This window comes from Granulicella sp. dw_53 (genome assembly GCF_018449545.1).
GTDB lineage: Bacteria > Acidobacteriota > Terriglobia > Terriglobales > Acidobacteriaceae > Edaphobacter.
Genome location: NZ_JAAVUR010000010.1, coordinates 173,014 through 230,405 on the forward strand (window position 1 = coordinate 173,014; position 57,392 = coordinate 230,405).

37 protein-coding genes and 2 pseudogenes are annotated in these 57,392 nt (G+C 52.0%); 14 read left to right on the forward strand and 25 right to left on the reverse strand.

Features of this window, described 5'->3' with window-relative positions; genetic code table 11:
• Nucleotides 1-6: 6 nt before the first annotated feature.
• Nucleotides 7-2,544 (forward strand): ABC transporter permease, encoded by a 2,538-nt coding sequence (locus tag HB393_RS16605; RefSeq protein WP_213806309.1) that lies wholly within the window; start codon nucleotides 7-9, stop codon nucleotides 2,542-2,544.
• A gap of 233 nt (nucleotides 2,545-2,777) precedes the next feature.
• Complete coding sequence (locus HB393_RS16610) at nucleotides 2,778-5,336, forward strand: glycoside hydrolase family 95 protein (RefSeq protein WP_213806310.1); 2,559 nt, start codon at nucleotides 2,778-2,780, stop codon at nucleotides 5,334-5,336.
• A gap of 371 nt (nucleotides 5,337-5,707) precedes the next feature.
• Here the strand turns inward: HB393_RS16610 and HB393_RS16615 are convergent, their stop codons facing one another.
• From HB393_RS16615 to HB393_RS16720, 21 genes are all read right to left on the reverse strand, one after another.
• Nucleotides 5,708-6,784: a glycosyltransferase gene (locus HB393_RS16615; RefSeq protein WP_345945256.1), complete on the reverse strand. Its 1,077-nt coding sequence runs from the start codon at nucleotides 6,782-6,784 to the stop codon at nucleotides 5,708-5,710.
• Entirely contained in the window at nucleotides 6,781-7,902 is a 1,122-nt protein-coding gene (locus tag HB393_RS16620) for a glycosyltransferase family A protein (protein ID WP_213806312.1), read from the reverse strand. Before HB393_RS16620 ends, HB393_RS16615 begins: the two co-directional genes overlap by 4 nt.
• 63 nt (nucleotides 7,903-7,965) lie before the next feature.
• Nucleotides 7,966-8,856: a hypothetical protein gene (locus tag HB393_RS16625; RefSeq protein WP_213806313.1), complete on the reverse strand. Its 891-nt coding sequence runs from the start codon at nucleotides 8,854-8,856 to the stop codon at nucleotides 7,966-7,968.
• 589 nt (nucleotides 8,857-9,445) lie between these two features.
• Nucleotides 9,446-10,423 carry a glycosyltransferase family 1 protein gene (locus tag HB393_RS16630; protein ID WP_213806314.1) on the reverse strand — a complete coding sequence of 326 codons (978 nt, stop codon included), beginning with the start codon at nucleotides 10,421-10,423 and terminating at the stop codon, nucleotides 9,446-9,448.
• Nucleotides 10,424-10,953: 530 nt separating this feature from the next.
• The gene (locus tag HB393_RS16635) at nucleotides 10,954-11,643 is read right to left on the reverse strand and encodes a polysaccharide deacetylase family protein (protein WP_213806315.1); all 690 of its coding nucleotides are present in this window, start codon (nucleotides 11,641-11,643) and stop codon (nucleotides 10,954-10,956) included.
• A gap of 62 nt (nucleotides 11,644-11,705) precedes the next feature.
• Nucleotides 11,706-13,292, reverse strand: coding sequence for an HAD-IIIC family phosphatase (locus HB393_RS16640; RefSeq protein WP_213806316.1), 1,587 nt, complete (start codon nucleotides 13,290-13,292; stop codon nucleotides 11,706-11,708).
• A 304-nt stretch (nucleotides 13,293-13,596) separates the two neighbouring features.
• On the reverse strand, nucleotides 13,597-15,045 hold the full coding sequence (locus HB393_RS16645) for a hypothetical protein (RefSeq protein WP_213806317.1): 1,449 nt from the start codon (nucleotides 15,043-15,045) through the stop codon (nucleotides 13,597-13,599).
• A gap of 31 nt (nucleotides 15,046-15,076) precedes the next feature.
• Entirely contained in the window at nucleotides 15,077-17,047 is a 1,971-nt protein-coding gene (locus HB393_RS16650) for a hypothetical protein (protein ID WP_213806318.1), read from the reverse strand.
• Nucleotides 17,048-17,049: 2 nt separating this feature from the next.
• Nucleotides 17,050-18,327: a hypothetical protein gene (locus HB393_RS16655; RefSeq protein WP_213806319.1), complete on the reverse strand. Its 1,278-nt coding sequence runs from the start codon at nucleotides 18,325-18,327 to the stop codon at nucleotides 17,050-17,052.
• Between the two features lie 85 nt (nucleotides 18,328-18,412).
• Complete coding sequence (locus HB393_RS16660) at nucleotides 18,413-19,498, reverse strand: GNAT family N-acetyltransferase (protein ID WP_213806320.1); 1,086 nt, start codon at nucleotides 19,496-19,498, stop codon at nucleotides 18,413-18,415.
• A 20-nt stretch (nucleotides 19,499-19,518) separates the two neighbouring features.
• Entirely contained in the window at nucleotides 19,519-20,283 is a 765-nt protein-coding gene (locus HB393_RS16665; RefSeq protein WP_255551228.1) for a class I SAM-dependent methyltransferase, read from the reverse strand.
• Between the two features lie 136 nt (nucleotides 20,284-20,419).
• Nucleotides 20,420-21,292, reverse strand: coding sequence for a glycosyltransferase family A protein (locus HB393_RS16670; protein ID WP_213806322.1), 873 nt, complete (start codon nucleotides 21,290-21,292; stop codon nucleotides 20,420-20,422).
• Nucleotides 21,293-21,311: 19 nt separating this feature from the next.
• A complete protein-coding gene (locus tag HB393_RS16675; RefSeq protein WP_213806323.1) occupies nucleotides 21,312-22,595 on the reverse strand; it encodes a glycosyltransferase family 4 protein in 1,284 nt (427 codons plus the stop codon).
• Nucleotides 22,546-23,775 (reverse strand): O-antigen ligase family protein, encoded by a 1,230-nt coding sequence (locus HB393_RS16680; RefSeq protein WP_213806324.1) that lies wholly within the window; start codon nucleotides 23,773-23,775, stop codon nucleotides 22,546-22,548. The genes HB393_RS16675 and HB393_RS16680 overlap by 50 nt, the downstream gene beginning before the upstream one ends.
• Nucleotides 23,776-24,059: 284 nt before the next feature.
• The gene (locus HB393_RS16685; RefSeq protein ID WP_213806325.1) at nucleotides 24,060-25,076 is read right to left on the reverse strand and encodes a glycosyltransferase family 2 protein; all 1,017 of its coding nucleotides are present in this window, start codon (nucleotides 25,074-25,076) and stop codon (nucleotides 24,060-24,062) included.
• Nucleotides 25,077-25,102: 26 nt separating this feature from the next.
• Complete coding sequence (locus HB393_RS16690) at nucleotides 25,103-26,689, reverse strand: O-antigen translocase (RefSeq protein WP_213806326.1); 1,587 nt, start codon at nucleotides 26,687-26,689, stop codon at nucleotides 25,103-25,105.
• A 40-nt stretch (nucleotides 26,690-26,729) separates the two neighbouring features.
• Nucleotides 26,730-27,881 (reverse strand): sugar transferase, encoded by a 1,152-nt coding sequence (locus HB393_RS16695; RefSeq protein WP_213806327.1) that lies wholly within the window; start codon nucleotides 27,879-27,881, stop codon nucleotides 26,730-26,732.
• 1,201 nt (nucleotides 27,882-29,082) lie between these two features.
• A complete protein-coding gene (locus HB393_RS16705; RefSeq protein ID WP_255551230.1) occupies nucleotides 29,083-30,021 on the reverse strand; it encodes a multicopper oxidase domain-containing protein in 939 nt (312 codons plus the stop codon).
• A 286-nt stretch (nucleotides 30,022-30,307) separates the two neighbouring features.
• Entirely contained in the window at nucleotides 30,308-31,117 is an 810-nt protein-coding gene (locus HB393_RS16710) for a CpsD/CapB family tyrosine-protein kinase (RefSeq protein ID WP_345945259.1), read from the reverse strand.
• The gene (locus HB393_RS16715) at nucleotides 31,069-32,643 is read right to left on the reverse strand and encodes a hypothetical protein (protein ID WP_213806330.1); all 1,575 of its coding nucleotides are present in this window, start codon (nucleotides 32,641-32,643) and stop codon (nucleotides 31,069-31,071) included. Before HB393_RS16715 ends, HB393_RS16710 begins: the two co-directional genes overlap by 49 nt.
• Nucleotides 32,644-32,752: 109 nt before the next feature.
• On the reverse strand, nucleotides 32,753-33,379 hold the full coding sequence (locus HB393_RS16720; protein WP_213806331.1) for a polysaccharide biosynthesis/export family protein: 627 nt from the start codon (nucleotides 33,377-33,379) through the stop codon (nucleotides 32,753-32,755).
• Nucleotides 33,380-34,151: 772 nt separating this feature from the next.
• On the opposite strand from HB393_RS16720, the gene HB393_RS16725 reads away from it, so the two are divergent.
• From HB393_RS16725 to HB393_RS16750, 6 genes are all read left to right on the forward strand, one after another.
• Nucleotides 34,152-35,195, forward strand: a complete 1,044-nt coding sequence (locus HB393_RS16725) for a Gfo/Idh/MocA family oxidoreductase (RefSeq protein ID WP_213806332.1) — start codon at nucleotides 34,152-34,154, stop codon at nucleotides 35,193-35,195.
• Complete coding sequence (locus HB393_RS16730) at nucleotides 35,196-35,750, forward strand: acyltransferase (protein ID WP_213806333.1); 555 nt, start codon at nucleotides 35,196-35,198, stop codon at nucleotides 35,748-35,750.
• Complete coding sequence (locus tag HB393_RS16735; protein WP_213806334.1) at nucleotides 35,747-36,853, forward strand: DegT/DnrJ/EryC1/StrS family aminotransferase; 1,107 nt, start codon at nucleotides 35,747-35,749, stop codon at nucleotides 36,851-36,853. The genes HB393_RS16730 and HB393_RS16735 overlap by 4 nt, the downstream gene beginning before the upstream one ends.
• Nucleotides 36,843-37,535 (forward strand): DapH/DapD/GlmU-related protein, encoded by a 693-nt coding sequence (locus HB393_RS16740; RefSeq protein WP_213806335.1) that lies wholly within the window; start codon nucleotides 36,843-36,845, stop codon nucleotides 37,533-37,535. The genes HB393_RS16735 and HB393_RS16740 overlap by 11 nt, the downstream gene beginning before the upstream one ends.
• Before the next feature lie 79 nt (nucleotides 37,536-37,614).
• Nucleotides 37,615-38,607, forward strand: coding sequence for an NAD-dependent epimerase/dehydratase family protein (locus HB393_RS16745; RefSeq protein WP_213806336.1), 993 nt, complete (start codon nucleotides 37,615-37,617; stop codon nucleotides 38,605-38,607).
• Nucleotides 38,604-39,803: a DegT/DnrJ/EryC1/StrS family aminotransferase gene (locus HB393_RS16750; RefSeq protein ID WP_213806337.1), complete on the forward strand. Its 1,200-nt coding sequence runs from the start codon at nucleotides 38,604-38,606 to the stop codon at nucleotides 39,801-39,803. Before HB393_RS16745 ends, HB393_RS16750 begins: the two co-directional genes overlap by 4 nt.
• A gap of 196 nt (nucleotides 39,804-39,999) precedes the next feature.
• Here the strand turns inward: HB393_RS16750 and HB393_RS16755 are convergent, their stop codons facing one another.
• Nucleotides 40,000-45,333, reverse strand: a complete 5,334-nt coding sequence (locus HB393_RS16755; protein ID WP_213806338.1) for a DUF4082 domain-containing protein — start codon at nucleotides 45,331-45,333, stop codon at nucleotides 40,000-40,002.
• Between the two features lie 340 nt (nucleotides 45,334-45,673).
• Nucleotides 45,674-46,195 carry a GMC family oxidoreductase gene (locus tag HB393_RS16760; RefSeq protein WP_213806339.1) on the reverse strand — a complete coding sequence of 174 codons (522 nt, stop codon included), beginning with the start codon at nucleotides 46,193-46,195 and terminating at the stop codon, nucleotides 45,674-45,676.
• A 1,304-nt stretch (nucleotides 46,196-47,499) separates the two neighbouring features.
• On the opposite strand from HB393_RS16760, the gene HB393_RS16765 reads away from it, so the two are divergent.
• Nucleotides 47,500-47,952, forward strand: coding sequence for a RidA family protein (locus tag HB393_RS16765; RefSeq protein WP_213806340.1), 453 nt, complete (start codon nucleotides 47,500-47,502; stop codon nucleotides 47,950-47,952).
• 459 nt (nucleotides 47,953-48,411) lie between these two features.
• Here the strand turns inward: HB393_RS16765 and HB393_RS16770 are convergent, their stop codons facing one another.
• Nucleotides 48,412-48,645, reverse strand: coding sequence for a hypothetical protein (locus tag HB393_RS16770; protein ID WP_213806341.1), 234 nt, complete (start codon nucleotides 48,643-48,645; stop codon nucleotides 48,412-48,414).
• Nucleotides 48,646-48,700: 55 nt separating this feature from the next.
• Between HB393_RS16770 and HB393_RS16775 the strand changes: the two genes are divergently transcribed.
• Nucleotides 48,701-49,231 (forward strand): class I SAM-dependent methyltransferase, encoded by a 531-nt coding sequence (locus HB393_RS16775; RefSeq protein ID WP_213806342.1) that lies wholly within the window; start codon nucleotides 48,701-48,703, stop codon nucleotides 49,229-49,231.
• 886 nt (nucleotides 49,232-50,117) lie between these two features.
• Here HB393_RS16775 and HB393_RS16785 read toward each other — a convergent pair.
• Nucleotides 50,118-52,565, reverse strand: coding sequence for an AAA domain-containing protein (locus HB393_RS16785; protein ID WP_213806344.1), 2,448 nt, complete (start codon nucleotides 52,563-52,565; stop codon nucleotides 50,118-50,120).
• Between the two features lie 1,656 nt (nucleotides 52,566-54,221).
• On the opposite strand from HB393_RS16785, the gene HB393_RS16790 reads away from it, so the two are divergent.
• The 4 genes and pseudogenes from HB393_RS16790 to msrA all read left to right on the forward strand — a co-directional run bounded on the left by HB393_RS16790 (nucleotide 54,222) and on the right by msrA (nucleotide 57,186).
• Nucleotides 54,222-55,301: a type IV toxin-antitoxin system AbiEi family antitoxin gene (locus HB393_RS16790; protein WP_213806345.1), complete on the forward strand. Its 1,080-nt coding sequence runs from the start codon at nucleotides 54,222-54,224 to the stop codon at nucleotides 55,299-55,301.
• Nucleotides 55,264-56,139, forward strand: a complete 876-nt coding sequence (locus HB393_RS16795) for a nucleotidyl transferase AbiEii/AbiGii toxin family protein (protein ID WP_213806346.1) — start codon at nucleotides 55,264-55,266, stop codon at nucleotides 56,137-56,139. Before HB393_RS16790 ends, HB393_RS16795 begins: the two co-directional genes overlap by 38 nt.
• Before the next feature lie 115 nt (nucleotides 56,140-56,254).
• Nucleotides 56,255-56,667 (forward strand): annotated as a pseudogene (msrB, locus tag HB393_RS25545) (peptide-methionine (R)-S-oxide reductase MsrB); the annotation flags it as partial.
• A 61-nt stretch (nucleotides 56,668-56,728) separates the two neighbouring features.
• Nucleotides 56,729-57,186 (forward strand): annotated as a pseudogene (msrA, locus tag HB393_RS16805) (peptide-methionine (S)-S-oxide reductase MsrA).
• The last annotated feature ends 206 nt before the right edge of the window (nucleotides 57,187-57,392 follow it).

Below are 57,392 nucleotides of genomic sequence, written 5' to 3' on the forward strand. Positions count from 1 at the left end.
GACCTCATGCATGACGTCTACGTTGCGTTCCGTCAGTTTCGCAAGTCGCCAGCCTTCGCCGTGACCGTAGTTCTTACGATTGCGCTGGGAATCGGGGCGAACACAGCGATCTTCACTCTGGTGCACGCCGTTCTGATGAAGTCCTTACCAGTCACCGACCCCAAGACCCTCTACCGCGTAGGCGACCTCGACGACTGCTGCGTCAACGGCGGCTTCATCAACGACAACGGAGACTTCGACCTCTACTCCTACGAACTCTACAAACACCTGCAGGAGACAACACCAGAGTTCGAAAGCCTGGCGGCAATGCAGTCAGGCGGCAACGAGATGAGCGTACGCCGAGGTTCAGAGCCCGCCAAATCCGCACGCACCGAGTACGTCTCCGGCAATTACTTCAAGACTCTCGGCATCGGACCCTTCGCCGGCCGCACCCTCACCAGCGACGACGACACCACCGGCGCGGCTCCCGCCGTCGTCATGAGCTATCAGGCATGGCAGTCGAACTACGGTGGCGACCCACACGTCGTAGGCGCAACATTCTATCTACAGGGCAAGCCCGTCACCGTCGTCGGCATCGCTCCCGCAGGATTCTTCGGAGACCGCATCAGAAGCAATCCACCAGAGATATGGATTCCCCTCGCCGACGAACCCCTCATCGAAGGAAGAAACACCATCCTAAAGGTGCCCGAGAGCAACTGGCTCTACGTGCTGGGCCGAATCAAGCCAGGCGTAAGCATCGCACCGTTGCAGAGCAAGATGTCCAACAGCCTCCGCCAGTGGCTCGCGACACAGCCAGGCTACCTGCGCAACGGCGGCGCAACACTCATCCCCAAGCAGCACGTAGTCATCGTCCCTGGAGGCGCAGGCATCGAGAACCTGCAACGCCAGACCGGCAAAGGACTACATCTGCTCATGATAATTTCGGCGCTCGTGCTTCTCGTCGCCTGCGCCAATGTAGCCAACCTGCTCCTCGCGCGCGGCGCAACACGCAAAGCGGACACATCCATTCGCATGGCGCTCGGCGCGGCACGCACTAGACTCATCCGCCAGATGCTCACAGAGAGCGTTCTCCTCGGTTGCTTCGGCGGACTCGCCGGCTTAGCCGTAGCCTATGCAGGCACACGCATGATTCTTACGCTCGCATTTCCGGACGCGCCACAGCTCCCCATCCATGCGAGCCCGTCTCTGCCTGTCCTGGCCTTCGCCTTTCTGCTTTCGCTCCTCACCGGCGTCATCTTCGGCGTTGTGCCCGCCTGGATCACATCGCACTCCAATCCCGCCGAAGCCCTGCGCGGTGCAAACCGCTCCACACGCGATAGTGCATCGCTGCCGCAGAAGTCCCTCATCGTCTTTCAAGCCGCGCTCTCACTCGTCTTACTAGTAAGTGCAGGACTACTCACCAAGAGTCTGCGAAACATGGAGCACCAGAACTTCGGCTTAGAAACCTCCAACCGTTACGTATTGCACCTCGACCCCGCAGGCGCAGGCTACACCGCCGAAACCCTCCCCGCGCTCTATCAATCCCTCGAGCAACAATTCGAATCCATGCCCGGCGTCCAGAGCGCAGGCCTCGCCCTCTACAGCACATTGGAAGGCAACAACTGGGGCGAAGGAATCTATGTCGATGGACATCCCACACCAGGCCCCAACGATCACAATGGCTCGTCATGGGATAGAGTAAGTCCACACTTCTTTGCGACCGTAGGCCAGCCAGTCCTTCGCGGCAGAGCATTCACCAATCAAGACACCGACACCTCGCAAAAGGTAGCAGTCGTAAACCAGGCATTCGTGAAGAAGTTTTTTCCCAAAGAAGATCCACTCGGACGGCACTTTGGAGTCTTCGATCAAAAGTATGCCACGTCCTTCGAGATCGTCGGCATCGTAGAGGACGCGAAATACACCAATCCGCGCGGCGAAGTGCGAACGATGTACTTCCGTCCCCTGACCCAGCAACTAGCGGGACTGACCGAACCGAACTTCGTCATGGCCGAGGGCCGTTCGCTCTTCATCAACTCCGTAACTCTGCACTTTCAACGGCCTCCGCAAAATCTCGACACGCTCGTACGTCGCACCCTCGCAAATATCAATCCCAACCTGACCGTAATCGACCTCCACTCCCTCGACGATCAGGTCGCTGGCAACTTCACCCAGGAGCGCCTCATCGCGCGGCTAACGATGCTCTTCGGCGCACTCGCCCTGATACTTGCATCGGTAGGCCTGTACGGCATCACCTCCTACCAGGTAGCCCGCAGAACCAGCGAGATCGGGCTGCGCATGGCGCTCGGCGCAAACCGTGCAAACGTCGTGCGAATGGTACTGTGGGGAGCGATCTTCCAGGCCGGCCTCGGTCTCACAATCGGCATTCCCATCGCAATGCTCGGAGCCCACACCATGGCCGACCAACTCTACCAGGTCCGCTCCTACGATCCTCTAAGCCTTGCAATCGCAATTGCCGTCCTGTCGGCATCCGCGGCCATCGCAGGCTTCATCCCCGCACGACGCGCGGCAAATATCGAACCCATGGAAGCGCTGCGCACCGAATAAATCTCATCACTCCAGCGCACTACACCAGCCAGCATTAAGAAGAAGCTACTCAACCAACTTCACTAAAAATGCGGTGAAGCCAAGGAGCAATCGAAGCTACGCATCGCGTCACAAGCGATCACTATCCTACAGAACCTCTTACGAGTACAACGACATATATTCTGCATTGGATACACTGTCGACTGACACAATACTCCGTGCCAGCTGTTCTCTCGTAAGAAAGGTAGCATCCGATGGCTAGAATCACACGCCGCAGCCTCCTCGTCTCAGCCTCTACCGTGGCAGCAACTCTGTCGGTTGGAAAACGTTTCAGCTTTAGTCAGAGTTCGCCGAACGATGCAGACGACCTCAAGCTCTGGTACACCCAGCCGGCATCGCAGTGGGTAGACGCCTTGCCCATCGGCAACGGACGTCTCGGCGCGATGGTCTTCGGCGGAGGCGCCATCCACACCAACGCGGTCAAGGACGCAAAGGGCGAACCCACATCCGGTCCCGTCCCCACCGATCCCGCAAAAGAGACCTTGCAGCTAAACGAAGACACGCTATGGTCAGGTCTTCCAGTCGACGGCAACAACCGCGACGCGAAGAACTACCTCTCTGCAATACGCGAAGCCGTCCTCCAGCAGAAAAACTATCATCTCGCCGACCAGCTATGCCGTAAGATGCAAGGACTCTTCGCAGAGGCATACCAGCCGCTCGGCAACCTCCACGTCGATTGCACTCACACCGGTCAGGTAACAGGCTATCGTCGCGAACTCGACCTTGCCTCCGCCATCGCGGCCACTCGCTACACAGTAGATGATACCCAGTTCGAACGCATAGCGTTCTCCTCCGCAAAAGATCAGGCCATCGTACTGCGCGTCTCTGCCAGCAGACCAGGCCAATTAAACGCGACCATATGGTTGGACGGCCCACTCGAGAAGTCGGTCAAGACAGTCGGCGGCAACCGTCTGTTGTTAACTGGCAAAGCCCCAAAGCACATCGCCGGCGCCGGTCATCCTGGCGGTGAAGATCCGGCCGTCTTCTCTGACGTCGCAGGCGAGGGGATGTACTTCGCCGCGACCTTACAGGCGAATATCCAGGGCGGCCATATCTCCGCAACCGGAAACAGCCTCATCATCAAGGGCGCGACAGCATGCACCATCGTATTAACCGCCGCTACCGGTTATCGCGGATTCGATAAGAGTCCCGACACGCCACAGGCCGTCGTAACCCAACTGGCTAGCCGCCAACTCGACTCCGCCCTCACCCACAGCGACTCCACACTCCATGAACGCCACATAGCGGATTACAAAAGGCTCTTCAACCGCGTGTCACTCACGTTGGGCCCAAACCACCAGGCAGCCTTACCGACCGATCAGCGTCTGGCGAACTTCGCATCTGCACCCGATCCATCCTTGCTCGCCCTCTACTTCCACTACGGACGCTACCTGCTCATCAGCAGCTCACGTCCTGGCACACAGGCAGCAAACCTACAGGGTATATGGAACTATCAGGTGCAGCCGCCATGGAGCAGCAACTGGACCACCAACATCAACGTCCAGATGAACTACTGGCCCGCAGAGACCTGCAACCTCAGCGACTGCACCGAGCCCTTGATAACTTTCATCGAAGGTCTCCGCGACACCGGCACCCGCACTGCGCAGGAGATGTACGGCTTGCCAGGCTGGGTCACACATCACAACATAGACATCTGGCGCGCCGCGAACCCTGTAGGAATGGGCGTCGGCGCACCGACGTGGGCCAACTGGGGCATGAGCGGACCCTGGCTCTGCGCCCACCTCTTCGAGCACTACCGCTTTACCCGCGACCGCGAATTCCTGAGAACGCGTGCATACCCATTAATGAAAGGTTCGGCGGAGTTTTGCCTGGCATGGCTGATCGACGACGGTGAGGGACATCTAACAACATGCCCTTCGGAGTCGACCGAGAACGATTTCATGGCGCCCGACGGCAAGCCTGCCATGACAAGCGCCGGCTGCACCATGGACATGGCGCTCATCCGGGAGCTCTTTACGAACTGCATCGCTGCATCGAAAGAACTAGCCTTGGACCACGACTTCGCCGCAAAGCTTGAGACAGCACGCAACAAACTCATCCCATATCGCATAGGCAGTCACGGTCAGCTACAGGAGTGGTCCATCGATTTCGTCGAGAGCACCCCAGGTCAGCGCCACATGTCCCACCTCTATCCTCTGTATCCCGGCAACGAGATCACGCCACGCGGTACGCCCGAGCTTGCAAAGGCAGCACGTATCTCGCTGGAGCGGCGGCTGGCCAACGGCGGCGCATACACCGGCTGGAGCCGCGCCTGGGCCATTGGGTTCTGGTCCCGCCTCGGCGACGGCGACAAAGCCTGGGAATCTCTCTCGATGCTGATGCAGCACAGTACCAACCTGAATCTCTTCGACACACATCCCGCCGGCAAGACATCCATCTTTCAGATCGACGGAAACTTCGGCGCCACTGCGGCAATCGCCGAGATGCTCATGCAAAGCCATACGGACGTCATCGACCTGTTGCCCGCTTTACCATCCGCATGGCCTTCCGGCGAAGTGAAAGGTCTCAGGGCACGCGGCGCAGTCGAGATAGATCTGCGTTGGGCAAACGGAAAGGCAACAGCCGCCACCATCCGGCCAGACCTCTCCGGCGAATATCGTCTCCGTGCACCAGCGGAACAAAACATCGCCAGCATCACCGGCAAAGGTGAAACCCCATTGCGAAAGAACTCCGACGGCAGCGTCGCTTTTACATTGGAAGCAAAACAGATATATAGAGTGAGATTCGCGTGACACTGGTAAGTCAAAAAACAGCCCAATCGAGCGACATATCGATCCCCCAAAAACTTTGTTTCGAATTCCTCAGCAAAAACGCATGTCAATCCCCAAAATCACTTAACTCATTGCCGTTCAAAGAGATAAGAGTGGCACTTTAGTTTCGGTCAATCACATAAAATAGAACTAGAGAAACAAAAAAGGCCTCGACGGCAACCCCGTCGAGGCCTTTGCATGCAACAAACAACCGTAACCCAAGCCCGCTCACGTATTTGGGCGCAACTCAAGTAGAATCAGCCGCTTACCGGAGCCTAAATCCAGCAAGCGACTGATTATAAAGCACTTACCTCACCACCCCCCCCCCGGGGGGGTAGGGGTCTGGTGACACCCTAGAAGGCGTCAGAGAAGGCTGCACCAAGAGACTTGACCGCAGCATGGAGTGGCCGTCCAACGAGGATAGGCCGTCGGAAGATCGCCACTACAAACTGCATAAGGCCCCTGAAGTATCGCCCTTGTGACCAGTAGATCCGTCCCGAGTAAAGATAGGAGTCTGCAATGACCCAACCGTCAGCCCGCTCACAGTCAGCGGATTGCAATGTTGCCAACATCGCGAGCGCCAGAGAAAAGGCCCTCAGACGATACATATTTCGGGCGCTCGAGAGGTACGCCCTCCCAATGGCCGTGTGGATACTTCTGTCGTCCACACCCATGGAGGCAAGAGCAGCGGCTGTAATCTCCGGAGACAACGCCAGCGGATCGCAAGCTCCGCTTCGCCGCGCCGCAGCCGATGCCTTCGCCGCAAGCGTGCCAAGAGCCTGCTTCCTGCATCGGAGGACCGAACCCTGCTCCGGATGAACTCTGTATCGAAGGACTACTTGCTTCAGATTCGCCAGTTCGAAGTGGTCAGCCATTCGCAGCCAAAGATCGTAGTCCTCGGCATCGGGAATGTTTCTGTAACCACCTGCGAACAGAAACGCATCCTTCGTATAGAGAACAGTAGGATGCCAGAACGCAGTGCAGTCCGACAACTGCCGCTTGATCGAGAAGTCGCTCTCAGGATGTCTAGCCGTGAGTAACGCCTTGCCGTCCGCGTCAATGAACTCAACAGCGCCCCCAACGAGGCTGATCTCAGGATGGCTCTCAAGAAACTCAACCTGAACCTTCAAGCGGTCTAAGAGGGCAACATCGTCGGCATCCATCCTCGCGATATATCTTCCCCGCGCAAGGTCGCAGCCACGATTTAGAGATTCGACTAAGCCTCGGTTGCTCTGAGCAAATAGCCTTATTCGGGAATCCTGGCTTCGGTAGCGATCGAGAAGCGCAAGCGATTCGTCATCCGAACCATCGTCGATGATGATGAACTCGAACTCGTCGAAGCTCTGGCTGAGAACGCTCTCGACAGCCTCCGACAAGAAGCGTCCTCCGTTGAACACGCTCATCACGACGGAAACAATGGGACTTGTCATCTGGCGGCAATAGCGGTGCGAAGATATCGACGAAGCTCCCGAAGTTGGCTCCCCGGGATCCTCAGCCACACGAAGAACAGCTTGGCGTAAGTCAGAATCGACCACGGATCTCTAGCCACGCTGTCGAGATAGCAACGCTTGGCTTGCAAAGAATCGCCGCTCAACCAGAGGTTGTCGCCCATGGCATCGAAGGCCCGAGCGCGAATCAACTCTCTCTCCGACTCCAGCGGGATATTCGCGCAGAGCGACTGCTCCAACTGCTCTAGGCTGAGCGACCAGGTCGAGCCTTGGTACCTCTTCGACTTCACCTGCTGAGAGTACTCCTTGGCAATCGCCTTGAGACACCAGTCAGCCACCTCCTGCAATCCTGCTTCAAGAGCACGTTGCCGGACCTTCAAGGGAACCGCAAGATCTCCCGCAGAGCACTTGTAGAGATTTTCATCTTGAGCGAGCGTAGTCGTCATGCTGAGACTGTGCGCGCGATAACAGACCATTGGCTCAGCGAAATACGCAACATCGTACCGCAATGCAAACACGCACCACAGATACCAGTCGCCGCTCCATTCCATCCCCTCATCCAAGGGAAAGTAGTCAATAGTTCGATAACATTCTGCCCGAGCCAGAACGGAGCCAGCCACAATGAAATTGCTTACCAACAACTTCTTCAACAGACACCAACCATCAACGATCACATCCTTCTCGCCATAAAAGGAATAAGGAAGAACATGGGTCTCACGTCCATCCATCACCTCGATAGCAGGACAAAATGCATACCCTACATGAGAGTCCCGCTCCAACACCTCCATGTACCACTCAAGGATGTGATCTTTACGAAGGTAATCGTCAGCCGATATAAGCCAGATGTAACTTCCGCGGCAAAGTTCGATTCCTTTGTTGTAATTTCTAAGATTGCCAAGATTCTTCTCGTTATGGATATATCTCACACGAGGATCTTCGATTGAAGCTGCTACAACGGCTGTGTCATCAGGAGAATCGTCGTCCATAATCAGGACTTCAAAGTCTGTATAAGTCTGGATCAGAATCGAATGGACACATTCAGAGAGCAAGTGTGCCAATTTATAACACGGAACAACAAAGCTAACTTTCGGACGATTCATTCCCTTGCCTCATTCTCTTATCTCTTTCCTCAAAGCTAGAGAGCAATGCGGAACAGCATTTGCTTACCGAAGCGAACGATTTGCCTTCGGAGCCCAGTTCAGTCCAAAGGTTGCAACATTTCGGCTTAGCGAATTTCCATCCGAGGCAGAGAAATATCCGCGATAGCTATAGACACCTTGCAGTCCATGGCCAAAGTCCACCTGATAGCGACAGTCGAAGTATGTACCGTGAAAGGAAGGAATTGTGGCCACGGTGTCATTCGCTACAAAGCTGACATTGAATATCGCCTCAGCCCTGGACGACACTTGCCGCTGATATCCACCTGACACACTTTCCTGCCAGACACCCAGTCCAATATCGGCCGTGTTCGGAGCTCGTGCGGAGAGCAGATAGAACTGCGAGTTACCAGTGAGTCTCTTACTGAAAGACACCGCGTAGGAAAGTCCCTGCCGGCTTCCGCATTCTGATGTGTTGAGTTGCGGACCGCCACTTATATCGATTTGGGTCTTTTCGCTCGGCCGCCATCTCAGGCCTGCTCCGACTCCATAGCTCGAGCAGTGAATATATCCGTGATAGTACGATTCACGTAAGTACGTGAACATCCCAAAGGTATCGGAGATATTCCGGGAATAGGTCATGCCGATTGTACTGATCCTGTTCGTAATGTTGAGTCCGCTGTAGTTGCTATAAGATTCTCCCGCGCGAACCTCAATCGCATCTCTTTCGGAACTCTTGTACCGAACTCCGATGTTGGCGTCCCCGTGCGCTACGATGCCCGCATTCTGAAGATAGGTGGCAGAATTGGGCCCTGTTCCCGCTGTTCCACCCACTGCCACAGTTTGGTCCGATCCCAGAAACCGAGCAGAGTCCCGCCCATAACTTCCCATGGCATTCATATCCCAACTCAGGCGTTGGCTCACATCAACCACGACGTTAGCGGAGGCCAAGTTCATGTTTTGCCATGCATACTGAGATCCGTAAGATGTGTTTGTCGACCGATATTGCGCCACGGACTTCGTGTGTGGAGTATTTGATACAAACTCAATATAGGGATTGAGTGTAAAGAATTTGGATGCAGCACCGGTATCACTTCTACTGGTATTGTTTGGGTTACTGTCCCATCCAGCGGTTGTAGTCGCTCCCCCAAATATGTGGCTGGGGATGTTGTCACCCAGAGCGATCAGGGACGCACCAGAGAGTGACGGTATATACCGAACCTGCGTTTCTCCTTCCCCCTTCCCACTCTCAGAGTCAGAACTGACAGATGATGGAGCAGTAGTCGAAACAGAGGTGTTTCCAGAGATGTCAGCCGATGCCTGTCCCAGCATGGGGTTAGTCATCAATACGGCAATCAGCAGACCTAAGAGACCAACATATTTCGATCTATTCATAAATTATTGAGAATAATAGTGTGTTAGAGATGTCGACTGGTGGACTGGGGCGCATGCAATGCCAAGCAGATTCGTCTACAGTCAGACAAAAACGACGGCCAGAACAAAAAGCAGATGTTTTCCGGCAGGACTATTCGCCGACAGGGATGCCTTACATAGAAACTTTAGCCATGGACCCCGGAAAAATGGAGTTATCCATCGACGCTTCGAGGGTCCGGCGCAGAATGGCATCAACTGTAGCTCCGGCCTCGTCCCATGTTATGGATTGCATGCTGGCTGCAGCCGCAACGGACAATGCATCTGAATCTATGCATGAGACGATCTCCTCGAGTGATGCCGCCAAAGCCATCGGGAAGGCGGGGGCATACCGAACAAACGGACTATCGAGATCAGCCCGGACTTGAACCGTATCGTTGACCACGGGAATGCACCCTGCGGCAAGCATTTCAAAAGGAACAAGCGAGACGTTCGTAAACGAGAGACTTAGCCCAGCGAAACAGAGATTATAGATGCGATTAATCTCATCTGGTGTAATACGGCCGTGATCGACGAAACGGAATGGGAGATGTCCCATTCTGTCGCCATAGATATGGATGTCGATATCAGGTCTTCGAGCTGCAAACATCTCAAGAGCAAGAAGGCCTAATTCAAAGCCGCGGCGGGCGTTTTCACGTCGAGCGTAGAAGACTATGCCGGATCGGTGGGATGTCTCTGATCTACGATATTGTGAGATGTCACAACCAAAAGTAAACGTATCGACAGACATGCCGAATTCGATGACTAGCTTATTGGCAAAACATTTTCCGATACTGATGCCATGAAAACCCATCCTGTATGTACTCTCAGCGAAGGAACTTATACTTCCAGCAGGATAGAAGTAAGGCTCGAAGTCCTGCACAAAATAGAATCGTTTTCCAGCACATCTCGAGTTAAAGATCGGGTATGCCGTGGGCCAGCCCGTTGCTACCACTATATGAGCATCCTGCATTCCGCCGTCCACGTTTGAAACGGGACCATTGAAGCCGTAGTAATTACGCACAACCGATTCGTAGTAACTATGGTCTCCCTGGTATACATCGTAAAAATAAACGCGGTTAGTGTAGCCGTGGGCTTCGAGATAACGAATCATGCGAAACAGTGTAGTATGACCACCTGATCCAGGTGCCGGTGGAGTCGTGACCCAGTTCGCAATAAGTGGGCGCCCTAGTAAGATGGGGGGAATTGGGGGTTGAAAGGGATGCGCCAGATCGATTGCAGCTAAGTCTGAACTGCGGACCTGGGACACGACTCTTTGAGGAGCGAGCCACTCGGACAACACTCGTCGGACTCGCTCCGTAATTCCTTTTGCACTTCTAACTCGCCAGAGGCGGCGGAATGGCAGAGGTCGCTTGTTGAGTTCTGCTTCACCTCGTTCTATCCTGGATTTCACCGTTCCTCCCCTCTGTTATGAAAACTAAATACTATGACCGTCTCAATCCAGAAGATTAGCTGCGGCTTGAAATTGGGACGAGACAATAGATATGCTGGTTCTTCGCCCCGCTAAAGATCACTGCATCAGATAAAGCCAGAGGTACATTAGAAGGGTGGGCTCAGAATAAACCAACTAATAACATTGATGTTTCATTTGTGATTACGAGTGTGATTTTTGGCGGATTAGCCTTATTCTGGCAGCGCATTACCAAATATATCGATTGCGGCTTTGACCGGAACAATATGGTTTCCGCTCTCTACGGTTAGCGATATTGCCCGGTCCAGAAAAACGGGAGTACAACCAAAGGGAGAGTGATTTTTGCGTACATCATGTGTGTAAAAGATAAGCCATCCGCTGCTTCGGACGTTCTCTGCCAGTAAAGCTTCGACTCTCGCACATCCCTCCACATCGCCATACAGGCTGTTTGCTCGCAGAAGGTTGAGGTCTGCCACCCGTTCATTGATTCCGCCATAAGTTCCACGGCAACTATTCATCTGGGCACCAATGATTCCCTTTGACCTCATGGAGACATGACCATACGGGTAGGCGAAGTCGCTTGCATCGCTACCAATATGCTGTCGAATTGCTTCCCGTCCCTTTCTTACATCCATCTCAAAAGAACTTGCAGAGACATTGCGGCACGAACTGTGATTGAAAGTATGACAACCCAGCTCATGACCGTCCTCCAATAAGGAATTGAGGTCGGCTTGAGTAAACTGATCTCCCAATGTATTGGTGGTGTTGATGAGCCCCAGTGCCACATAGTAAGTGCCGTGCACCCCGAAGCTTTTAAGGATCGTGCCTCCTGTTGTGTAGGCAGTCCGTGGAAAATCATCGAAGCAGAACGATACGATGGGTCCACGGTCGCCCAAAAGCATAGGCCGCCTGTGTACTGAACTCAGTAGTTCACTGCGTAGAAGTCCCAACCGAGAGCGAAAGGTCATGTTCTAACACTTACGGAGCTGTATTGGTCTTGCGCGAGGATCTCGATGATACCGTCATGGGGTACCTCCCGATCGGCCGGAAAGAAGAGAGACGTAACGCCATCGACCACACCAAGATCCTCCATGGTCAGATCCGCGAAGACGCGCCCAGAAGGTTCATTTCGTGGCGTCTTCCGATAGTTAGCATAAAAGCCTTTGTTGTCGCGACTCAGATACTCCTTCATGATGTGGCTCAGAAATGCGTGTTCTATCCGTTTTGATTGAATTCTGCAACTGAACATGAGGTCTGTCAGCAGGGGTTTGCGACTGTCGACTATGCCGAAACCGACGATCCCATAGCTACCAAATTTATCTGTGCAAGTGAGGACATAGCTCTCAAGATGGGGTGACTCGAGGATCTTCCATAGGCTGTTCCGATCATAACGATTGCCCGAAAAATTCATCTGGTTAGTACGTTGTGTGAGCTCATGCACCCGCTCTAAGTTTTGTGCATTGAGGGAATCGATTGTCAATTTGATATCACATTGCTTCAGAAACGATCTGTAGTCATCCCTGAAGGCAAGGGCGAATTCGTTGCGATCCTTCTCAACTTTGTACAACTTCCTGCGGCCCCTGCTCTCTTCCGTTACGGGAGCTTGGTTATCAATAACGATGGATGTTAGCAACAAATAGTCTTTTGCGTCCATCACATGGATTTCTGGACAAGAGGAGCGAACCTGCTGTCTTTCAAAGGTTGAATCATCGATGAACAGTAAGGTCTTAACTCCAATATTTAATTGGCGGGCGATCGCATTAATTGCATCACCCTTTGGGAACCATGAGATCTGTGGGTATAGAAAGAAATGTCCTATGTTGAAATGCTTCAACGCCTGCATTGCGTGGTCGTAGTCATTCTTACTCGCTAGCGATTGCAGGATACCGTGTCGATCGAGGGCTTCCATAATATTGATGATGTTGGGCTTCAGGCGAAGCCCTGCGATTCCATCTTCCGCGAGCACTCCATCCCAGAGTGTGTTATCCAGATCCCACACGACACATTTGATAACGTCCTGCTGTAACTCCTGTATGAACTCCATAAGGCCAAAGTACAACGTCATTTCTTCATCGATGTCGTTGGGAAGTATTTCTATATTGAAGGGAAAGCTAAGATTGACAACGCTCGCGATGTCGACAAACGGTATTTTAATGAGATTAGAACCCGGTACGAGGCTAACCAGTTTCTGAAAAGGAATATTGTCATTCTTGCCAGCTGATCGAACAGTAAGGGATAGAGCCACAGTTGTCTCAGCTGGGTTGTAGCACTCCAGTACAAGCGAGGTTGGCACTTCGGAGGTGCGAGATGTTCGTCTCGACAGCCGTTTCTTTATGCCGTAACGTTTCCCAACGATCAAATTTTTAATTGACTTCGGCAGCGGCAACTGGTGCAGGACGGTGCCGAAACGGTAATCACGTCTCTCGATGGACTCTGCACTTTGAAGTGTGCGGAGTGAGAGGTTACCGGGTGCCCAGAGCTTTCCCCATTGCTTAAAGCGTATTTTGAGAAAATACCCGTTTACCGATTCAGGGCATTCTACTCGAACCATACCGTCAACAAACCTACGACATCTTCCGTCCTCACGCGGACTATATAAATCGCAGCTGGAGTAACATGTTGGCCAGGCACACTCTGTGCAGTGCTCACTCCAAGACAATACGGTCCGAGCAAGCACTCTACCTTTGAGACCACCAAATCCAGTAACCACTTCTGGAGGGGCCAACCGCAACGGAACAATCTTGAAGTTTGCTTCAGTCTCATACATGGGCAGATCCCTTAACCGGGAATTCTGAATGCACAAAGAGAAGTGCACCAGTAGTTGCTGCGATTATTTTTAAATTATGTCGGAAGCCTCAATGAACTGCGCCACGTAAGTTTGCCGAAGACGACGGGCCTACTTCTAATGCTTGGTAGGCTCCTATAGTCCATTTTCCGTCGGCTCCTCGTACATGTCCGTCCGGATCCATATTGTAAGGAGTTGGGAGGGCTTTGCCTCCAGCAAACATAGCGGCACCGGTTGATGTGAGGTGGAAGTCTGCTGCCATTGGGTTCGCAGGAGATTCGTTGAGAAACATTGGACTCGCACCCAAGGATTCGACGCTATAGGAAAGAGATCCTACTCCGCTATCCTTATTGCCCCTGAGGCTATAGGCATTATGGTTTGCATTGGGAGGCGCGTCTTCTGCAGCAGGTATGACATTTTCAAAGATATTATTGGCGACCTCGCTTCCGGCTGCCATACCCGAGAAGCCAAGCCAACCAGGTTGATAAGCCCCATAGCTACCATCATTCTCAAAGGTGTTGTTATAGACGAAGACTGGTCCAAAGCTTGCCCCTACACCGGCCTTGAAGCAGATCAACCAGCCTCCAGAGTGGTAGACGACGTTCCCGTAGAAGGCAAAATTCACTGCACCGAGACCATATTCAAAAAAGAGACCGTCGTTGGGAGACTGAAAGATTTTGTTATAGCGCCAAGTAACATTCTGGTAAGGGGGATTAGAGTACAGAATGTCTTCATGCTGCTGACCATCATTGTGCGTGTCATAGATGAGGGAGTATTGGACGACACTGTTATCCCAACCACAACCCCGGAACGCCTCTCCTATACGATGAATGCTCATGTGATCGAAGAGCATGTTGGTTCGGTTGACTCCATGGCAGAACGGCATAATATTTACACCATTAACGCCGCCATTGGTGCAGGTGGCGTTCGTTACACAAGCAGGACCGTAAACTTCAATGTACTTGAAGCTTATATGATCAATAGGCTGGCTCACTCCGCTTCGAGTTCCTTCACCACCACTAATACCATCTCCACTTGTTCCTGGAATCAAAATCTGAATACCGTTAGCCACTCGACCATCTATCGCGATGTAAGCCGACGGTCCAGGGATATCAATCTTGGGAATAATTACCGTACCATCGTAAGAGGTATTCCATCCTTCTGCGGCTGCCGGAACTTCATCAGTGGCCAACACACGATTGATAGTAAGCGGATTTTCTGCTGTGCAGAGGGCGTTTCCCTGGAGCGAGGAGAAATAAATTCCACCCGCGATCCAAACCGTGTCTCCACAGCTTAGTCTGGAGAAATTGATCATACTCATCTCATTCCAAGCATTTGTCCAATCACTTCCTTTGTTGGAACCTGTGGCATCTTTGCGAACGTAGTAGTTCGCGGCGAAGCTATCAGCCGTGGGGAACACAAAACAAAGAATCGATGTCGCGAGTAAGAACGAACGAATCCGAAGAATTTGCAATGTGGCAACCTCGCATATCAAAGCAACCTGCGTGGTGTTTATCATGAGATCCAGGCCTTGTTTGGAACTGGTGATACTAGCTGACCGGCCGAATCAGCGGAACTTTTCTGAGCTTGTGAATGTACACCCCTGAGATCAGAGCACCCAGAAATAACATTAGAGCTACAATCCTACGGTTCCACCTGCTGCCGCCATCGGCGTAGGAGCGAATAAGTCTGCGGCCAAAGCTGGTATTTGACACCACATTGTCACGAAAATCCGAGAGAAGACGAATCGCAGTAACTCTCGGTGGAGCCCCAAGATTAGAAAGGCTCCATGGAGCTACATTGCTAAGATACTTGACTTCAATTAACTTACTCTCTCTCTTTGCGATCGGGAGTCTTAGGCGTAACTTTGTTCCATCTCTCTCAAACGGATATTTTTGTCCGTCGACGAAGACAGTCGGAAGTGGATAGAAATCTTCCTCTTTTTCAACGAAGAAAATGGCGTCCCGTTCATGTTTGTTAGACAGATGGATAGATGAGGAGGAAATACGGACGTCAACGTTTCCGTCATCGCGCAGCCTTTCTAGATAGAGGTGCTGCACAATATCGCCGAGGCTTCGCCATTGCGTATCTGGCTGCAACTGATTCACCATTTCGGCGACTGGGTCGAACGCATTGATCCCAGAGGCGAAAAAACTCTCGTGAGCGTAGAAGAGCATTGGGTTTCCGAGAAACGCATCAATCGCCAACTGGGTTCTCTGTACATCTGATTCAGCGGAATAGCGTCTCAGGCTTGGGAAATTAGCGAAGTGCAAGCTAGAGGCACGCAGTGCAAAGTCGGTATCGGGTGGAGTTGTAGCGTCCGATGGAACGTTCAGAGAGTTGACTGTAGCAAGGTAATTAGCGCGCTTAAGAGCCGCCAAGGTCTCTTCAGGGGAGATGGAATGCGGAAAGACCATCACTGGGTCATACGAGACCTTTGTGAGTTGCTTAAACCTATCCATTCTAGCGAGGGCTTGTTGGATGTCCTTTTCCTGTGTGTCCAGAGGATGCTTGTCGAAAGACCCGAACTCCTGGTGAACATGATTATTGCCGTGGACGCAGATCGAGAGTCGGTCAGTGTGCTCGCGAAAGAGTGATGCCATTTCGGGCTGACTTCGATCATAGTTCCACGGGATAAATGCTATGGTCGCGTGGAAGTTATGAATCTGCGCCTCCCGCAAGAGATCCTCAAAATTAACGTGTCCGTAAGGCTCCCTTAGCCAGAGGTCATCGATGGTGAAATTGGCATAATCGCCAGGGCTGTGCCATGCCCGCTCATCAGCAGCGTACTTGATAAACATCATCAGCGAAGCAATAGGAGCGAAGATTGCCTGCTGCCGATAGGGATTAGGAGTTGCAGGAATGTAAGCTTGAACCTCCGCCGAAAAGAATACCTCGTTGTCATCATGCAAGGTGCGCACGAACACGGGCAAAGAAGATCCAACAGACCGCGCTTCGATCAGGCTCGAAGTTCTTTCGACAATTAAGGAGTTAACCTGTCTTTGGTTCAGTGGTAATTTGCTACTACCTAGTTGTTGTGTCACATCGTTGCGGGGAGCGATTTCGTACCAGCTACCACTCTGCGTAGGCGAGCTTCGCGCTCCCGAGATTTTTCGTGATGACCAGAGGTAAAGAAGAGAGGAACTGGTATGCGCGTTGATACCGGCTATGAGGATTGGCGTCTTCTGTCGTCTCCTGTGCGTGAGCTTGAAGACTTCGTCTCTGTTTAATGTGCTCAGTGCTTCTGCACTGATGATGACCGCAATCGTTTTGGCATCGGCAATTGTCCGAAGGGCCGCGGAGATATCTGCGTGGCTCTCAAGGAACCTGCAGTCAACATCAAGTCCATAGAAATGGGACACAGTTTCGATTTGCTGGCGCGTATCGAGTTGACCATTCGACCTATCCAGGTACAGAACATTTATGGCGAATGCCTTATGCCCTGCGGCAGAGATTAGAAGAACGCAACCTAATATCCAACTCACAGACCTCTGTACTTTTTTTGTCTTCAGATCGTTCATAGTCATTGGAAGGTATAGCGCACTTCGCCGTTCTGGACGTCCGCATAAGCTACACGCGCACGCTCTGCACCGTCGCCTTCGATTCGCCAGCAGTTCTCGTGGGCCACCAAGGTCATCTCGCTTCTTTGTCTCCACCAACTATCCACCTCACCAGGAAGGCAGATCCAAAGCTCAGCACCTGATCTTAGCTCCACTAGTTTATCGAGCAGCTTCTTGTAGGCTTCGAGGGCCTCGGGACAATCTAGATAGTCTGGATGAATAATGAAACTGATCAAACCGTGCTGCTTTAATATTTTTTCGATCTGTTCTGTCCATAGCTCTATGGAGTAAGTCCCAATAATGTTGAATAGCGAATAATCTTGGGTTGTCGTAACAGGAATTTCGAGAAGTTTTCCCACAAAATACGGCATCACTGTACAACAACCTCCGGATTGAGGATCCAGATGCCCTACATTCGGCACCGACATATCGTACGCAAGACGGAATCCATCGAACCATTCCTGATTACGGTATAAGGCGCCGGCACGAAATCCTTTACTGCCGAACTCGACCGCAAAATCGCTAATTCGTGACGCTGCCTTTTGGAATTGCTGATGAGTATCAAAGAGATGTCCGTCATGTTTAAGATCGTGGACATTAACCTCGAAGCCTCTATCCTTCATCATGGACAGGGTTGCCGTATCTACTACATACCTTGCGGCGGGAATGAGTTGGAAGGAGCTTCTGATCCCATAGGCCTCGGCGATGTCCATAAGCTTTCCCGTGAACCGCAACCCCGCGGCGGTTTCGACGTCGTGAGTCATGATCGCGCAGCTCGATTTTCCTTCTGGCCAAAACCATATAAATGGAATCCGACTATCGGGAGAAGACTGCGCTGCGAGCGCCATCAGTCTCTCGAACATCTGATCGACACTTCGGTCTACCGGCCACTGGGGAAACGTTTTTTCGCCTCCGCGTTCTAACCATACTCTCTGTAGGTGGCGACGGAAGGCGACCGGTAGGACCGGCCTGAGCGCATAGTAGAGTTTGCGGATAAGCTTCTTCCATGCCACTTCGTCGCCCTTCACAACGTAGCGCTCATATCTTAGGTTGTCGGCTACCTCCGTCGGGTCGAATGGAAGTATCCACACAGCTCCAATTCTTTGCACTTCCCCGAACGCATCAGGGAGAGAATCGGTAGCTTTCTGACCGGTGCTGAGAGCAGATCGGCCATAGCAGATCAGATCCGGACCGAATTTGAAATAACCAGGCTGCGACTGAATTAAGTCATCGTTTGCCATCTCAAAGGAGGCAAAGCAGCTGGGGCATCGGTAATAATCTAGGAACGCTTGATTCATGAAATCGAGAGAAGATAAATTGGCGGCACTATCCTAAATGGCGGTAAAGCAGCCTACCAACTCCCGCAAATAATGGGTCGGGGAGTTGGGTCATCGCCTGCCTCGCCCAGTCACGTTTTTCGGGCTTCCGTAAGGCTAACTTCTGCTCGGGAACAGGATTGCGAAAATATACGAGTTCGGACGATGCAGCCCCTAGATTCTCTTTGAATTTGATGAGTCCAGGATCATCGAAGTCAGAACGTCCGAGGTCGAGATCCTCCATGGCCGTCTCTTTAGCTTGTTGAATTACCTTCCAGAACAGAAGGGGGGTGCCACCGAGGTTACTAAAATGGGCGTTGGAACAACCATATTTGTAAGTTAAGACTTTCTTGTGCGTGAACGTCATGATGCTCGCAACCGGCACGGTGTCTTTTGACAAAAGATGAATGGTTACGCTATCCCCCAAACTGCGGACAATATTCTGGAACCATGAAGCGGGCTGCGGTGGCAGCTTGTGGCGACGACGAGTGAGAAGAAGAAGTTCACGAAACCGCAATAATAGACTGCTAGACCGACCTGATTCGTATATCAGTTCTTCGCGTTCTGCACGCTTGATCTTCCTACGTATGCAACTGCTATGAAAGCCGCTGTAAAGGGTATCTAAGTCTGGCCTGAGATCTATCTTCTGCAAACTGAATCGCCGACTGATGTCGAGGGCTCCGCGTTTGAGATCGATACCGTAACACGTCGACGGCCTGAGCTCTACATATTTGAGCCTGCGCATTATGCGGCGTCGTTCGAGATGGTTTAGTATTGCTGCCAAATCCAGATCGTAAGCCAGAGGCTGGCAGTGATCAGAAAATGGAAGCGACACCAATCGGTTCCCCGTGAACCAGCTCTTTACCTCACAAAATACCACGGCATTGATTATCTTTCCTGATCGAACAGTCGCGAATGCAACCGGCTTGTATCCATAAGAGGAGCTCAGAACAGTCAACCACGCCCTCGTGTGAAATACAGACGATGCCGGATGTTGAGCGACGAAATCTGGCCAACGATCATCGGTAAGGGGATCCAGTTCGCACACATTCATAGAGGTCGCGTCGCGGTTATGAGATGTTAGTTGGCGCGTCACAAATTCTCCTGTACGAACCATTATTTCGCCGTCAAAAGGCAGATGTACTCATTGCCGAGACTGGCATTGGTATTGTTTCCACAGTGATTAAAGATGAGCCTCGTCAACCAGTAATGAAGGCCATTGCTGATAATTTTGTCCAGCCCAGGTAGAGGAATTCTAGAATAGCGAAATTTAGATACTAGCTCGAGATGGTGCTTCTCGAACAGCGGCACCAGGTCGGTGTAGCATACCTTGTTCGTCTGGTATTTTGGCGGAGCCACGATCTCTTTAAGGAGGCCCATAAATCTACCTACGCGTCCGACAAGGTGGCGCGAATCAGTGAACTCTATAATCAGATTCCCCCCCGGTCGCAGGTTTTGTCGGATCTTTGCTAGAAACGTATCGGGGGAATCAACATGAGCCAGAACGCCTACTGTGATGACGAGGTCGAAAGGGGCCGAGTCGAGCAAAACGGTCATAAAATTCTCATTGTGTACTATGACATTATTCGTTAGTGTCTGGGGAATCTTTTCTTTGGCAAGAGCCACCATGCTGGCAGACAGATCCAACAAAGTCATGTGAGATTCTGGTGTCAACAACTGCAGCGAGATCGAACCGTCACCGCATCCGATGTCCAGCAGTCGCTTCCAATCTAGCCTGGCCGCAAGGCAGCGCACTGTTTCAGTGCGAAACATTACATCGACCCCTCGGGATCTAAGATAATGCTTAGCATCTTCAAAGACATCCCTTACGTGTTCACTCCGATTGCCCGTTGTTATTTGATTAGCGTCTGATATCTGCATGCTCACTCTCGCTCTTCATGGATACCCATAATTACAGGCTTAAGCGCCAATATCATAATGTGCTTGTTGGACATCTAGTCACCGGTTCTTCTCCGTAATCCGTTGCCGGCAATAAATTCTTCGGGGCATACCGCCATTATTTCCAGATGCTGTCTTGAAGCAGCAGGCGTCGTACTTGCTGATCTCGGATATAAAGAATCAAAGATCGATCCTGAACTCGAGGGGTTCGCATCCCATAGCCACTTAGAAAGCCAAATATCAATCCGATTGAGCCCAATAAATACGGGGCTCTGACCAACCTGGAGATACACTTCAATAGCATAAAGGTTGGGTGGTAACCAGCAATATAATTTGCTCGCCCATCTTTAACGCAATTCTTCCATGCACCATCTGCGGCACCGGTGAAGCGATAGTGCGAAACCTTAAGATCTAGAAAGCTACGCGTCGTCCACCCCAACATGTTCGCCTTCAGTTCATCTACCGTATCCCATCCTGGGGAGCGCAACAGCCCTCCTAGCGAGTCCCAGCATTTCCTCCGATAAATCTTTGTCGCCCCGCGAACATGAAACTTCGGGTTGGACTCTAATCTCAGCTCTCCCGCAACCTCATGATAGATACCTCCCCCGCCAATTCCGAGATTCGGGTCCGCGCTGAACTCGGCGAAGCAGCGTTCGAAGTAGTCAATCGGAAAGCTGAGATCGGCATCTAGCTTGACCAAAAAATCCCATTCGGGCGAGATAATCCGAGCGTACCCGTCGTAGAAGGTATCCACCACTCCACGGCCTGCCTCGCGATGTCCGCGGTTAGGACGGTGCACCGCTGTAATCCATGGATGGAGCTCTGCATAGCGATCAACAATGGCCCCTGTTTCATCGCTTGATCCGTCGTTGACGATGATCCACTGGATTGGCCGCACACTCTGGCTGATAACAGCAAGGATGGTTCGCTCGATGAACTCTGCTTCGTCCCGCGCCGGTGTAACGATGAGATATCTTGTCATAATATTCATTGGCGAGCAGCTTCATTCTTCAGCAAACTAGATTATCTACGAGCCGAATATACTCATGCTTGCATGCGTCCCATGTATTTTTCTGAACATAGGCCGAGGCGTTTTCGACCAGCCTCATACATAGATATGGGTCGGCAATCAATCGTAAGATCTGCATGCCCAGAAGTGTCTCATCATCGTTGTCGTAATACTGAATGATGGAGTCGTCGTAATAATAAGCATGAATTTTGGTTCGTGAGGCTATGATGGGAACGCCCAAGGCCATGAACTCCATAATCTTCGTACTTAACGCTTCGTTTCCAAACGCAGACTTAGAACGCTTTGGCTCGATAGCTAAGTCGGTTCGGGCCATTACCTTTGCAATTTCATTGCTTGGCAAGTAACCGTGGAATAAGATGCGTTCTTGCATACCTAGTTCCATCACAAGTTCAATCAACAAAGGCTTGGCTGCACCTTCACCATAGATATGAAACTCTGCATCCGGGATGCGGTTTGCGATGCCCGCAAAGGCGCGGATGGCAATGTCAACTCCTTGGTGCCAATTCAGAGAACCTGGATAAGTCAGCATGAATTTGGCGCCTTTAATCTGTTTTCTGTCCCTGATTTTTTTGAAAATGCTAAGGTCCGGGCGGTTCCTGACAACTACGCATTTTTCTCCGAGACAGGATCGGCCCACGAGGCGATCCCTCCAGAGATCATTTGCAACGATGATCTGAGTGGCGAACCTAGTGGAATATCTCTCAATAAGCCTTACGAGGCCAAAGATGAAAGATTTGTGATCAACTTTAAATTTACTCGCGAAGAACTCAGGAAGTAAGTCGTGAATATCCAGGATGATCGGCGTGCGCTTCCACTTAGACCACAAAGCTGCGAAGACCAGAAAATCGGGTGCATTGTGAACATGCACAATATCGTACGTTTGTCTTCGCTGGCTTTTATACATAAAGAGCAAAGAATGAAAGGAGAAGCGGAGAATGCGACCTATGTAGGCCAATATCCCGCTCTCGTTTACTGTACGGAACTGGATGCGGTGAACTGTTACGCCGTGCAAAACTTCACATTCAGCCATCAGCGGATCTTTGCGTAGCGCAATAACATCGACTTTATCCCCACGTTGCGCCAGTGCGGTTGCGTATTGAAGAATGCGAGTATCGCTCTCGTAAAATGCGTATGCCAACATGCAAACTCGGAGTGGACGGCCCTTCTGCTCCGAAGCTACATTTTCAACGAGCGCCTCATACTTTGCCGGAGTCTTATGCGGCGTGGAGTTCGTAGTGTGATTGGGACTCTTCAACATCGTCATCTTCCGACTCCTCGAACCCCTCCGGTGCAACTCTTGAGTGGCTTACCACCAACGAAATCAAGATCCACGCCATGTATCCTTGCTGCCCCCAACTGTATCCGGCTACGCTCAGCAGAAGAAAATAGAACCCTCCCAAAGCAATGAAGATAACCCCGCTTAGATAGTTGTCAGGAGCAGGCAGGTGGCGGTAATTCTTGAACGCTATAATTAGGGTCCGGGCTAAAAGCGCACCTATAATCATTAGACCTACATAACCGGTCTCGTATAGGAACGCGGCCCAATTGTTGTCACAGGTAAACCAACGATGTACCGAATTGAAGAACGTTATATCGAGGCCCAACTCGCGAAATGTTCCCAGGCCGTAACCCAGAAGAGCTCTCGTGGGGTCCTTATCGACTGCATTTCGGACGGCCTGGTTAAGTGCGTCACGATAGAGATAGGAAGATCCGACTGGACTTGTCGGGTCTGTCGAAGCTGAATACAAACCTGCGATGGTCGACCAGATACCTGGGCGTGCCAACAGTGCAACCACAGTAACAACAACAATCGCTAGCAGATACTTCCTGATCTCATTTCGAATCAAAACGAAGAGAAGCATGGAGCACATTCCAGTCGCTATCCAGGGCCCCCGACTGGACGTCTTGTAGATTGCCCAGAACATAAGACCGAGTGACATCCAGAGAAGTATTCGCTGATATTGCCGCTCCCACACGCTGAGTAAGTAGAGCGTGAGAGGGATGCTCATTGCCAGCGCATCACCGAACAAGATGGGATGTGGAAAGGTGGAACGAACCCTCAGACCTCTTCCCCATTCGATATAGATTGGATCAATACCGCCATTGTATGTAATCCACAACTTCTGGGGAAATATCCGAAGTATGCTCCAGGTGGCATAGACTTCCAGCAGGCTGAAGAGACAACAGACGCCTATCGCCATCATCATTGCAAACACGATCCTATGAATTGTCCTAACACTTGTAATGGTTCTGACTAGCAAAAAGTATAGCAAGTAATACTCGAGTACCTGGGAGATTAGCTGCTTAGCACTGGTGGCAACCGACAAGGAATAGAACGTTGAGCAGATGGTCCAGCCGATGTGTAACAACATCAGACCTTTCAGCGGGATAGCGTCATGGTTTTCTCTTTCGCCTCGGCGAAGATACAGGATGAGCAGAGTCAATAGCGAGACTCTCATCGTATTTACGTCAAACAGGCCTGGGATAACTAATCTTGACTCCAGCGGCATCAATACCAAAAAGAAGCTGAAGATAGGAAGCGCATCCTCGACTCTTCGTCGACTTGCGGAGACTAGACTAAATACGATGATGAGGTGGAGACAGAGAATTAAGATCATTTGATCTAGATGGGAAATATTTCGGAATCACTTCGCCACACGTAGCTTGAAATAAATTATGTTTCCTGCATCTCCCTAACAAGCCGCTTCGTTTGATTACGCCTCGAAGACTATATATGTTGCCGTCGATATTCATTCCGCTTCATACCCATCGACCAGACAAGAATATGGCTCCATTTGCCCAGAGCGCGTACGAGTAGACTACCCCGGTGGCGGATCATCAGTAGTGGCGAAGCAACCACTAAGAGAAGAAGTCGAAGCACGCAGGTGAAGATCAAGGTTACACGATATAAGCCGGCATAGGTCTTTCCCCTGTGTACCGCAAAGAATTGTACAAGCGATGCTCGAAGCATAATATTGCTGAAATGGTTTTCCTTCCGCAGTGAGCTGCTACCGCCGGCGTGATGTACGATTTTCGCGCTAGGGATATAAAAAATTTTCCAGCCTGCATGAACCACTTTTAAGCAGAGATCCATATCTTCCGCGTACATGAAGTAATCCGTGCTGAACGCTCCAACATCGTCAATCACTTCCCGGCGGACCAGCATACACGCTCCAGAGATAGCTTCCACCTGAACCGGCAATGTGGATTCCTGGAACAACGCCTGCATCTTCCATAGCCTCCACATCGGAAACCTGCGGCGGAGATAGTCCAGATTCAGAGTCTGATTGAGTATTGAGGGAATAGCGGTGACGCAAGTGGTTTGTACTGACAGGTCCGAATTCAGCAAGTGCGCCCCCACCATACCCGCTCCTTTTAGAGATTCTAGACCGGCCACCAGTTCCTGAATCGCAGACTTCTGGACCTCCGTATCAGGATTGAGGAAGAGGATAGTATGACCACGGCTGCGAGCGAATGCCAAGTTATTTGCTTTGGCGAATCCTAGGTTGTGTTCGCATTGGATAAAAATGACATCAGGATATTCCGACTGCAACATTTCCCTACATCCGTCGAAAGAGGCGTTGTCGACAACGAACAGTTCTAACGTTAGGCCATTGGTGTTTGCGTAGATGCTAGTTAGACAAGCTTTGACGAACGCTTTCGACTTCCAGTTAATGATAATGACGGAAACATCAGGAATACTAATTGAGGCCAGATTCACTACATTTGAGAGTTCTTCTGTCACCTTCAGCGGCCTCGTGTGCGGCTTTATCATAGAGCAGATTCCGTTGGAACCATGCCACAGCGAGCAAGTAGACGTCGCAGGCGAAACGGTATTTGGTCCAGTGTAACGAGGTTGATCATTGTCCTAGCGGAAAAGATCGATATTCCGACAATTGCGAGACAACCTAGCAACTCCGCCGCAAAGAACGGTAAAACATAGAATCCGCAGAACGTGAGGGTTATTGCGAACAGGAAAATAAATCCATTACGTCTATTGTCCACCGACCACCGAAACCCACTGACGCGATGAACAACAGCATAGATCAGAAATCCATGAAAGACGTACGACCCAAAGAATGCCATCCCGACACCGTTCAGGCCGAACCTGCTCGCACAAACCCAGGCCAAAGCCAGACTCACCACAGTCCAAGCCAACTCACAAGCGAAAAACAAAATTTGCCGCGCTTTCGCAATGATGATGAAGCCCATGGGCCACGTCACGACTTGAATAATTGTCCCGAGACATATCCAGCGCAGCACACCAACGGCCACTTGAAATTTGACGCTATAGAAAAGAGCGATGACAAGCGGTGCGAAGGTGAGAGTCGCAATCACCCCTGGACCTGCGAGCAGAAGACCAACATGCGCTTGTTCATTGACCAATCGGTTGCAAGTGACGTTATCTTTCGCGTGTGCTGTAAGCCGAGGATAGAAATCGGCTCCCATCGCCTGAAGGATAAATCCAACGTAGAGACCCCCTAACGTCCAGGCTGATTGATACAAGCCAGTGGCTTCGAGGCCGACCTTGCGTAGTACGGTGATACGGATGGCGTAGGCAACTCCCATTGTCATAAGGCCGCTTGACATAAAGGCAAATCCAAGCTTTAGAAGTGCACCTGCCTCCAGCATCATCATTCCATTTGTAATGGAAGGCACTTGGATTCGTATCCTACTGCTGTACCACCACGATACAAGTGACGTCATGACCGCAGCCGCTATTAGAGATGGCACGATCCCGCGGTCCCTAAAAAAATAAACAAGCGGAATGCTGGACAGTGTTCCAAGAAAAGCTCCGAACACCGACATCTTTGCAAGATCTGCGATCCGTCGCATTCCTTGAATCAGTGCACCTTGCCCAGCTGAGATAAGGCCAAAGCAAACAGCCACCGACAGAACCGAAATTGCAGTGGCATGCTGCAGGTTTCCGAAGGTGACCAACGAAACCTGCCGGGAGAAAAGAATCAGTAATAACGCACCCAGCAGACCGGATACCATCGATGTCCGCCGCAGCACGATGGTCGTTAGTGCAATGTGCGTGCGTTCATCAGATCCGGTTGCTTCCGCGATCTGGCGTACGCCGCTGCTATTGATGCCCATGCCGGCCAGCGTCTGCGTGAGAATCACGATCGACCCGTATATACTGAGTAGACCGAATCCTGCTGGACCAAGCAGGATAGCCATCACCTTCGTGCGTAAGATGCCGATCGCTATGTTCAAGATCGAGGAGCCGCCTACCAGGGCGGAAGACTTCAAGATCTGCCCATAGGTGCTCTCGCCAGCCTTTGCCGCTTTGACCATGTCAGGCGGAGGTAAGGTAGTAATTGGATCATCCCGGTCTAGTGTTGTAAGTGACATAGAGTGGCAGAATCAAAGAAAGGCTAACTCTGCCTTGGCTCTAGCAGGCGCCGCGACCTGAGACCATTGCCGCAGGTGTTTGAAGGAGGATCTTACAATCAACCCAGAACGACCTAGCTTTCGCATATCTCAAATCCATCCTCACCATCTCATTGAAGTTTGTGCGTGATCTACCTTCCACCTGCCACAATCCTGTAAGACCTGGCTTCAGCTCAAGCACACGCCGCTTATGCCATATCTGATAGCGCTCGTATTCATATGGGAGGGGGGGGCGGGGGCCCACGAGGGACATATCACAACGTAGGATGTTCACAAACTGAGGAAGTTCATCAAGACTAGTTCGTCTCAGAAATCGTCCCACAGGGGTGATTCTGGGATCATCTACCAGTTTATAGATTCCCTTTGCGTCCCGAACATCATCCTTACCCGCGATCAAGTCGCTTACGTAGTTCTGATGAATTCTCGAATCGTTGTCAACATACATTGTGCGGAACTTCAAGAAGCAAAACTCTTTCCCGTATTGTCCTACACGAGTCTGGCAAAAGATGATCGGTCCTTTCGAGGTCAACTTCACCAGCAAAGCTATGATCACGATCGCTGGCAGAAACAAGATGAGGGCGATTATGCTCCCGATGACGTCCATCACCCCTTTGGTGACCAGAGTCTGTTTCTTGGCGGCAGGACACCGGGTTAGGTCCGGGTAGAAGGTCAGATTTTCTTTAGCGCATACCTGTTTCTCGGATATTTGAGGAAAGAGGCGGGCGGTTACTTTCAACCGGTCGAAGCTAGCCGGGCTCACCGCGTTCCTGACAGCGTCGGAGATCTTCTGCGAGACTGTCTCGACCGTCGTCGCGTCCGCTAGACCGATCTCAGTCATAAGAAGACCAAGTGTGAGGTCCTGTTCGTACCATCCCAGAACATCTGTCTCCCTCGTATTCGAGCCGATCGCCTTTGCGATACCGTTGATCAGTCTACTACCCAACTTGGTACCGAACTCTTTGCTATTGAGAAGCACGAGCATGAACTGCCGTCCGGATCTCTCCGTACGGCGACGCTCGAACCTTAACATCTGCACGAAGGCTGCCCCTTCAAGCACGACTGCCCGTAGTACTGTTTCCGATGACTTCGTAGAAATGCCTTTGTTGAACACATTCTCAACCCACGGCATGGCTGTTGACTTCTGTGTAGCCATCAACGTGCTCCTTAAGTAGTTGGATATTACGAAGATCTTGCACCTTCCTTGGTGCCACTGCATGACTATAAGAAAAAACCTAGCGACTCATAACGCTCAGGAGTTAATGCTTAGCGGCTCCAGCAGTTCAACGTCTACTTCGATAGCTACGGACTGGTTGATCAGTGTAATCGGAACGATCAACCTCCGTTCATCCTTGCAACGGGAGATCCTTCCCTCTAATCCCTCCAATACTCCCGATCGTACCCGTACTCGATCCCCAAGTTCGAAGGAGGGGTTCAGCTTCAACATAGCGCCTCGTTCAAGACAAAGTTTCACTGCTTCTATCTCCGAGTCGTCGATAGGAGCCGGGGAACCGTTGAACGATAGCATCCGTATAACTCCCGCAGCACTTAAGACTCTGCTTCGCTGGTAGGAAGTTATCCGTGTGAATACGTATCCTGGGAAGACCGGTGCGTGAATCTGAACACGTCTATCTTTCCAGCGGCTTTGAATCACCGTCGTCGGGAGGAATATCTCGATAGACCGAGCTTGTAGCTCACCCGCTACCGCCTTCTCGTGGCGCGGATAGGTATAGACAGCGTGCCAGTGAAGATCATGACTTATATTGTGGTTCCAATTAATAGTAGAGCTGGACGACTTACCACTTACGCAACTCATGAGGCCTCTTGGCGGTTTTGCAAATTGAAGCCGCGCTTCGCGTTGGTGACTTACGGCAAGTCACTGTGGAAAATTGAATCTAAGTAGAATGCTTTCTCATTCATACTTAAGCAATTCGAGTGCCAGTCGGGCGGGCTCACTTCCCTTTTGTCAATCCGTGCGCCTTATTGACGAGCCCAAGTCTAAGGAGCAAAAGTCTCTTCTTCATCTTGAATTACCCCGATCGAATCAGGCCAATTTGGCCCAAAGACGCCTTGTTCCGGAAATTATTTACCTCCGACAGTATCGGAAATCGATCAGAGGCATGAGCCCTTCTAGAGTGATCATGACGGATAGAGGTAGATTTATCGAGCATTGTGCATCACGTACATTTCGTGAACAACCGCGGGGCAGAAGTATGCAACATTTTGTACTTATTCCTGCACCCTGTCGGCCACTTAGTACAAATTGGATTAGATAGATCGAACGATAAGAGGAATCTTCGCGCGACGTCTATGTCGTTATAATAACGACGACGTGCCACACTAAATTACATAGACCGCTAAGGGAGCACTTCGTAACGACCTACCATACCGCCTTTGAAGTGGTCGGCAACGTGGCAATGGAAGAGCCAGATTCCTTCGTTGTCCGGCATCATATCTGCTGTGGCCATCGCCATCGGCCCCAAGAATACAGAATCCATCCTCATCTTGTTCCACACGGCCGTATTTCCGTGCCAATGAGCCATATGTATATCATCCTCATTCGTACTGGAGAGGAGATACCAACGGACGTGCTCCCCTTTCTTCATCGTCATCATGGGAAGGTTACCCTCCGAGTAGCCGTTGATTGTGTAGAGGGCGTGCTCTTCCCGAAGAGCAGGGTTGAGGGCGTTCGAGCGAAGAGCCCTCGCTTGCTTTCCAGCGTTACGCTCAAAGAACCAACTATCGGTCTCATCGAAGATAGAGAAGTCCGCGATGAACTCTCGGTCCACATCTTTCGGAGAACCATCAGCGCGGGCCGAACCGCGTCTCGTAACGATAATGGGACCGACCAATCCTGTATTGATGTCTGTTGACTCTACGAAATGTGAGTGGTACATCCAAAGCACGGAGCTCTCGTCCATAGCTGCGGGGCCGCTTCTCTCCGGAACAGTCCAGATATAAGTGTAAGTATGGCCTGGTGCAATCGTGTCATCCAACTTCACCGTTCCAGCGGTCCCGTCGTTGTATAAAGCTCCCTCTGCATCTTTCTTGTACTCCAGACCATGAGGGTGCATTGTGACTGATAGATGAGTGTTGTTCTTGAACACAGTACGGACGGAGTCGCCAACCTCCGCACGAATCAATGGGCCAAGAATACCCAGATGCTCCCATTGCTGCGGACGAATCTTGAGCACTCTAAAGCTCGCATCCGTGTACTCGCGATACACGGCCTTGTGGTAGATCCGATGGCTGAGGGGTGGACCGGCTTCAGTATCACCAGTTTCGGGGAAAGGCATACCCATTATATTTCTTCCATGGGGGGTATAGTCCCAATCAATTTCATCTGCCGCAATGAAATAAGCGCGGACGACACCGTGCTTATCTTGTTGAGACATCTCAGTTTTCGTATGCATCGGCATCTGCCGGGCGTTTTGGCCGTGGTTGGGGACTCGCTTCACTTCTTGAGCACCGCTGAAAGCGCGGCAAGCAGTTAGAGTAATCAGGAATAAGAGGTAGCGAGGTCGCCCGATAATCAATGCTTCCCTCTTTTCCAACGGCCAACCATTTAGTCTTGCAGTCAGACTAGCCTCGGTGAACCCCGTAGTGCCCGTAGTATGCACTTCCTTTGATTAAGGCATCGTTCATCACAACACCCCAGAGCTTTGAGCCCAAGATCTCGAGTGATGGCGCAATCATGTCTTTGCTCGTCTTTCCTGAGCGGACGACCATCAGAGCCCCATCAACACATGGCAAAACCTCCCCCACGTCTGCCATGGGAATAATAGGTGCAAAGTCTAGGATTACCCACTGGAACATGGATCGAAGTTCAAATAATAGCGGAGTTATCAGTGCTGAAGACAGGAGCCCGCCCATCGAAGCACACCGTTCTCTCACCCCGAGCACATGCAACGAGCCGTCGCCGACCTGCCGAAGAGCTTCTTTGATCGTTCGCTTTCCCTTGAGCACGTCTTCAATACCGTCCTCCGCAATTTTTATGTCAAGCGCATTCGAAACTCCCGGAGCCCTTAAGTCCAGGTCAACCAAGCATGTCTTCTGGCCGGCCTCCGCGAGGCTCCATGCGAGATTAGTCGACGTCAAGGTCTTCCCCTCGCCAGGACTTGGGCTGGTGATTAGGAGAACTCCACCCAGGGGTTGAAGGTTGCAGAGTCGACGGCGCAGAATCTTGTATTGTTCAGTCGCAAGGCCAGTAGGCTCCGTCAGAAAAACCAGACACGATGCTTTGCCGGGTTTCGGCACTACGACCTGCTTATTCCAGGCAGACCGCAGAAAAGAGCCGTCGCCCTCACGACTTTCCTTAATCTTAGATGGCCCTGGAATCGAGATCATAAAACAGGCCTTACTTTGAAAAGGAATATTGCCAGGACAATGCATGCCGCCAGCGATACGAGCACCATTTGAGCCTTCATTAATCGACTATGAGTGAAAGCTGCTCTACTCATAATCGGAGGGATCGTTCCGAGAATTGGGATGCCGGTTGGCAACAGGTCTTTTATGTCGGTCTCGGAGTCTACCGTTCTGCGCAGCAAGTGAATCCCGATCATTGTTCCCGCTGGAAGAAGAAGAGCAGCGACGAGAACACCTACCAAAATAGGAATTCGCTTCGGTCGGATTGGTTTTTCCGGTGTCTTTGCAAGATCCAGAACAGTAAATCGTTCCGCCTGCTGGGTCCGTTCCAACTCCTCCGCCATTCCGGCGGAGAAGGTCTTCTCTAACAGGGACTGGTAGTTCTGCTTCGATGATTCGTAATTACGTGTCAATTCGGCCATCTGAGTCTCCAGAATTGGAACCGAATCGACCTTTCCCTGGTAACTCCGCATGCTTTGTTGCAAGTCTAGTATCCGCTGTTTGTATCGACCAATCTCTTTACTAATCAACGAAAGACGCATTTGCGTATCTGGATCACTAGAGTCCGCAAAATCGGGCGCAGGCACAGGTAGCTCTGAAAGTCTGGAGTTCAGATGGCCCAATTGTTCGTTGACCGCCAGAACGTCCGGGTAGGAGTCAGTAAATTGCCTTTTCAAATTCCAGCGTTCGTTCTCTAACCTTCGCTTCTCCTGAAGAAGACGGTCGCGTTCGGAGGTAGGACTATTTTGCGATTCGACAGATCTGGTTCTCGCTAGCAAGATACGCTCTTGGTCCAGTCGGCTGACTGCATCTATGTTCGATTGCATCTCTGATTGCAAGCGTGACAAAGCTTGCAGATTTCCGCTAAGCTCTTCGGGTGTAGCACCTGCATGTTTAATCTTGAAGGCTTCGCGTTGTCTCTCCTGTTCTTCGAGACTCTCTTTTGCTTGCTGCAACTCGGACGAAAGAAAGTGAGTAGTACCTAGAGCCTGTTGTTGACGCACCTTGAGGTTCCAGTCGATAAAACTGGAGGCAAGCATATTTGTGATCGACGCAACTAGGTCGCGATCATTGTCCTCGTAAGAGATGGTGAAACTGCTCAAACCCTGTTCGGGCTCGGGGCTTTGCTTTAATTCGATCTTCGTCTTCTCCCGCATCATATCCAGAACTTCTTCTCTCGACTTCTTCTTCCGCAGCTCGGGATAAAGATCGTGTTTATCAATAATCTCCTGTAATCTGGAAGCACTGAGCACTTGCTGCGAGAGTGTGTTCATTCGTGCATTCGGATCGCTGGTCACAGTTGAGGAAACATACTTTTCAGGGATCTTCTGTGGATCAACCAGGATGGTCGTGGTGGCACGATAGACGTTCGGTAGCAGCGATGTGCCAGCTACCCCAACTGAGGCAAGCAACACCGCCGATATAATCACTACATCTCCGCGCTTCTTAACCACCTCCCACAGATAAATGGCGGAGATCGAAGAATTCTTCGTTCGCGTCAGAGTTTTTCCCACCATTTCCTCCGCACCGATCAATCTATTGTTGAAAGACATATACCACTAACATTGCGGCAAGAATAAATATTGGTACTTGGCACGTCTGACTTCGCCGACTAGCGAGCAACTTAGACGAAACTATTGGCTCATTTGCTGATGGGATCCGCTAAGGAACAATCACCGTATCACCTGGCAGTAGATTGATATTCTGTTTGACATCACCGCGTAAGGCATTGGTGTAGTTAAATCTGACCTTCTCAAGGCCCTTCGTTCCTCGTAACACAAAGATGCCCTTGCGATTAGCAAATACGTTTAGACCCCCCGCTTGTGCAATAAGTTGAAGGACGGTAATTGGTGCGATAAGAGAATAAGCTCCTGGCTTACCAACTTGGCCCGTAACGAAGACTTGTCTGCTTCGGAAATCAACCACGCTAACGGTTACCTGAGCATTAATAACGAAGTTGACCAAACGTGTGCTAAGAGTTTTGGCCAATTGGTTCGAAGTCATCCCGGCCGCGTAAATATCGCCTAGAAGTGGCAACGATATAAAGCCGTCCGGACCTATCGTCACCGTTTGAGACAGGTCAGCACTCTTCCAGACATTCACACGGATTACATCCGAGACCCCAAGCATGTACTGAGACCCAATGGCAGCCGAGGGAATATCTTCAGCTGACGCTGCAACGGAATGTCCCTCGACGGGCGCCGGCTCTCCACTGAGCGCAGCTTGCACGCCGATCTGCGCCCAGCTGCAAGATGTCAAAAGAAAGAGCATCGCAATGGCGTCAAGCAATCGAATTGATCCTCTGGAGCCCATATGGTCTTGGCCTATACCCTATGTCGTCGAGAAGCAAGCCGATGGCCAAAGCATCGCCGTCTTTATATAAGCTTAGAGTTAGACGTTTTGGGAGTGCGCCAACTCGCGTGGCAACTTATTGCTAACTATTTGCAACGATTTGCGCTTTAGAAAGCGTCACTTACGCCACATTACTAGACAGGGATCACTCCAGGGTTAATGGGAGCCAATGCGGTCGATAGCCAACACCCAAAGTGTGCAAAGATTCGCTAATAACTGCAAAGATCGCGAGAGAGTTACATAAGATGCTGTACAGAGCCATCGAATAATCGTAGGCAACTCTAAGTTCCGCTTCCCGATCGATTAAAACCTCGCCGCCTTCTCTCTAGTCTCTAGGTGTCCGGCGTCCAAAGACGTTCGTCGATTACACCAACATAGATAAGAAGAAGCTATCTACCCGTAGACGAATGAAACGTTGCCCTCGGATGCTGCGCTACTCGTAAAGAGATTGCCGGGCGTAGGCGCAATCTGTTGTCCAATCTGATTGTCCCACCGCAGTTCCATGACACATTGGTCATCGACGTGCACAAGAGGCTCATTGAGGTTTATCGTGCAGTGCAAATCGGTCTTTTATAGAAGCAGGCTGACCGCCAACCAAGAGGCCCTTTCAACTCACATATTCGGGATGCCTGTTTCCATAGGGAGATGGGGATAGCTTGGCGCAGCCTAAGAAGGCTAGTCGGAGTCGGTGATCGTTTTCGGAGGAAAGATGATTAACGTAGGAGTAATTGGTTATGGATACTGGGGGCCAAATCTGGTCCGCAACTTATTTGAGGTCGCAGAGACCCAAGTTGTCGCTGTAAGCGACATGCGCGCCGATCGTCTTGAACAGGTAAAGCTTCGCTATCCATCGGTAATCGTTTCGACGAACTTTCAAGATTTGCTCGATAATCCGAACATTAATGCCATTGCGATCGCTACCCCCGTTCACACTCACTATGACCTCGCGTTACGCGCATTACAAAGTGGGAAGCACGTCATGGTCGAGAAGCCCATGACCTCCACCTCCGAGCAGGCACTTCATCTCATCGACCAGGCGGCTCGTCGAAAACTGACGCTATTGGTAGACCACACCTTTGTTTACACAGGCGCCGTCCGCAAGATTAAAGCCATTGCTGACTCGGGAAAGCTAGGGGATATTCTCTACTATGACTCCACTCGCATCAATCTGGGCTTATTTCAGCGCGATGTGGACGTCATCTGGGATCTCGCAGTGCATGATCTCGCCATCATGGGTTACATCCTTCCCTGCTCGCCATGTGCTGTTGCTGCAACAGGAATCAACCACTTATTTGGTGGTACCGAGAATCTTGCATACCTCACACTGTTTTTCGAACAGAATCTGATTGCCCACATCAACGTCAACTGGCTCTCTCCCGTAAAAGTTCGCCGCACGTTGGTTGGTGGCACCAAACAGATGATTGTCTACGACGACATGGAGCCGAGTGAGAAGGTGAAAGTCTACGACAAGGGAATCACCGTGAACGGGTCTAGCGACTCTCTCTATAAGGCACTCGTCGGATACCGTTCGGGCGATATGTTCGCACCCCAGTTGGACGTCTCAGAGGCTCTCAAGGTGGAGATCCAGCATTTTGTGGAATGTATTCGCACTGGCGCCGAGCCAATCACAGGAGGTCAGGCTGGACTAAGAGTGGTTAGAATCCTTGAAAGCGCCTCTCTCTCGATGAAGCAACGTGGGAAGCTAATCCATCTCGTCCCCGAAGAACTCGCTCTCAGTCAGGGGGCTGCCTAGATGTCCTCAACTCCGATGTACATCGATGGATCTTTAAGCGCGGATAAGATCGGCCTCGCCGCTCTTGCCTCCTCTCTTGATCTCCGCCGTATATCTCCTGATGTTAAGGTGGGGCGGGATGTGCAGATCTATGGATTTGTGAATCTCTACGGCTGCACGATCGGAGATCATAGCAAGATTGGAACTTTCGTCGAAATTCAGAAAAATGCATACATCGGCGCCAACGTAAAAGTCTCCAGCCACACCTTCATCTGTGAGGGTGTTCGGATCGAAGACGACGTCTTTATTGGCCACAACGTCTCTTTTATCAATGACAAATACCCTCGCGCCACAGTTGCCAGCGGAGCTTTGCAGACAGAGGCCGACTGGCAAGTGATAACTACAGTCGTGAAACGTGGCGCCTCGATCGGAACAAGTTGCACCATTCTCGGCGGCATCACTATCGGAGAACTCGCCATCGTCGGCGCCGGTAGCGTTGTGACTCGGGACGTACCCCCCATGGCGGTTGTGGCTGGTAATCCGGCACGGATTCTAAGAATGATGGAGAAACAATGAAGATTCCGTTTATGGACTTGAGATCGCTGCATGAAGGTATCTCGGAGGAGCTTCGCGATGTCTTCGATCGGATCCTCGACAAATCTACCTTTGTGTTAGGACCCGAAGTACAGACCTTCGAACAGGAGTTTGCTGCCTACGTCGGAACTAGATATTGCGTCGCCCTCAACACAGGAACTGCCGCCATCCACTTGGCGCTCGCAGCGTTAGGAATAGGACCAGGCGACGAAGTCATCACGGTCGCACATACATTCATAGCTACAGCGGAGGCCATCACAGCAGTAGGCGCCACACCTGTCTTCATAGACATCGACCCAATCTCCTTCACCATGGACCCCACCTTACTCGAGGCCGCGATTACAAGCAGAACGCGAGCCATCATCCCTGTCGATCTCTATGGACAGGTCGCGGATATGGATCCAATTCTTGAGATTGCCGACCATCACGGCATTTCTGTCGTCGAGGACGCATGTCAGGCCCATGGCGCAGAGTACAAAGGTCGCAAAGCAGGTTCCTTCGGGATTGCGGGCTGTTTCAGTTTTTATCCCGGCAAGAACCTCGGCGCCTGCGGGGAAGGTGGCGCGGTGACAACCGATGACGCAGAGCTTGCCCAACGTATCCGGATGTGGCGCGATCACGGCTCGTCTAAGAGATATGAGCATGTCTTTCCCGGGCTAAACATGCGCATGGAAGGAATTCAAGGCGGAATTCTTTCAGTCAAGCTGAAGTATCTAGATCTTTGGAATGATCAACGACGTAGCGCCGCGGCGGCATTCGATAGCGCCCTTGCAATGGCCAATATCGAAACGCCGACTCAGATGAATAATAGGCATCACGTCTACCACCTTTACGTTGTTCAATCAGACAATCGGGATGCGCTCCGCAAGCACCTTGCCGATGCTGATATTGAAACTGGCCTTCACTATCCAACGCCGTTGCATCTTCAGCAAGCATATCGCTTCTTGGGATACAGGGAAGGAGACTTGCCGATGACGGAGAGAATTAAAGACCGCATCCTCTCGCTCCCAATGCATCCTCACCTAAAAGCCGAATCGATCGAAAGAATAGCCTTTGAACTACAGGAGAGTTGTTATGTCAGCTAACCTCCAGAGTTCGCCATCATCACAGCCGAGGATAGTATCTGCGGTCTTTGGAAGGGCAAAGCTTCTACATGATCCTGACTGGGAGTGGGAATATGCCGCACATCTCAAGCGAACCTATTCGACCCTCGAACTCGTCACCCTCTTCTCCCAGCACAGAGACGAAGAAGGCCCATTCCAGGAGCAGCTTCGACGCATAATCTTCCGTGCGATGTGCCGCACCGCCGGACACGCGTTGCAAATTGGTCCCGGAGTTGTTGTAAAGCATCCGGAGACGATAGAGATTGGCGACGGAGTCTTCATCGGAGCTCAGACCATGATCCAGGGGCGCTTCGACGGTACCTGCCGCATCGGCAATCACGTCTGGATCGGCCCTCATTCTTACTTTGACGCTCGAAGCCTCATTCTCGACGACTATGTTGGATGGGGTCCTGGAGCAAAGGCTCTTGGATCATCCCATACAGGTACTCCAGTTGACATCCCTATCATCGCAACACCACTCGCGATCGAGCCTGTGGTGATTGGATACGGGGCCGATATCGGCACCAACGCAACCATACTACCCGGCGTTCATATTGGGGCACATTCGATAGTTGGCGCAGGTGCGGTGGTTACAACCGACGCTCCGGAATATGCAGTCCTCGTGGGCGTTCCAGCGAGGGTAACCCGATATCGGAATCATTAACAGCACTCCGCATCTGGGTAACGTGAAATTCAATAAACGCATCGGTAGAGTTCAGCCGGCACCCGGCAGAAGAGGTTCAATGAATCCCATACAAGGGGCACGAATACTGATAACAGGGGGCGCAGGGTTCGTCGGAAGCGCCACTGCTGACCGATTGCTGCAAGAAGGGGCCGCGGAGGTGCGCATATTAGACAACTTCGTTCGTGGCAATCTCCGTAACCTTGAGAGCGCAAAGAGCAAAGGCAACATAGTGGTGATCGAAGGAGATATCCGCGACGCCGACAAGGTCGATGAATCTGTACGCGGTGTCGATTACGTTATTCATCAAGCGGCCTTGCGCATCACTCGCTGTGCTGAATCACCCCGCGAAGCTATACAGGTTATTGTGAATGGCACTTCGAACGTTCTTGAAAGCGCAGTCCGCCACAAGGTTAAAAAAATCGTGGCCGCTTCATCAGCCTCCGTATATGGTGATCCCTCTTATCTCCCAATGGACGAGGCTCACCCTTTCAACAATCGAACGCTCTACGGGGCCGGCAAAATAGCCAACGAGCAGATGCTTCGTTCGTACTATGAAATGTTCAACCTCCCTTATGTTGCATTTCGCTACTTCAATATCTACGGTCCTCGGATGGATATTGATGGCGTCTATACGGAGGTCTTAATTCGCTGGATTGACGCTATCGAAGCCGGCCAGGCGCCTAAAATCTTCGGAGACGGTTCGCAGTCGATGGATTTTGTGTACGTCGACGATGTCGCACATGCTAATGTGATAGGCCTAATATCCGATGTGACCGACGAAGTTTTCAACGTCGGAACCGGCATTCAGACTAGCCTGAGAGAACTTTGCCGACTTCTACTGAAAGTAACCGGCTCTCGTTTGGAACCTGAGTTTATTCAGGCGCGAAAAGTAAACAACGTTCAAACCCGCCGCGCAGCTGTTGAAAAAGCCGAAAGCTTGCTTAACTTCAGAGCCCAAGTAAAGCTGGAAGATGGTCTCAAAGCTCTTGTACAGTGGCGTGATCAGGTCATGTTGGAGTCTGCCGCCATAACCGGAGGCTCGTCTCGATGATTCCCGTTGCACGTCCTTACATTGGTGTCGATGAAGAACGGGCGGTAGTAGAGGTCCTGCGCTCCGGTTGGGTAACCCAGGGACCACGCGTGGCAGAATTCGAAATCAAATTCTCGGAATATACCGGCTGTAAGTATGCGGTGGCTGTGTCATCGTGTACAACTGCCCTCCACCTCGCCCTACTCGCAGCCGGTATCCGCACAGAGGACGAGGTTATCTGTCCTAGCCTTTCTTTTATTGCGACCGCAAACTCCATTACCTACACTGGCGCCACGCCGGTCTTTGCAGACATTGACCCGAATACGTATAACCTCGATCCAGCCAAGATCGAAGAGGCGATCTCGCCAAAGACTAAAGCCATCTTGGTGGTCCACCAAGTAGGCCTTCCTGCAGAGATGAAATTGATCCTAGAGGTGGCCGCGAAACATGGTCTGACAGTTATCGAAGACGCCGCATGCGCCATCGGGTCGGAGTACGACGGAAAATTGATTGGCGCACCTCTGGGCACTATGGCTTGTTTCAGTTTTCATCCCAGAAAAATTCTTACTACAGGTGAAGGTGGGATGATCACCACCAATGATCCTATGATCGCGGAAACACTTCGACGTAACCGGCAACACGCGATGAGCTTATCCGACGTGGCACGCCATAGCGCGAAACAAGTCAGCATCGAAGCCTATGATGAGGTCGGCTTCAATTTCCGGATGACTGACATGCAGGCCGCGTTAGGTATCGTCCAACTTGACCGTCTCGGCGACTTTCTCGCGCGACGAAGATTCTTGGCCGCCCGATATACCCAAGCTCTGCACGATCTCGCTTGGATACAGACACCTGCGTGTCCAGAGAACTGCCGCCATAACTATCAGTCCTACATGCTGCGCCTCGTCGGTCCCTTCGCCGGCAGACGAGATGAGATTATGCAAGATTTGCTCGAGAAAGGCATCTCTACACGTCGCGCTATTATGGCGATCCACCGAGAACTGCCTTACCGCTCCAAGAATTGGGACCGCTGTTTATTGGAGACGAATCAAATAGCCGATACAGGTCTAATCCTTCCGCTCTTCCACCAGATGACCAATTCGGAACAAGATTATGTTATCGCTAGTCTTCGAGCATTTGAAATCAAAGGGTCTTCCTTTGGCGGGGCCCAACACCGAGCTTCGATCGCAGATGGCGGACCCAACGCTGTCATATAAGCCATCATAAGTAGACATGCTCATCTTATAAGCCCGATTTTCTGCGGTTGGGTTATTGATACGCCAATATAGAAGAGATGAAGTTTAGCGTAAGAGTGTAGCTCCCGTTGGTCACATGTCGAAGCGGCAGTTTCTCGGGTATCGGTGGTAGTCGCCCCAACTTGGGTCACCTTGCCTCCGGAGCCTACTCCATTGATCATCTCGCTGACGCTATAGGCTCGTAAATAACGTCGACCCAGTAGTTCCCTGCGGCAAAGCTCTGATCCGGGTAGATGCTAACCGAAGAGTAGTGATAAACCCCGTTTCCACCATCGACGCCAGTAGCGAGAGCATGCAGTGGTGGTGAATTAATGCCTGCACTCGCAAAGAAGTTCGTATCTCCCGAGTAGTGGCCGGCCGGAGCAAAGTAGGAGACGATATAGGTTGTATTTGCGGAGATAGAGACAGGGGTGGCGAAGAGTACCTGCTGCCAACCGGAGCTACCTTCACTAACAAAAGTAGCCGTGGCTAGCAGAACACCCGTGCTGGACCAGAGGTTTCCGATGTGGGTACCCGTGTTTGCCGCGCTCTTATAGAAACGGATTCCGGATACAACCCCATCTGTATCCGAGCGCCACTTAACGCCAATCTCAATGCTCGCGTTATCCCCATCGTCTATGAGGGAAGGCGTTGCGGAGGGCTGCCATAGAGTGTTGCACGGACAGCCTTGTGGCACAGAGAAGTTCGCCCCTGAAACGTTAGCCCCTGAGACCACGACTGCAAGAGTCGTCGGAGTAAACACCAGTCCGGCTTTAGCTGGCGTTAATGAGTACGCACCGCTCACCACACTGGGAAAGCTGTATTTTCCCGCCATGTCGGCCGTTGTGACAGCATTGCTGAGACCAGCCAGACTTATCAGTGTCCCCGCTCCACCAGGAATGGTTCCGGAGATGGAATATGTTGTGGCCGCAGCAGTAAAGTTTACCGCTCCTACAGCCGCACCGTTGATCTTAACGCTCTGACTGATTGGGCTAACAACATATCCTGGACCACTCGGCGTTACTGTGTAAGTGCCGTTCGGAATGCCTGCAAAAGTGTAATTGCCAACACTATCCGTCACGACGTTTGCAGCAGATGCCGGTGAAAGTGAAACAGTCAGACCTGATCCTCCCGCGATCTTTCCGGAAATAACATACGTCGGCTCTGAGGAAGCGAAGTTGACCGCAAGACTATGAGATCCACTGATAGTGACAATCTGGCTCGCAGGGGTGAAGATATAGCCGGATTTACTGGGCGTGACAGTGTAGGTTCCGTTTGCCAAGCCACTGAGACTATAGTTTCCGAACGCGTCTGCAGTTACGCTTGCCGTGGTCGCTCCACTTAGAAGAAGGGTAGCCCCAGCACCACCGACTCCTGTGATTGTGCCTCCCAGACTATGCGTCGTCGTAGTTGCATAAATGGCGTCGACCCAATAGTTGTTTCCGTTGTAACTGGATATTGGTAACATACTACTTGCTCCCTGCGCATAGACACCGTTACCGCCAGCTAACCCAGTCGACAAAGCATGCAATGGAGGACGATCGATATTTGCCGTTGTGAAGAACGCGCTGTCTACAGAGTAGTGCCCGGCCGGCGCAAAGTAAGAGGCGATGTAGGTCGAATTACCGCTTACAGGAACCGGTGCCGGAAACATCACTTGTTGCCAGCCTGAAGCGCTTTCACCGGTAAATGTGGCAGAAGATAGAGGGTTGGTATTTGTCGGTGACCAAAGATGCGCCAGATGCACGCCTGTATTCAATGCTGTTTTATAGAAGCGCACACCGAGAATATAGCCATCAGCGTCCGCTCGAAATTTGACACCCAGTTCATAAGCAAGCGTGTCCCCTGAATCGATTGTCGCCGGCTGTGTTGTAGGCGCCCATATGGTGTCACATGGGCAGATCTGCGGTACCGTGAAATTCACCCCGGTTACATTGCCTAAAGCGACCGCAATATTATGGTTGCCGGGCACAAAAGCCAAGTGCGGTTGGGTCGGTGTAATCGAATAAGATCCAGCGAAGACACCCGGAAAAGTATAGTTGCCCGATGTATCTGCGGTGGCAACTCTATTGGTGGAATCATTGATCGCAACGGAGCTGCCAGCGCCACCTGTGATTGTTCCACTCACGCTATAGCTTTGGGCGCCGGCAAAGAGAACATCAACCCAGTAGTTTGTGGACAAATACGTGTTTGTTGGAAGCGCCCCGGTTGGATTTGAAGTGTAGATGTATAACCCGTTCGCTCCATCGACGTTGTTCGCGAGGGCATGAAGCGGCGGTGTGTTGACTCCCGTTGTCGCGAGATAGTTTAGGTCGGCAGAGTATTGTCCAGATGGAGCGTAGTACGAAGCGATGTAGGTGGTATTTGCCTCTATCTGGATCGGTGTTGAAAGCGTCACCTGTTGCCAACCTGAAACTGTTTCCCCCGTAAAAATAGCACTAGCTAGGAGAACTCCAGAGCTTGTCCAGAGATGGCCGATATGAGTTCCCACATTTGCAGTCGCTTTATAAAAGCGCAAAGCTGTGACACTGCCTGGACTATCAGTTCTGAACTTTATACCTAACTCCACTGGGCTTCCATCATTGGAATCGATCAGAGCAGGAGTGGCCGATGATTGCCATAGAGAGGTACAGTTGCAAACTTGGCCTGCGAAGTTGACGTTAGCTACACTCGCACCCGATAGCACGATGGTCTGCGCACCAGGAGTAAAAATAAAGCCTGGTGCAGAAATGGCAAGTGTGTAAGAGCCATTCAACAACCCACCAAAAGAGTAATTTCCGGAGATATCCGCAATCGTCATACCAGAGGCGGTCCCTCCGAGTTTAATTACGGCTCCACTGACACCAGTAATCTTGCCTGAGATGCTCAGAGGATTCATCACCATAGCCGTAAAGTTAACCCCGGTGACAGTTCCATTGTTTACGGTGACAAGCTGACTGGAAGGGCTGAAACTGATGCCGGTATTGGTGACAGACACAGTATACGAACCGTTAACCAAGCCACTGAAGCTATAGTTTGCTGATGAGTCTACCGACGTTGCAGAAATTTCTGCGCCAGTCAGATTAACAACTGCACCTGCGCCACCTGGACCCGCGATCGATCCGCTGATCCCATACGTATGGGAAGAGGTATAGACAACGTCTACCCAGTAGTTCGCTGACAAATTGCTGCCTGAGGGGAAACCGCCCAGTGTGCCAGAGGGCGGATAGTAGAAAACTCCATTCTGACCATCCACTCCGCTTGCCAGCGCATGGATCGGAGGATTATCAACCCCGGTGGCCGCAAAGAAATAGGAGTCAGCAGAATAGTGTCCCTTCGGAGCAAAGTAGGACACGATGTAAGTAGTATTCGCCATCACAGGGATTGGTGCCGCGAAATTAGCCTGCTGCCATCCGGAACTACCCTCACCGGTGAAAGTCGCGGTGCCCAGTAGGGCTCCGGTGCTGGACCATAGATGGCCTATGTGCGAACCTGTATTATTCGATGCTTTGTAGAAACGAACACCGAGAACCGACCCATCCGTATCCACACGAAATTTAACTCCTAACTCGACTGCATTGACGTCCCCGCTATCTGTGCCCGTTGGAGCATGCGAAGGGGCCCAAATGCTACAAGGACAGGTCTGCGGTAGTACATTGACCGACACTCCACCTATGGGAACTTCGAGGTTTGCGCTGTCGTCTACCGCACGGCTCATAAGCGTGGAAGATGAACTCGCCGCGGTAGGTGTCCAAACATAGCTCCAGGCGGCGCGACCCGTGGCAGGGTGCCAGGTCGCTCCAGCGTCGAAAGAAAACTCGACCCCTGCAACTACTCCGCCCGAGTCGCTGGCCGTTCCGGTCACTGTGATGGCATTGCCTGTATTGACCGTCGAACCTGACGTTGGAAAGCTGATCGTGGAGGTGGGTGCCGTTGTATCGGACGATGCAGTCGTCGCCACAATTCCTGGCTGGGGGTTCGCAGGTTGCACCTCCATATCCGCCAACAAATTCACCGTCGCCTGCTGCATGTTCAAATCGGGGGCTGGGGTAGCGAAGGAAAAGAGATTGTCGTGGTTACTGTTCAAGCCCCATGACCAATCGATTGAGCCTGCGCTGAAGACGAGGGCTCCACTTGGAGCTCGGTACAGCATAAGATGGTGAGTCGCCACACCGGCGCCATAGGTTGCGCCATAGTCCAGAAGATAATCAGTTGTTAGTGTGTAGGTCGATGTAGAAAGATGAAACGCACCCGGTGGTCGAAATCCATTGTCAGCATCCACCTCCCACTCGTAACCCAGCGATGCGACAGGCAGCGTGTAGGTTGCCGTTGCCGCGAGTGTCGCCGCCGCCGTGTTACGCCAGAACCGCATCTTTCCGTCATCCGACGGGACTTTGATTTTCAGACTACCGTCGTTGTCGTCCCCAGTCCCATTGACCATGAACAAACTTCCGGTCAGTGCGTTCTCTGGCTTCCCTCCATCAGCCGGCGGACTGAAACTTGGGTCACGCCAGGTTCCCGTCCAGACCGCAGGGCTTTGAGAGTCAAGCTTTGCGAACGCTAAGGTTTCCTTGTAACAAACCATGGTGCGATTGGGGGTGCTCGTCCCATCGATACTGTTCTCCCATCGTGTCTTCCAGAACATTGTGTTGCCACTGAAAAACGCAAGGTTCACCCCCGCATCGCGAGCAGCTTGAACATTGTCTCGTTGTGCTCCCGACCAATACTCGTCATGGCCAGAATCCATATAGATCTTATGATTCTTAATCAAGGTACCGTTGCGCGATGCGTCCACTCCAGTGAAGTAGCTCACGTCGTAGCCATTTGATTCGAGCCACTGAACCATCGCGAACTCTGCGCCAAATACCCAGGTATCCCATTCCTGGGCGAATCCCCGTGTCAGAAATGGGCGGTTATAACTGACCTTGTAGGAACGATCCGTAAGATCGAAGGCTGGCGTAGCTTTGCTATACAAACTACCTGCGCCATAGTAGTTATAAGCTTGCCAGGTCTCGTCGGATGTCTGGTACATGATCGCGGAATGGCTCGCATCGTTTCTCACGATAAAGACGATGTGGCTATCTCCCCCCGTGACCCCTCGTACGAGATGAGCAAAGTAAATTCCGGAGACTGCCGTTGCGGGCACCTTCCACGAAGCAGATACCGCCCAGTTGCCGCAGTCAATTAGCCCCGTAGTCGTATCAGTATTGCAGGCTGGTTGAATCTGGGGGAGCGAAACCGACGGTGTAATCGACGTAATCTTCCGCGCACCCCTACCACCGTAATAGCCCATCCGGTAGATATCGATCGTGTATGCCGTTGCCGGTGTATTGATCTTAAAGAAGATAGTACTTCCCTGGTTTACGCTGATGTCGGCAGCAAAACCCTGGATCGAAAGATCTCCCGCACTTCCAGGCCCTACATCCCATTCGCTCGATGGATTTCCCGTTAGACAGTTCTCGGCAACAATCGGGTTCGCGGGATTAGTACACTGCGCATGTGCCTGTCCAACGAGTGAAACCAGAACGGCCAAGATCATTCCCAAGAGGGTCAGGCTGCTCTTACACATCGCGCATTGAGATAATTTCTTAATAAGCTCCTCGCCCGCTCTGGAGCGGCTCGCACCTGATGGCTTGGGTGGTGTATTCGAATGGGTCGGCACCGCCTCAAACGAGGCCGGCCTTCCCTTCCACGGACGCTTATTGCATGTGGACTACCAAAGCAGGACGGAGATCGTCTCAGACACTGTTGCGCAGTAAATTGCCCAGCCTGCCTGCTTCGGTATGCTGAGTGACTGTTCTATGCGGATTCCGAAGGAGCTCACAATCTTGTTTCAGCGCCTTGCAAACATGCGTAAATGTTGCAGGAAAATGTCATGTCTGCCCTAAACTTTGCACTGCACAACGGGATTGAAGCCGGTCTGCGAGACGGAAGGCCAGGGCCATCATTGTGAAGGTCGGGTTTGAACTTCCACCAGTCGGAAAGACAGAGCAACTTACAATAGACAGGTTTCTCACGCCATGCACCTTAAGAGAACTATCGACCACGCTATTCGAAGGATCGGTGCCCATTCTCGTACCGCCCATCATATGAAACGTGTCGAGTCGACCGCCACTGAACCAAGCACCCCCATCTACGGCGATCTCCGGATTCGGCGGTACAACCGCCAAGGAGTGTTCGCGGAAAAGTAGGTCGATCTCTTTCGCGTAGGTGCGAATGCACTCTTGCTCCTCTACCGATATCTTCCAGTCTAAGACGGCCTCTCGCATTCCCAACGAATTCGTATCCGTCCCCAAACGGATCCGGCTTTCCCTGTCGGGCCTCTGCTCGACGTCGATCTCCAGAACGATCTTTGCATGCTTCGACACGAAACGTCTGTTGCGAAATCTCGCCATGAAAAGCAATCCTGCAATCTCTGCCGAGGCTGCTGGCAACCCCAAAATATCTCGTCGAGTCTCCTTATCGAGCTTGCCGCGCTGTAAAGCCCGAAGTAGACCACGAATCAAGTCGGCTCCGGATCCCTCCGGCTCTTCAATCGCAAATTGGGCCGCAACGGATAACAATCGTTTCTCGCAACGCAATTCTCTCGTCGCCTCCAGCTTTGCCCTATGAGTCGTACCGCTTCGGATGAAGGGAGCGAACGTCCGAGTCACACGCCTTCGATCTTCTGGGTCAACGACCCCTGCGCGCACGCCAACGTGGTCATGGAAGTACCGTCCCACTTGGTCCCGTCCATTGCCTACCCCCTCCGGGCAAACGCCGTTTGAGGCAAGCAGTAACCGTGATCCTTCGATCGTTCCAGTGCAAAGGACAAATTCCTCTGCCTCAAAGGTATAGGGCACTCGGCCGTAGTTAACTGCGGTCAAACTACGAACGGAACCTCCGTTTAGTTGCAGGTTCAACGAGACAACGTTTGCATGGGTGAATACAGTTACCGTCTTTGACGAGAGACAGTATTGGCCCAAAGTCTTCGAAAGATTTCTCTTAACGAAGGGTGCACACTTCGAGAAGCGAAGCCTCACCTTTTCAGATTGGAACGGATGCTCGCGACCAAACTCCTTCAATAGCTCGTCAGAGTATGTGGCTATTGGAACACCCATAGCCTGCTCTAGATCGCTGTAATACGGCTCTAGCTCGCGCAGACTTATCGGCCACTGCGGCAGTCCTAGGCATTTGGGGGGGTGCAGTACGTCTTCCGTAAAAGGAAGGAGCTGACCACCCCATCGCGTCGAAGAGCCACCGAAGGTACGAAACCGGCCCTCTGCAGCGCCCGTATGGGGGTATCCGTCCATCGTTGTCCGATAGAGACTTTGGCTGCGCTCCTCGATCTCGAGCCCACCCGCCTCAAGCAAATGTACTTCCCTTCCACTTCGCAGCAAACGTGAAGCAAGCAGAATCCCAGCCACGCCTCCGCCCACAATGCAGACGGAGGAACGAAATGTGGACGGTAAGTTCGGCGTCTCCAGATCGATATACACGGTGAGCTATTACAGCACATCTATGCTTACTGCTACTTCTACTTATTTCAGAAGAAGCCAAAAATAGGCGAGAACTGGAGAAACAGAAGTGCATGAGGGACAGCCGAAATAAACCAACACTTATATCAGCTTCTGGAAGCTGCGGATTAACAATCTACGATAGGTGTCGAAACCGGGAAGAAATGAGAAGATTTCTTAGCGGTAATACAGGAGACGAAACGATGAAGAAGTTGCATTCGCTGATGCTGAAGCGTGGCCTGATTTTGGTCGGAATCATAACCGTCTGTGCCTCGGGTAACGTCTTCGCCCAGAATAAGGCCATCGACTTTACCAAAGGCATGCCCTTCAGCGACGGATTCGTCGCCGGCAACACTCTCTACGTCGCGGGTCAACAAGGGCCTGACGCTCAGGGCAAAGTCACCGGGACCGATATTACCCTCCAAACCACAAACACAATTGCGGCCATAAAGAAGGTAGTAGAGCACGCAGGCTTCCAAATGTCTGACCTCGTCTCAGTCACCGTCTACGTCACCGATCTCAATGACGTCAAGAAGATGAACGAGGTCTATATCAAGCTCATGCCGGATCCCAAACCGGCCCGGGCGACAGTCCAGGTTGCAGGCTTGATCGGCGGCGCAAAAATCGAAATCTCCGCCATCGCCGTAAAGCACTAACAATTAGTGTCCAACTCAATGAACGGTTGCATTCGTTGATAGCTTAGGCAGACGGGTGGCTGCTCGATCGCATAAACGATCGAGCAGCGCCGGATCCTTGCATACCTGAGGACAGACGGCACCGAACTCACCCAGGCCTCGACGAGTGCTCCGGCCTGCTTCTGCGTTCCAGGCGCCGGTGTCCTGCGAATCCAGGCGCCCAGGCCCAACCAACGAGCGTGTCATTGCCGATATGCTCGACGAGCTCGTGCAGGGATCGGTTGCCATTCCTCTTGGGGTCTTTGATCTGAGCACAGATTTCAGGAACGGTCTTTCCTTCCCACGCCATCTCGTGCGGCGCCAGATACCATTCGGGATGACCGGGCATACGTCCCGGCTTGAAGTTAGGGTTCTAATGACAAGTCAGCGGCAGATCGGAGCCGCGTGCAATGAGATATTTGCCAAAGATTCCACTCCCCATTATCCGGTCCGTCTTAGAACCGGGGGCAGCGTTTCGAGCAGCGCATAACCAACGCCCATTGCAAAACCACCCTGCGATTGCCCGATCACCACCTCGGGAACGCCGGACAATGATTCTGCCCTCTTGAGGAAAAACGCTATGCACCAAAGCGCAACGCCCCAAATAGCAATAGAGGACGAATTAAGGAGTTTCGCACTATCTGAAATAAATCCTGATGGGATGTGTTTTTTCATCAAGATGAATCGAAGGTAACCTGATAGAAGGACAGGACTCGTAGACCCAATTGAAATGGACATCTCAGAGGCAACCGAATTAATTCGAATAGACAAAATTACGGGAACGAATGCACAGACATGGTGCGATTTTGGCTGCGGAACAGGGACCTTTACGCTCGCCCTCGCAACCTTGCTACCCTCAGGTAGCGTGATCTACGCCGTAGACAAAGACGAGAAATTATTGAAGCAGATTCCCGATCGGTATAAAGAGGTAACGATTCACAAGCAGATCGTGGACTTGGAGGTAAACGATCTACCTTTGCCTGCACTTAATGGTGTCCTCATGGCAAATTTCCTGCACTTTGTTAAACTCCAAGGTGCTTTCGTGGAAAAGCTACGCACGTTGTCTGAACGATTGTTGATTGTGGAGTACGAAGATAGGGCACCAAGCCGTTGGGTCCCATATCCGCTTGGCTTCTCTGCTCTCCAAAACTTGCTCCGGGGACGAGGATTTACAGAAATAGTCAAGGGTGGAACTCGTCCCTCCCGATTCGGTGGCGAGATGTATTCCGCTCTGGCCGAGTTGGACAGCAGCCAATCTTAGAACAAATTATTATTACCACGTAGCGCTTGTAGGCACATATGCGAGACCTGAAAGGATCACTCATAACCTCAGACGTTAAAAGAAGCAGGAATCAGAATGTCTGACGGTGTACCGTCATGGGCGAACCTGGGCTGATCAATCTCGCTCTTCAGTGATTCCTTTAAGAAGGCTGATCTCACCAGGCGTTTGATGGCCAACGTCAATACAGATGGTGCTACACCGTTCTCTCTCATCAGTTGAAATCGAACTCAATCACATTGCCGATTCGTCGAGTGGCTGACTTCTCTTCGAATTTAGGCTTCAGGCACCACCAGGGGTTCAGTGTTTTCGTTAACGAATGGACATTGCACGTCACTGGAGCGGAAGCCGACGGGAGGCAATTGAGTTATAAATCCAAGCCATCAGAGCCGAATTCGATTGGGGAACTCGCTACTCATGTGACCAGCTAGACCAACAGAACTCCATGCCTTCCAAGAACCCACGACGTAAAGGTTCTGCCTGGCTCGAGAGACGGCGACGTTCAAGATGTTTCGGTGTGCCCGCAGCCCACTCTCGGGCACCACTCTGAGATTCGGAAGGCGCTCCCAATAGCAATATCACGGTGACAGCCTCACGCCCTTGAAATGCATGGACAGTACCCACATGGTCTTTCAGCCACTGAGTGCCATCACGGCTTAACATGCGCAGGAGATCTGGCCGATTCTCTAAGGAACGAGCCATCTCGTGCACAACGATGCGGAAGGGTGAGATCACGAAGACGTCTGCGTTTCCAGTCGCCGATGTCAACCTGGTAAGCAGATCGATCACGGCTCTGCCTTCCGCCGGAGACCACTTCGAATCAGCTTTTCCTTCTACATCGATCCATGTCGATGCTCCAAGCACAGCTTCAAACGTTCAACTTCCTGGGACCAACCACCTGCACCATCTGGCCGGCATAAGCGATCCTATTCGAGATTGAGAACATTGGATCCTGACAGCGACGATGCACAAGCAATGGGAGACCAACGCGTCTCTCCCCCGCAACGGCTTCGAAGCTTGATTGATAGTGTGAGGCACGATCCGTAAGCGTCTGCGTCGATGCCGATGGAGCCGTCCAATCCAGTTCAGTCACTTTAAAGAAGTCACAGATGTCTGTGTTCAGGCGCTCAGGTAGCGAGACCACGGGCTGGATCTGCAGAGGATCTCCTACAGCAACGGCGCGCTTTGCTCGCAGGATCGCACCGATGGCAGCCTGCGGCGTGGCCTGCCCGGCCTCGTCGATCAGGAGCCATCCCAGGGTGCCCGGCGGCACATCGCCGAGCATGCGTTCGACCGACGCAAATGTCGTTGAAAGAACCGGCACAACCAGAAAAAGTGTTGACCAGAGATCCCCGAGTAATCTGCGCCGCTCCTCAGTCTTTTGCATGCCCGCGTTCGACACCTGAAGCGCTCCAAGATTGTTAAGAATACTGGAAGCTGCGGCATCGATAAAAGCACGGTGGAGGGCCAGAGAGGCAATGAAGAGATTCTCACGCTTGTCGTTCAGTGCTTCCGTGACCCAGGGCGTCGATTGATTCCAGCTTAAGTGTCCCTCCTGGAACTTCTCTTCATCGATAATCCGGCCGCCAAGTCGCGTACGGTGCTCGAAGATGACTTGAGACCTTGCAGCTAGTTGTCCCCGTTCTCTCTCCATATCCGTTTCAAAAACTTGCGCCTTCGCTGCAACGAGTGGGCGGACACATTCCGCCTTTTTGTAGCCATCTTCTGACGCTGCGAACTCCCTCGCAGCCGTGTCCACCGGTCTTCGCCAAACAGCGGCTTCTTCTGCCCAGGCCTTTGCGTCGTCTGTACGCGCCAGACGCGCAAGCAACCCAGGCCGCGAGCTCTTGTGCCGATTCCAAGCTGCTGAGGCTTGCGCGTGGCGTGCAGAGGCTTCATCGCGCTCTTTACGAAGTGTCTCCACTCTTACGGCAAACTCGTCACGTTCAGCGTGTAGGCTCTCTAGTTCCTTCTCTTTGCTGTCTAACTGGCGTTGGAGCTTGTCCAGTGTAAGGCAGAGTCGACGTACCTCTTCAAGCGCCTGCAACTCAGCATCTATTTCTGCCTTGAGAGTAAGAAATTGCGCTCGCACTTTCGGCCAATTTTCCTTCGCTTGTTGCGGAGAAGGCGGATGCTCCCGAAGCACGACTTCGGGTGTTCGTCTCTCGACAACGTCCGTGGCGGAATCTCGATTCTCAATCAGAACGGAATGACCCATTGCGGTCTTGAGATAGGTTCTGAAGCCGCGGTCCTCGTTCCACCAGAACGCCTCCCAGAAGGCCGATCGATTTTCCTTATTGCCGAGTACGGCTGCGATCAGACCCCATGTCTTCACTGGCTCCGGCGCGAGATCATCTTCAGACGCCTTTTCCTTCCGCTTGCGCGGGCCGTGGACGAGATCGCTGATCGACTTGAAATAACTCAGCTGCTCACGAGAGTGGGCCACGGCACCTTCGGCGGGCAGCTCCTTGCTGATATTCTCGACCGCCTTGTTATTGCTGGAGGCAACCAGCATCTCATGCCCCTTCAGACTGCTATCCAAACGGAAGATGTCAAAGGAAGTCTTCCCCGCTTCAACCCGCTCCTCCGTCTTGGTGAAGGCCTTACTCGGATCATCAAACGCGCTCATGGCCACAGCTCGCTCAAGGACGCACATAGCGACAACGTCGCGCAGCAGCGTGGTCTTTCCTGTGCCAGGAGGCCCGTTCACCGCAAGAATCCCTTCCTTGCCGTTCAGCTCTTGCCCGATCAGATTTACCGCGGCCTGTTGCAGCACAACGAGTGATCTGCCTTCTCCGGCAGGCCACCTGGCCGCGGGAATTTTCGCAGGAGCAACCGCCGCCTCCAGAGAAGAATGGTCCTTGAGCACATCCAACGAATTGGCCTCTGGAATCACGCCAAGATATTGCAGAACGCCGGTGGGAGCTGTCCCATTCTCGATATGACGCGCAACGCGGGCCAAATCATGTAGGAAGAAAGAGTTAAGAAGCCGAGCCTCCGGCTGGGCCTTCGACCCAACCGGATAGTAGTAGCGCAACACAAAGGTTGGGCGCTCAATCAGATTATTTGGAATTTGGCAGGTCTCGACCAGCCACTGATAAGCCCGGTCCATCGTTGGAACGTCCAGAGGAATGGGTTTACCGTCGGAATCGAACCTGTGCACGATCGCGTCTAACCCGCGCTGCAACTCATCCTCTACTGTCGGCCAGCTTCCAAGCTCTTCCAGCCTAAGCTGGAGTGCGAGAGGAAGCGCCCATGGAAAGCTGGAAATCGAGATCGCCTTCTCGGCAAGCGCGACGCCATCCTTATCCAGCAAAACCTCTACCGCGACTGCCTTCTTCTTCGAGGAGCGGACTCTTGCCTCGTCATCGCCGAAGACTTTGATGAGGGCCTCGGTCGCTGGGTCCATCAGTATCGAACCCAGAACGACGCTGTAGAAGAGCTGCTTCCCAGGCGGCGGCTGTGTGGATGTGGTCCAGGGCAGCGGTCCATCCTCAAAGCGGACAACGCGGCTCCGATCGCCGTACACGAGATCATGCGGTGCGTCGTAGGTTGCAGGCGAGAGCGCTTCGAGCGCCGTCCATGTAATCAGGATGGCGGCTGGTTCGTTTTTTGTTTCGCCAGTAACAGTTGACGAAAGTGCTTGTGACGATGACATGGCGTGCGCGCGACGAAGCTCTGAGCCCATATCGAATCCTTCGGCCCCTCCGGAGTCCCTCATTACCTCCTTATTCTCACCTAATACAGAGAAACGTGTTACGAGGTGGAAAGCCGTGGGGTCAAGCAACAAAGTACCGCTTGGTGACGGACGCCAACGCCAGGCAATGCTTACCTTCGGTAATTCTCTCGCCTATTTGGGCAGCGACTAGCTAAGGCGATGCCGGCATACCCATCGAAACAGCCAAATGAGAAACATAGGTCTCCTCAAGGATGCTTTATGGAGGCTGGCTTCGCATTACTACGCGCGCAAAGCTGTATTCTCGCTCAACAGTCTCAACCTTTGAGCAAAGCCAACACGCTACGTACAATTTGATCCGAAAATCGGTTTCGTTGGGATGTTGAGGTAATACCGAGTGTACTTACTGCCCACACGGACGAGGGCTCCTACCGAGACTAGATCTGCTAAATCACGCGCTGTTGTTGCAAAGAAGCTTCGATGATCGCGGTCCAGGTGGAGTCACCATAACAGCCCTCCGACAAAAGGTAACAAAGTAACACCAGTTTATTTCACCATGAAAAAAGCTCCTCGGGCCGAGAGACTTTGGTCTATGTAACCTATTCATTTTGTGAAACCTATCTTGGTGCCGGGGAGGGGGGCGAACACCCGCGAGGTTGTCCTCGGCGGATTGGCGGTCCGCCGCGCCGTGGAGTATCCACCACTTCATAAAGTGACGCCAAAATCGCTCAACGCGAGGTTTGCCGTCCTCTTGAGAGGTCGCCCTAAAGTTCTTCGGTCAGATCTGATGGCCTCTTCCATTCCACGAAATGAATCCCGATCCAAAATATAGAGGTAAGGGACTTATGAAGCGGTCGGTCGGCAAAGCCGGCCCGTGGACGGCCTTTGCTACAAGAATGCTACAAACTGTTACCAAGCGGAGCGTCCATGCTGCCCCGGGGAGATCGGCCCGATTCCCTTTCGCTGAACGTGCCTCCCGTATTGAAGAAAGCATGCTCACATGCCCTCTTGCTTCCAGAGTTGCCGCACCCTTCGAGCATTTCACACGCTACAAGTGGCCTTAACTCCTGAAGCATCCGATCCCTGGACGGCTGAACATTCTAAGGGAGTTAATAGCCGGAAGGACCGGTAAAACCGGTATTCCGGGCTCCGTTTGGCATCAAATTTGAATCAATTTCTAACCAGTAGGCGTGGGCTGACTGTGGGGTTCAGCCCATTTCTTCCGTTACCAGCCTGAGTGATTCATGCGCGTGTTCATTAATCTCATTGTTCACGTTACGTGAACAAGATACAATTATGAACAGAGAGAGAGAGGACATGGAGCTAGCGGGTCGGGAATATCAGACTCTTCAAACTGCAATTGCCGCCCTTCAGACCACCGCTGGCCTGAAGACGGTTAAGGTAGACGTCCGCCCGTTAGACATCGACTACCCAAATCCGAGGACTGATGCCGTGGTGATGATCACCCTGAACGGGCACAAGCAGCTCTTCGTCGCAGAGATAAAAACAATCGACCGGCGTCTCGCCGTTGCCCAGATTCGGGATCAGTTGCAGGAGCTCATTACACAGCGCTATCCCGGGTATCTCCCACTCCTCATCACGACGTTCGCAACACCCGATTTGGCTGAAGAATGTCGAAGACTTGATCTTCCCTTCCTCGACACAGCTGGCAACTTGTACCTTCCGACGGACACATTTGTGGCCGATATACGGGGCAAAGCACGCCCTGCTCGACCCTTCAAGGATCAATATCACGCCAACAATCCCGCAGGGCTCAAGGTCGTCTTCGCCCTCCTATGCAGACCGGCATTAGCCGGCGCCCCATACCGGGAAGTCGCCAAATTTGCGAAAGTCGCCCTTGGAACTATCGGCCCAGTTCTCAACGACCTCACCCAACGCGGGTATCTTCAAAAGGCCAAAACGCCGAATGGAACCCTTCTCAGAAAAAAGGAACTCCTCAACGAATGGGTCACCTACTACCCTGCAAACCTGCGGCCCACGCTTAGACCGCGACGATATCAGGCCGATAGAGACCAGTTGACGCACATCGGCCTCGAAACATTCGGAGCCTATTGGGGAGGAGAATACGGTGCCGAAAAACTCACTCGCTATCTAAAGGCCGAACATTTTCTAATCTATGCTCCCGGCACACCTCTGACCGCACTTATGACGAAAGCCCGAATGCGCTTGGCGACGGACGGGAATACAGAGATATTGGAGACGTTCTGGCACCCGGAGCTAATCGGCCCGCCGACGGACATCGCTCCACCCCTCCTGGTTTACGCTGATCTGATGGCGACCATCGATGGGCGCAACATCGAAGCAGCCAAAGAGGTCTATGAGCGTTTTCTCGAACCAATTGTTCATCAGCCCTGAACGTCCCGTCGATCCAGTTACGCTCAGCATCTTGGAACTCATCGATCGGCTCCTTCGCGATGCGAAGATACGCTACATGCTGGTAGGTGCCACCGCTCGCGATCTCCTGCTCTATCACGTGTTCGGCCACGCTGTCACCCGCGCCACCTATGATCTAGACTTCGCCATTCTTGTGGACTCGTGGGAACAGTTCGCGACTGTGAAACAGATGTTTCTCGAAATTCCGGGATTCGTAGATAAAGGACGAAGTACCCAGCGACTGTACTATCAGCCAACTGGCGCATCATTCGAAACAATCATTGATATCATTCCGTTCGGAAAGCTGGAGACGGCTGAGCGAACAATCGCGTGGCCACCAGGTGCCGATGTTGTCATGAATGTGGCTGCCTTCTCGGATGTGTTCGGGAACTCGCTGCTCGTACAGGTTCGCCCAGACCTCATCATTCCAGTCGCTTCCCTCCCCGGACTGATGGTCCTCAAACTCTTCGCCTGGCTCGATCGGCATGAGGAGCGAGACGTCCAAGACATTCGAAGATTGATCGAAACATATACTGACGCTGGAAATGTCAACAGACTTTACGAAGAAGAGGCTGATGAGCTGGAGCGGGTTGGCTTCGACACTACCTTGGCCGGAGCTTTCCTCTTAGGGAAAGACACGCAGCGCATAACCGATGAGAATGTGCGAACTCGGCTTTCGACCTTACTCTCAGGAAAGGAACTTCCTGCCCTTGTGCTTCAATTAACACGTACGATGAGCATCTTTGACGATCACACTGAGTCAGCGGAAGCCCTTCTCAGAGGATTTTTTCGCGGAATGGGATTCGTCGACCTCTTGTAGCCCCTAAAGGAACACGGCAGAAGCCAACTGTCCGAACGCCGTAAAATTTAGCAAGAGACTGATCGGCGAGGCATACATGGACAATTACACAAAGAGCGAAGAGGCCATCTCTCTCCTCTCTCCTGAGGAGTTCCAGGTCACCCAGCGAAACGGAACCGAACGTCCCTTCGAGAATGCGTATTGGGACCATGACGAGGCGGGAATATATGTCGACATCGTGTCGGGTGAGCCATTGTTCTCGTCCCTCGACAAGTTCGACAGCAGCTGCGGGTGGCCCAGCTTCACCAAGCCGGTCGAGGCGGACAACGTAGAGGAACGTGCTGATGGCACTCATGGCATGAGTCCGACAGAAGTACGATCAAGCCACGGTGGATAGCCATCTTGGGCACGTCTTTGACGACGGCCCTAAAGACGCCGGCGGCCTGCGCTATTTGCATAAACTCCTCGTCATTGCGCTTCATTCCTCTCGATGAGCTTGAGAGAGCGGGGTACGGTAAATATCTCGAATTGTTTGAAAAGCAAAACTAGGAGTAACGACATCGATGGATCGAACGAGCGTGCAGTCCTTGCTGGCGGCTGTTTTTGGGGGATGCAGGATCTGATACGCAGCTTCCCGGGCGTCGTTTCGACTCGAGTCGGATACACGGGCGGCAAAGTCGCTAACGCGACCTACCGTAATCACGAAGGCCACGCCGAAGCGATCGAAATACTCTTCGATCCTCAGCAACTCATCTATCGCCGTCTGCTGGAGTTCTTCTTCCAAATACATGACCCTACGACGGCCGATCCTCAAGGAAACGACGTCGGGCAAGTTACCGTTCGGCGATCTTTTACACGACAGATAACCAAAAGCGAATTGCGGAAAACATAATTGCCGACGTCAATGTTTCAGGGTTGTGGCCCGAAAAGGTTGTGACCGAAGTGGTTCCCGCAAGCGCATTCTGGAAGGCCGAGCCTGAGCACCAGGACTACCTGGAACGTATCCCCAACGGATACACGTGCCACTTCGTCCGGCCGAATTGGATCCTTCCAAAAAGAGCTGCTTGAATGTGGCGCATTTCTCGTAGCCTTGGCTTCTAACCATCATTTGGGATCGAAGCGTTCTATTCGATGCTCGGTGAACGACTTGGCGATTTCGCACCAATCCAGAGCCGCTACAGGATGGAAACGCGTTTGTCGGGGTCCTTTCCGAAGAATTGGTGCCGAGAAGCTGACCTATTGTTTCTATAGTTCACGACAGGCTCACTGAACCG

Coding starts and splice junctions, on each gene's coding strand:
- HB393_RS16605 (WP_213806309.1), top strand. CDS start 7: ATGCATGACGTCTACGTTGCGTTCCGTCAGTTTCGCAAGTCGCCAGCC.
- HB393_RS16610 (WP_213806310.1), top strand. CDS start 2,778: ATGGCTAGAATCACACGCCGCAGCCTCCTCGTCTCAGCCTCTACCGTG.
- HB393_RS16615 (WP_345945256.1), bottom strand. CDS start 6,784: ATGACAAGTCCCATTGTTTCCGTCGTGATGAGCGTGTTCAACGGAGGA.
- HB393_RS16620 (WP_213806312.1), bottom strand. CDS start 7,902: ATGAATCGTCCGAAAGTTAGCTTTGTTGTTCCGTGTTATAAATTGGCA.
- HB393_RS16625 (WP_213806313.1), bottom strand. CDS start 8,856: ATGAACTTGGCCTCCGCTAACGTCGTGGTTGATGTGAGCCAACGCCTG.
- HB393_RS16630 (WP_213806314.1), bottom strand. CDS start 10,423: ATGATTCGTTATCTCGAAGCCCACGGCTACACTAACCGCGTTTATTTT.
- HB393_RS16635 (WP_213806315.1), bottom strand. CDS start 11,643: ATGCTTTTGGGCGACCGTGGACCCATCGTATCGTTCTGCTTCGATGAT.
- HB393_RS16640 (WP_213806316.1), bottom strand. CDS start 13,292: ATGGTTCGAGTAGAATGCCCTGAATCGGTAAACGGGTATTTTCTCAAA.
- HB393_RS16645 (WP_213806317.1), bottom strand. CDS start 15,045: ATGATAAACACCACGCAGGTTGCTTTGATATGCGAGGTTGCCACATTG.
- HB393_RS16650 (WP_213806318.1), bottom strand. CDS start 17,047: ATGAACGATCTGAAGACAAAAAAAGTACAGAGGTCTGTGAGTTGGATA.
- HB393_RS16655 (WP_213806319.1), bottom strand. CDS start 18,327: ATGGCAAACGATGACTTAATTCAGTCGCAGCCTGGTTATTTCAAATTC.
- HB393_RS16665 (WP_255551228.1), bottom strand. CDS start 20,283: ATGCAGATATCAGACGCTAATCAAATAACAACGGGCAATCGGAGTGAA.
- HB393_RS16670 (WP_213806322.1), bottom strand. CDS start 21,292: ATGAATATTATGACAAGATATCTCATCGTTACACCGGCGCGGGACGAA.
- HB393_RS16675 (WP_213806323.1), bottom strand. CDS start 22,595: ATGACGATGTTGAAGAGTCCCAATCACACTACGAACTCCACGCCGCAT.
- HB393_RS16690 (WP_213806326.1), bottom strand. CDS start 26,689: ATGTCACTTACAACACTAGACCGGGATGATCCAATTACTACCTTACCT.
- HB393_RS16695 (WP_213806327.1), bottom strand. CDS start 27,881: ATGGCTACACAGAAGTCAACAGCCATGCCGTGGGTTGAGAATGTGTTC.
- HB393_RS16705 (WP_255551230.1), bottom strand. CDS start 30,021: ATGCCTTTCCCCGAAACTGGTGATACTGAAGCCGGTCCACCCCTCAGC.
- HB393_RS16710 (WP_345945259.1), bottom strand. CDS start 31,117: ATGCATTGTCCTGGCAATATTCCTTTTCAAAGTAAGGCCTGTTTTATG.
- HB393_RS16715 (WP_213806330.1), bottom strand. CDS start 32,643: ATGTCTTTCAACAATAGATTGATCGGTGCGGAGGAAATGGTGGGAAAA.
- HB393_RS16725 (WP_213806332.1), top strand. CDS start 34,152: ATGATTAACGTAGGAGTAATTGGTTATGGATACTGGGGGCCAAATCTG.
- HB393_RS16730 (WP_213806333.1), top strand. CDS start 35,196: ATGTCCTCAACTCCGATGTACATCGATGGATCTTTAAGCGCGGATAAG.
- HB393_RS16735 (WP_213806334.1), top strand. CDS start 35,747: ATGAAGATTCCGTTTATGGACTTGAGATCGCTGCATGAAGGTATCTCG.
- HB393_RS16740 (WP_213806335.1), top strand. CDS start 36,843: ATGTCAGCTAACCTCCAGAGTTCGCCATCATCACAGCCGAGGATAGTA.
- HB393_RS16745 (WP_213806336.1), top strand. CDS start 37,615: ATGAATCCCATACAAGGGGCACGAATACTGATAACAGGGGGCGCAGGG.
- HB393_RS16750 (WP_213806337.1), top strand. CDS start 38,604: ATGATTCCCGTTGCACGTCCTTACATTGGTGTCGATGAAGAACGGGCG.
- HB393_RS16760 (WP_213806339.1), bottom strand. CDS start 46,195: ATGGCGAGATTTCGCAACAGACGTTTCGTGTCGAAGCATGCAAAGATC.
- HB393_RS16765 (WP_213806340.1), top strand. CDS start 47,500: ATGAAGAAGTTGCATTCGCTGATGCTGAAGCGTGGCCTGATTTTGGTC.
- HB393_RS16770 (WP_213806341.1), bottom strand. CDS start 48,645: ATGAAAAAACACATCCCATCAGGATTTATTTCAGATAGTGCGAAACTC.
- HB393_RS16775 (WP_213806342.1), top strand. CDS start 48,701: ATGGACATCTCAGAGGCAACCGAATTAATTCGAATAGACAAAATTACG.
- HB393_RS16790 (WP_213806345.1), top strand. CDS start 54,222: ATGAACAGAGAGAGAGAGGACATGGAGCTAGCGGGTCGGGAATATCAG.
- HB393_RS16795 (WP_213806346.1), top strand. CDS start 55,264: ATGAGCGTTTTCTCGAACCAATTGTTCATCAGCCCTGAACGTCCCGTC.